Source organism: Corynebacterium hesseae (assembly GCF_037850265.1).
Taxonomy (GTDB): Bacteria; Actinomycetota; Actinomycetes; order Mycobacteriales; family Mycobacteriaceae; genus Corynebacterium; species Corynebacterium hesseae.
Genome location: NZ_CP137211.1, coordinates 565156 through 622826, shown reverse-complemented (window position 1 = coordinate 622826; position 57671 = coordinate 565156). Strand labels below are relative to the sequence as shown.

The 57671-nt window shown below is 59.8% G+C and carries 52 protein-coding genes and 2 pseudogenes (2 of these 54 only partly in view); 34 read left to right on the top strand and 20 right to left on the bottom strand.

The features are described 5' to 3' along the window. Both R3O64_RS03035 and R3O64_RS03030 read left to right on the top strand, forming a co-directional pair. A protein-coding gene (locus R3O64_RS03035; RefSeq protein ID WP_339017261.1) for a GmrSD restriction endonuclease domain-containing protein crosses the window boundary here: on the top strand, nucleotides 1–530 show its 3' portion. It extends 1333 nt beyond the left edge of the window; 530 of the gene's 1863 nt are visible here — the last part of the coding sequence; its start codon lies beyond the left edge, outside the window; it ends in the stop codon at nucleotides 528–530. Between the two features lie 120 nt (nucleotides 531–650). Beyond that, complete coding sequence (locus tag R3O64_RS03030) at nucleotides 651–1157, top strand: GNAT family N-acetyltransferase (RefSeq protein WP_339017260.1); 507 nt, start codon at nucleotides 651–653, stop codon at nucleotides 1155–1157. A gap of 31 nt (nucleotides 1158–1188) precedes the next feature. Here the strand turns inward: R3O64_RS03030 and R3O64_RS03025 are convergent, their stop codons facing one another. After that, nucleotides 1189–4551, bottom strand: a complete 3363-nt coding sequence (locus tag R3O64_RS03025) for an AAA family ATPase (protein ID WP_339017259.1) — start codon at nucleotides 4549–4551, stop codon at nucleotides 1189–1191. Between the two features lie 208 nt (nucleotides 4552–4759). Between R3O64_RS03025 and R3O64_RS03020 the strand changes: the two genes are divergently transcribed. After that, nucleotides 4760–7360, top strand: coding sequence for an AAA family ATPase (locus tag R3O64_RS03020; RefSeq protein ID WP_339017258.1), 2601 nt, complete (start codon nucleotides 4760–4762; stop codon nucleotides 7358–7360). Nucleotides 7361–7400: 40 nt separating this feature from the next. Continuing rightward, complete coding sequence (locus R3O64_RS03015; RefSeq protein WP_339017257.1) at nucleotides 7401–8420, top strand: 5-methylcytosine restriction system specificity protein McrC; 1020 nt, start codon at nucleotides 7401–7403, stop codon at nucleotides 8418–8420. Between the two features lie 90 nt (nucleotides 8421–8510). Here R3O64_RS03015 and R3O64_RS03010 read toward each other — a convergent pair whose 3' ends face one another. Continuing rightward, nucleotides 8511–8972 (bottom strand): ASCH domain-containing protein, encoded by a 462-nt coding sequence (locus tag R3O64_RS03010; protein WP_339017256.1) that lies wholly within the window; start codon nucleotides 8970–8972, stop codon nucleotides 8511–8513. 710 nt (nucleotides 8973–9682) lie between these two features. On the opposite strand from R3O64_RS03010, the gene R3O64_RS03005 reads away from it, so the two are divergent. Then, nucleotides 9683–10930, top strand: coding sequence for an arginine deiminase (locus R3O64_RS03005; RefSeq protein WP_339017255.1), 1248 nt, complete (start codon nucleotides 9683–9685; stop codon nucleotides 10928–10930). 295 nt (nucleotides 10931–11225) lie between these two features. Here R3O64_RS03005 and R3O64_RS03000 read toward each other — a convergent pair whose 3' ends face one another. Then, a complete protein-coding gene (locus R3O64_RS03000; protein WP_339017254.1) occupies nucleotides 11226–12539 on the bottom strand; it encodes an ISL3 family transposase in 1314 nt (437 codons plus the stop codon). Nucleotides 12540–12797: 258 nt separating this feature from the next. Beyond that, the gene (locus tag R3O64_RS02995; RefSeq protein ID WP_339017253.1) at nucleotides 12798–14219 is read right to left on the bottom strand and encodes a hypothetical protein; all 1422 of its coding nucleotides are present in this window, start codon (nucleotides 14217–14219) and stop codon (nucleotides 12798–12800) included. 778 nt (nucleotides 14220–14997) lie between these two features. On the opposite strand from R3O64_RS02995, the gene R3O64_RS02990 reads away from it, so the two are divergent. The 7 genes from R3O64_RS02990 to R3O64_RS02960 all read left to right on the top strand — a co-directional run bounded on the left by R3O64_RS02990 (nucleotide 14998) and on the right by R3O64_RS02960 (nucleotide 22126). After that, nucleotides 14998–16245, top strand: a complete 1248-nt coding sequence (locus R3O64_RS02990; RefSeq protein WP_339017252.1) for an arginine deiminase — start codon at nucleotides 14998–15000, stop codon at nucleotides 16243–16245. Between the two features lie 10 nt (nucleotides 16246–16255). Beyond that, nucleotides 16256–17572, top strand: coding sequence for an amino acid permease (locus R3O64_RS02985; RefSeq protein ID WP_339017251.1), 1317 nt, complete (start codon nucleotides 16256–16258; stop codon nucleotides 17570–17572). 222 nt (nucleotides 17573–17794) lie between these two features. After that, nucleotides 17795–19069, top strand: coding sequence for a hypothetical protein (locus R3O64_RS02980; protein ID WP_339017250.1), 1275 nt, complete (start codon nucleotides 17795–17797; stop codon nucleotides 19067–19069). Nucleotides 19070–19100: 31 nt separating this feature from the next. After that, nucleotides 19101–19673: a hypothetical protein gene (locus R3O64_RS02975; RefSeq protein WP_070523482.1), complete on the top strand. Its 573-nt coding sequence runs from the start codon at nucleotides 19101–19103 to the stop codon at nucleotides 19671–19673. 3 nt (nucleotides 19674–19676) lie between these two features. After that, entirely contained in the window at nucleotides 19677–20258 is a 582-nt protein-coding gene (locus R3O64_RS02970; RefSeq protein ID WP_070684066.1) for a hypothetical protein, read from the top strand. A 209-nt stretch (nucleotides 20259–20467) separates the two neighbouring features. Further along, on the top strand, nucleotides 20468–21721 hold the full coding sequence (locus R3O64_RS02965; protein ID WP_070531110.1) for an ATP-binding protein: 1254 nt from the start codon (nucleotides 20468–20470) through the stop codon (nucleotides 21719–21721). Between the two features lie 57 nt (nucleotides 21722–21778). Further along, on the top strand, nucleotides 21779–22126 hold the full coding sequence (locus R3O64_RS02960; protein ID WP_339017249.1) for a DUF2200 domain-containing protein: 348 nt from the start codon (nucleotides 21779–21781) through the stop codon (nucleotides 22124–22126). A gap of 34 nt (nucleotides 22127–22160) precedes the next feature. On the opposite strand, the gene R3O64_RS02955 is transcribed toward R3O64_RS02960, so the two are convergent. Both R3O64_RS02955 and R3O64_RS02950 read right to left on the bottom strand, forming a co-directional pair. Next, nucleotides 22161–22343 (bottom strand): hypothetical protein, encoded by a 183-nt coding sequence (locus R3O64_RS02955; RefSeq protein WP_232755631.1) that lies wholly within the window; start codon nucleotides 22341–22343, stop codon nucleotides 22161–22163. 52 nt (nucleotides 22344–22395) lie between these two features. Next, on the bottom strand, nucleotides 22396–23235 hold the full coding sequence (locus tag R3O64_RS02950; protein ID WP_070523495.1) for a hypothetical protein: 840 nt from the start codon (nucleotides 23233–23235) through the stop codon (nucleotides 22396–22398). Nucleotides 23236–23437: 202 nt separating this feature from the next. On the opposite strand from R3O64_RS02950, the gene R3O64_RS02945 reads away from it, so the two are divergent. From R3O64_RS02945 to R3O64_RS02910, 8 genes are all read left to right on the top strand, one after another. Further along, nucleotides 23438–24400, top strand: coding sequence for a DUF2891 family protein (locus tag R3O64_RS02945; protein WP_339017248.1), 963 nt, complete (start codon nucleotides 23438–23440; stop codon nucleotides 24398–24400). A gap of 150 nt (nucleotides 24401–24550) precedes the next feature. Then, nucleotides 24551–25564, top strand: a complete 1014-nt coding sequence (locus tag R3O64_RS02940) for a hypothetical protein (protein ID WP_339017247.1) — start codon at nucleotides 24551–24553, stop codon at nucleotides 25562–25564. Between the two features lie 296 nt (nucleotides 25565–25860). Beyond that, on the top strand, nucleotides 25861–26616 hold the full coding sequence (locus R3O64_RS02935) for a hypothetical protein (protein ID WP_101735915.1): 756 nt from the start codon (nucleotides 25861–25863) through the stop codon (nucleotides 26614–26616). A 418-nt stretch (nucleotides 26617–27034) separates the two neighbouring features. Next, complete coding sequence (locus R3O64_RS02930) at nucleotides 27035–27400, top strand: hypothetical protein (protein ID WP_339017245.1); 366 nt, start codon at nucleotides 27035–27037, stop codon at nucleotides 27398–27400. Between the two features lie 223 nt (nucleotides 27401–27623). Beyond that, entirely contained in the window at nucleotides 27624–28385 is a 762-nt protein-coding gene (locus R3O64_RS02925; RefSeq protein ID WP_070531007.1) for a 5-oxoprolinase subunit PxpA, read from the top strand. Next, nucleotides 28385–29932: a 5-oxoprolinase/urea amidolyase family protein gene (locus R3O64_RS02920; RefSeq protein WP_339017244.1), complete on the top strand. Its 1548-nt coding sequence runs from the start codon at nucleotides 28385–28387 to the stop codon at nucleotides 29930–29932. The genes R3O64_RS02925 and R3O64_RS02920 overlap by 1 nt, the downstream gene beginning before the upstream one ends. A gap of 24 nt (nucleotides 29933–29956) precedes the next feature. Beyond that, nucleotides 29957–31750 carry an acetyl/propionyl/methylcrotonyl-CoA carboxylase subunit alpha gene (locus tag R3O64_RS02915; protein WP_339017243.1) on the top strand — a complete coding sequence of 598 codons (1794 nt, stop codon included), beginning with the start codon at nucleotides 29957–29959 and terminating at the stop codon, nucleotides 31748–31750. A gap of 22 nt (nucleotides 31751–31772) precedes the next feature. Beyond that, a complete protein-coding gene (locus R3O64_RS02910) occupies nucleotides 31773–32372 on the top strand; it encodes a GntR family transcriptional regulator (RefSeq protein WP_339017242.1) in 600 nt (199 codons plus the stop codon). A 254-nt stretch (nucleotides 32373–32626) separates the two neighbouring features. Here R3O64_RS02910 and R3O64_RS02905 read toward each other — a convergent pair whose 3' ends face one another. Next, on the bottom strand, nucleotides 32627–33406 hold the full coding sequence (locus R3O64_RS02905; RefSeq protein WP_425248912.1) for a putative hydro-lyase: 780 nt from the start codon (nucleotides 33404–33406) through the stop codon (nucleotides 32627–32629). Further along, complete coding sequence (locus R3O64_RS02900) at nucleotides 33397–34560, bottom strand: NRAMP family divalent metal transporter (RefSeq protein ID WP_339017535.1); 1164 nt, start codon at nucleotides 34558–34560, stop codon at nucleotides 33397–33399. Before R3O64_RS02900 ends, R3O64_RS02905 begins: the two co-directional genes overlap by 10 nt. Before the next feature lie 324 nt (nucleotides 34561–34884). Here R3O64_RS02900 and R3O64_RS02895 point away from each other — a divergent pair, with 324 nt between their 5' ends. Both R3O64_RS02895 and R3O64_RS02890 read left to right on the top strand, forming a co-directional pair. Beyond that, complete coding sequence (locus R3O64_RS02895) at nucleotides 34885–36045, top strand: acetyl-CoA C-acyltransferase (protein ID WP_339017240.1); 1161 nt, start codon at nucleotides 34885–34887, stop codon at nucleotides 36043–36045. Continuing rightward, entirely contained in the window at nucleotides 36046–38232 is a 2187-nt protein-coding gene (locus R3O64_RS02890; protein ID WP_339017239.1) for a 3-hydroxyacyl-CoA dehydrogenase/enoyl-CoA hydratase family protein, read from the top strand. It abuts the gene before it with no gap. A gap of 175 nt (nucleotides 38233–38407) precedes the next feature. Here the strand turns inward: R3O64_RS02890 and R3O64_RS02885 are convergent, their stop codons facing one another. Further along, entirely contained in the window at nucleotides 38408–38605 is a 198-nt protein-coding gene (locus tag R3O64_RS02885; protein ID WP_295805061.1) for a hypothetical protein, read from the bottom strand. Between the two features lie 132 nt (nucleotides 38606–38737). Between R3O64_RS02885 and R3O64_RS02880 the strand changes: the two genes are divergently transcribed. Then, nucleotides 38738–39034, top strand: a complete 297-nt coding sequence (locus R3O64_RS02880; protein ID WP_339017237.1) for a hypothetical protein — start codon at nucleotides 38738–38740, stop codon at nucleotides 39032–39034. A 16-nt stretch (nucleotides 39035–39050) separates the two neighbouring features. Here the strand turns inward: R3O64_RS02880 and R3O64_RS02875 are convergent. Next, nucleotides 39051–39791, bottom strand: a pseudogene (locus tag R3O64_RS02875) (IS3 family transposase); the annotation flags it as partial. A 99-nt stretch (nucleotides 39792–39890) separates the two neighbouring features. Next, nucleotides 39891–40433 carry a hypothetical protein gene (locus R3O64_RS02870; protein ID WP_239107288.1) on the bottom strand — a complete coding sequence of 181 codons (543 nt, stop codon included), beginning with the start codon at nucleotides 40431–40433 and terminating at the stop codon, nucleotides 39891–39893. 77 nt (nucleotides 40434–40510) lie between these two features. Between R3O64_RS02870 and R3O64_RS02865 the strand changes: the two genes are divergently transcribed. From R3O64_RS02865 to R3O64_RS02855, 3 genes are all read left to right on the top strand, one after another. Further along, on the top strand, nucleotides 40511–41455 hold the full coding sequence (locus R3O64_RS02865; RefSeq protein WP_005325328.1) for a methionyl-tRNA formyltransferase: 945 nt from the start codon (nucleotides 40511–40513) through the stop codon (nucleotides 41453–41455). 65 nt (nucleotides 41456–41520) lie between these two features. Further along, the gene (locus R3O64_RS02860; RefSeq protein WP_005291893.1) at nucleotides 41521–42537 is read left to right on the top strand and encodes an iron-siderophore ABC transporter substrate-binding protein; all 1017 of its coding nucleotides are present in this window, start codon (nucleotides 41521–41523) and stop codon (nucleotides 42535–42537) included. Nucleotides 42538–42710: 173 nt separating this feature from the next. Further along, on the top strand, nucleotides 42711–43349 hold the full coding sequence (locus tag R3O64_RS02855) for a DedA family protein (RefSeq protein ID WP_005325329.1): 639 nt from the start codon (nucleotides 42711–42713) through the stop codon (nucleotides 43347–43349). 10 nt (nucleotides 43350–43359) lie between these two features. Here the strand turns inward: R3O64_RS02855 and R3O64_RS02850 are convergent, their stop codons facing one another. The 3 genes from R3O64_RS02850 to R3O64_RS02840 are packed head-to-tail and all read right to left on the bottom strand — an operon-like array spanning nucleotide 43360 to nucleotide 46405. Further along, nucleotides 43360–44142, bottom strand: a complete 783-nt coding sequence (locus R3O64_RS02850; RefSeq protein ID WP_019176090.1) for an ABC transporter ATP-binding protein — start codon at nucleotides 44140–44142, stop codon at nucleotides 43360–43362. A gap of 50 nt (nucleotides 44143–44192) precedes the next feature. After that, nucleotides 44193–45287 (bottom strand): FecCD family ABC transporter permease, encoded by a 1095-nt coding sequence (locus R3O64_RS02845; protein ID WP_005325330.1) that lies wholly within the window; start codon nucleotides 45285–45287, stop codon nucleotides 44193–44195. After that, the gene (locus R3O64_RS02840; protein WP_005325331.1) at nucleotides 45287–46405 is read right to left on the bottom strand and encodes a FecCD family ABC transporter permease; all 1119 of its coding nucleotides are present in this window, start codon (nucleotides 46403–46405) and stop codon (nucleotides 45287–45289) included. Before R3O64_RS02840 ends, R3O64_RS02845 begins: the two co-directional genes overlap by 1 nt. Nucleotides 46406–46929: 524 nt before the next feature. On the opposite strand from R3O64_RS02840, the pseudogene rpsH reads away from it, so the two are divergent. The 3 genes and pseudogenes from rpsH to R3O64_RS02825 all read left to right on the top strand — a co-directional run. Further along, nucleotides 46930–47124, top strand: a pseudogene (gene rpsH, locus R3O64_RS02835) (30S ribosomal protein S8); the annotation flags it as partial. A gap of 54 nt (nucleotides 47125–47178) precedes the next feature. Beyond that, entirely contained in the window at nucleotides 47179–47994 is an 816-nt protein-coding gene (locus R3O64_RS02830; protein WP_339017236.1) for an IS6 family transposase, read from the top strand. Beyond that, complete coding sequence (locus R3O64_RS02825) at nucleotides 47984–48586, top strand: DDE-type integrase/transposase/recombinase (RefSeq protein WP_070523112.1); 603 nt, start codon at nucleotides 47984–47986, stop codon at nucleotides 48584–48586. Before R3O64_RS02830 ends, R3O64_RS02825 begins: the two co-directional genes overlap by 11 nt. A gap of 133 nt (nucleotides 48587–48719) precedes the next feature. Here R3O64_RS02825 and R3O64_RS02820 read toward each other — a convergent pair whose 3' ends face one another. Next, nucleotides 48720–49895: an acyl-CoA dehydrogenase family protein gene (locus tag R3O64_RS02820; protein ID WP_295804744.1), complete on the bottom strand. Its 1176-nt coding sequence runs from the start codon at nucleotides 49893–49895 to the stop codon at nucleotides 48720–48722. 120 nt (nucleotides 49896–50015) lie between these two features. On the opposite strand from R3O64_RS02820, the gene R3O64_RS02815 reads away from it, so the two are divergent. Then, entirely contained in the window at nucleotides 50016–50573 is a 558-nt protein-coding gene (locus R3O64_RS02815) for a TetR/AcrR family transcriptional regulator (protein WP_070521308.1), read from the top strand. A gap of 8 nt (nucleotides 50574–50581) precedes the next feature. Here the strand turns inward: R3O64_RS02815 and R3O64_RS02810 are convergent, their stop codons facing one another. Then, nucleotides 50582–51631 carry a hypothetical protein gene (locus R3O64_RS02810; protein ID WP_070521311.1) on the bottom strand — a complete coding sequence of 350 codons (1050 nt, stop codon included), beginning with the start codon at nucleotides 51629–51631 and terminating at the stop codon, nucleotides 50582–50584. After that, entirely contained in the window at nucleotides 51624–52118 is a 495-nt protein-coding gene (locus R3O64_RS02805; protein WP_070521314.1) for an RNA polymerase sigma factor, read from the bottom strand. The genes R3O64_RS02810 and R3O64_RS02805 overlap by 8 nt, the downstream gene beginning before the upstream one ends. A gap of 94 nt (nucleotides 52119–52212) precedes the next feature. Here R3O64_RS02805 and R3O64_RS02800 point away from each other — a divergent pair, with 94 nt between their 5' ends. Beyond that, the gene (locus R3O64_RS02800; RefSeq protein ID WP_070531032.1) at nucleotides 52213–53253 is read left to right on the top strand and encodes a ribonuclease HI; all 1041 of its coding nucleotides are present in this window, start codon (nucleotides 52213–52215) and stop codon (nucleotides 53251–53253) included. A 38-nt stretch (nucleotides 53254–53291) separates the two neighbouring features. Continuing rightward, complete coding sequence (locus R3O64_RS02795) at nucleotides 53292–53777, top strand: hypothetical protein (protein ID WP_070531034.1); 486 nt, start codon at nucleotides 53292–53294, stop codon at nucleotides 53775–53777. Here R3O64_RS02795 and R3O64_RS02790 read toward each other — a convergent pair. Next, a complete protein-coding gene (locus R3O64_RS02790) occupies nucleotides 53774–54244 on the bottom strand; it encodes a YdcF family protein (RefSeq protein ID WP_070531112.1) in 471 nt (156 codons plus the stop codon). The genes R3O64_RS02795 and R3O64_RS02790 overlap by 4 nt on opposite strands. 31 nt (nucleotides 54245–54275) lie before the next feature. Between R3O64_RS02790 and R3O64_RS02785 the strand changes: the two genes are divergently transcribed. Next, a complete protein-coding gene (locus tag R3O64_RS02785; RefSeq protein WP_180963916.1) occupies nucleotides 54276–55169 on the top strand; it encodes a ribokinase in 894 nt (297 codons plus the stop codon). Here the strand turns inward: R3O64_RS02785 and purE are convergent, their stop codons facing one another. Further along, nucleotides 55170–55670: a 5-(carboxyamino)imidazole ribonucleotide mutase gene (purE, locus tag R3O64_RS02780; RefSeq protein WP_070531038.1), complete on the bottom strand. Its 501-nt coding sequence runs from the start codon at nucleotides 55668–55670 to the stop codon at nucleotides 55170–55172. Between the two features lie 41 nt (nucleotides 55671–55711). Further along, nucleotides 55712–56974: a 5-(carboxyamino)imidazole ribonucleotide synthase gene (locus R3O64_RS02775; RefSeq protein ID WP_339017235.1), complete on the bottom strand. Its 1263-nt coding sequence runs from the start codon at nucleotides 56972–56974 to the stop codon at nucleotides 55712–55714. Between R3O64_RS02775 and budA the strand changes: the two genes are divergently transcribed. Beyond that, nucleotides 56960–57671, top strand: partial view of an acetolactate decarboxylase gene (gene budA, locus R3O64_RS02770; RefSeq protein WP_154762641.1) — the 5' portion only. The gene runs 8 nt beyond the window's last position; the window shows 712 of its 720 coding nt (coding positions 1–712); it begins with the start codon at nucleotides 56960–56962; its stop codon lies off the right edge, out of view. The two genes, R3O64_RS02775 and budA, sit on opposite strands and share 15 nt — an antisense overlap.

The following is a 57671-nucleotide window of genomic DNA, read 5'->3' as shown; positions in this document are numbered from 1 at the left end:
CCCGCAATGCCGCTGCATACAAGGGCATCGCAGCACTCATCATGGCACAGGGCTCAACAGACTGGGTCGAGGGAAAACAATTCGGAGCATTCCAGTACAGGGACATGGCCGTAGACATCCACCATATTTTCCCTCAGGACTGGTGCAAGAAAAACGGAATTGATAACGAGCGCCGCGAGTCAATCGTCAACAAGACGACGCTGAGCGCACGCACGAATCGTGTCATCGGTGGCGTCGCACCGTCGCAATACCTATCCAAGGTTGAAAGCGAATCTGGCTTCGATGCCGACGGCGTGGACGGTGTCCTCCGCGGCCACCTCATTTCGCCCGAAGCACTGCGCAGCGATAACTTTGATGCTTTCTTCGAGCGTCGAAGGGAATCACTCTGCACACTCATTGAGGGTGCTCTGAAGAAGACGGTTCAGCGCGATGTCAGCGAAGGAAACGCTGTGGAAGACTCGTCATTCTTCGAGGAAGAAGCGCTTGAGGAGACTGCCCAGGAAGTAATTGACCCACGTTCGGAGGCCTAAGGCAAAGTTGTTTCCTCTCTGACCGACGCAGCCGGGCAACTTTCGACCAAGAGCGACGGCACCACACGTGTACAGATTGGGTAACTTGGCCGAGCGCCACTCTCAACCTCAGGACTCACGATGAATGATATTAATATTCTTCGCACTCCCCGGCTCAGTTTGTCGGCACCAACTGATGCCGACATTGACGCCATCTTTGCCATCCACTCGGACGCCCGCACCTACGAGCACCGCCCTGAACTGGCCATGAAGACCAGGGAGGAAGCCACGGAGTTGGCACACGCATGGCAAGCCAATTGGCGCGAGAATCAGCTGGGCTACTACGTGGTGTCCACGCTTGATGGCACCACTATTGGCTTCACCGGTGTGCGCCACAGCGAGGAAGCCGGTGAAGAAGTACTCAACCTCTATTACCGCTTCGCACCCGAATCGCAGGGCAAAGGCTACGCAAAAGAGGCCGCAGCCGCTGCAATTGCCAGTGCGCGCGAGCGTTTCCCGCAGCTGCCCGTCGTCGCGATCATCGACCCCACCAACGAGGCATCGATTGCCCTAGCCTTGAAGCTCGGACTTCAGCACGTCCCCGGGGCAGGTGTGCCGGGCGACTACGAGGTGTACCGGCTCGGCTGATAAAGAACCGTCTCGACGAGGCGGTTCGTATCTAGCGCCTCCAGGTAACAAGGGCGACCACGCCGAAGACGACGGTGCCGAATGCCGCAACCATCCACGCGAGCATCAACAATGCTAGAAACACATCTGAGGCACCAGCAACTGCTCCCACGATTATTGCAATCGTCAACGCAAGCAAACCTAGAGCTGAGCGCTTGAACCAGTGTGGAGACTTTCTCTCCTTGCGCGGCTGAGGGGTTTCCGGAAGTGGCTTTGCACCAGGGTCGGGTACCGGGAATGCTGCGGCAGGGGTCGGCTGCGCAGGTTCCACTGATGGTGCCGGCGCGAAGGGGGACTCTTGCTCCAGCGTCGGTTCCGCGAACCAAGATAAAGATTCATCCTGTGTGTTCTGCTCACGCTGCTGTAGCGTCTCTGCCCACGGTGATGGTTGTTGCTCAGGCGTCGACTCTGGTTGTGTCTGTGGTGTTGGCTCCCAAGGTGCATGCGACAGGCTCCAGTCTTGGAGCGGACCCGAGGCGTCGGCGGCATCCTCAAGCTCAGGTTCCGTGGTCGTCTCCGGCTCTACTGTCTCCGTAGAAGTAGTCGGCTCGTCGTCCACAATGAATGGATTATCCGCCTGCAGTCCTGAGACTGTTGCGGCCGCTATGACGTCCTTTTCTTCCTCTTCTTGGAGCAGCTGCTCCTGCGCCCATGCGGCAAAATCTTCACGCTTCACCAGTGGCTTGTTGTAGCGCACCGCAAGACTCGTCTTGCCGTCTTGAGCAGTGAGGTCATCAGTTACGAGGACATCACACCGCGTCTTCGTTACGGACTGCTTGTATACCAGACCCAATCCCGCACAGAATTCTTGAAGCACTGGTCCTTGCGGGTAAAGCTGATTGTCAATGATCGTGGAGCCACGGAATGCTACGCGGGTACCTGGGGTGAGGACGTCCGTAGCCCACGCGACATTGCTTTCTGTCTGCGGAACTTGCGAACCAGCAGCAGCTGCCGGGGCAGCCTCGGCTTCCTTCACTGGAGCAGTGGCTGGTTCCTCCGCAACTGCGCCGGTGTTCGCTACGTCGGCCTCCGCAGCGTAGGCGGGTGCTTCGAGGAACGGACCATGCTCGTACCAGTACTCAAAGTCAGCCTGCGAAATGATCGGCTTCCCGAACTCGCGAGCTGCTTGAGCTTTACGAGACATCGATGCCACGTCGCGGGCGACGAGAACATCGCACCGTGTCTTCGACATTCCCTTCTTGTATTCAAGACGGCGGATACGACAGATGCGGTCGAGACGCTCGTCGTCAGCGGGGCCGCCGAGCAGCTCGTTACGGCCGGTGAAGGCAACTCGGGTTCCCGGGACAAGGAGACTCGGGACATCCACAGTGGCGTTTTCTACTGCTGGCAGCTCCACAGTGCGGGTATCGATGCGTGCGACGCGGGCCAGGATGTCGTCGTAAAGCTCCTGCGTCCACAATCCCCTCGATACCGCCCATGCAGAGAGAAGCTCGGCGCACTCTTCCACTTCAGCAAATGAACGCGGCATCACCGTGCCACCGGACATCGCTGCCCACGCATTGTCCGAATCCGTGGCCTGTAGTTGGTCCAGGATCATCGGCGCTGTCGGTGCCCAGGAAGGAATAAGTACTGCGCCTTCGGTCTCCCGATCTGCGCGGGGAACTAGTTGTCCGCGTGACGGGGCAATCGTGTCATTCTCATAGGCAACCGCCATCGACTCACACCGGCTGACGACGTCATCCCCCTCTGGTTCAAAGCCGAAGTCCCCCACCTCGTACCCAATACCGAGGGCAACATCCATGCCTTTTTCCTGGTGGCGCACGGCACGCTCGAGCATGGCTAGGCGGTCACCGACCACGATGCCGCCTTGTGCCTGGCGGAGAAGAAGCGGCCAGAAATCTCCCAAGGTCGGTGCCATTGCGAGCCCGCCCACCGGAATGCTGTAGCGCTGCCCGAATTCTCCGAGGTCCGCCATCGGATTAATCCAGGACCCAAAGCTCGCAACCCGAGCACCGTTGTGATACACAATCGCATGAATGCGCGCGATGTGCTCACTCATGCCAAAGTTCACGCCGTTGAATGACACGAGCACCACGCGGTCCGTATTGACGCCGCTACTAACTTCGCGCCTGACGCGGCGGACAAGAGCGTTGTTAGCCCGTATATGACGAGGCTCCACCGGAGTAGAAAAGCGCAGGTGCTCCAAATCGACTGCGCGTGATAGCGCAACGTAAAACTGCCCATCGGTGGCGGTACCGCCAGCAAGGTCGATGTAGAGCTTTGGGATTGTCTTACCTTGGCTCTTATGGATGGTGATGGCCCAAGCCAAGATGACAGGGAACTGCCGAATCGTTCCGATGGTCTCACTAACCAGGCGCGAGCCATCAACTCCTGGCCGGTTAATTTCCCACGTGTGCGGGGTCAGAGTGACTACTTCCCCCGTTGCATCAATCCGCACATCGATCTCGTGCTCAGTTGCCCGCACGATTTGGCCAAAACTTCCGTTGACGAATCGGCCCTTCGGGTCGTTGATCACGGTCATGACGCGTGCGCCCTCGGCATAGTGAAGTTCGTCCTCACCGCTGAAGGAATTGGCTGGAAGTTCTCCGGTACCTTCCGCAACCGAGATGAACTTTTCTGTGGGAAGGTTAGCTAGTTTTTGTCGGTTAATCCTTGCCACCGTCGACTTACGCGACGTCAACGTCACCCAGTCATCCGGCGCATCAAAGTCGGGAGCCACCAACTGGTTCAGAATGTCCAGTGATTCTTCACCGACACTTCCCTCACGCACCTCGTTGAGAAGGTCAATAAAAGTTGGGTCGGCCTGACGCCAGACCTGGGTTAGGTTCACTTCTTCCAAGTCCAGCTGCGTGTACACCTGTGCGGAGAAGAAATAGGGACTCTCCCACACCGAGTTGAAAAGCTCGGCTTCATTCGGGGTAACGACAGGTGGCAACTGCAACAAGTCACCGACGAGTACGAGCTGTACTCCACCAAAGGGCTTCCCATTCCTGCGGATACGGCGAAGAGCTTGGTCCATCATGTCGAAGAGATCCGCACGAACCATCGAGATCTCGTCCACGACGAGAATGTCGGTTTTCTTAAGCACGTCCCATGTCACGGTGGACGGGTGCCACGCACCGCCCCTTTCTAGATCACTGGGGACCATCGATGGCCGAAAACCAAAGGCTCGGTGGATGGTGAAGCCCTCGATGTTCAACGCAGCAACACCGGTCGGTGCGGTAACGAGTACCTCCTTTTCTCCCGTGTTTTCAAGGAATTCCCGCAACAGCGTGGACTTACCGGTTCCGGCCTTACCTGAGATGAGAACGTTCCGTCCTGCGCCGACTAAATCAAGAGCATGACGAAATTCTTCAGTTAGCGTGATTGCCACGATTCCTCCGAGAGAGTGAGCGAGTCCAAGAGAGATTCAACAGAAACTAACTTATCGGAGTCTCCGGACAAGAGATAAGTTGCGCCAAACAGCTGTTCGTTGGTCCCACGGAATTCACGAACTTCCGAAATGCACTGGGCCGCTGGGCTTCGCCGGTAGCATAGGCACAGAACTCAATGCCTCCTCTAGCTACCGAACCTAGGTGACGATGTCTCTGCCTCTTAGCCCGTTTAACTGGACGACTGTTCTTCCCGTAGTTCTTGATGCGCTCAACTCACGGGGCCCTTCCACGACTAGCGAGCTGGTCCCAGTTGTTCAGGCTCTGGCTGAAAAGGATTTTCCGGACCAGGCGCAACGCCAGCTTAAGCATCGATCGGTTACCGAAGACCGAACACGATGGGCGATTTTTAACGGTCGCCACTTGGGATTCATCACGACCATAAGTCACGGCGTCTTTAGGATCACTGAAGAAGGATCGCGATGGGTGGAAACACACCCTTACCCACTGAGTAGAGAAGAAATTGCACATACTCGCAGCCGAGCTAATGAGGCCATCAAATCCAAACAGACATCAAGCGCGGATGATGAAAAAGATGAATCCTCAGATACAGGTCGGGACGCGGACTTTGCCTGGGTTCTTAGAACAGGCCGAGCTGGCGAGCGAGAGCACGCCGCGTTAGAACGCAATCAAGGGCTTCCCGGCATGGACTACGGTCCACTGACGAATTCCGCACCGACACTAGCGGATATTAAGTCGGCAATGCGTACCGAGCATCCTGAAATGAAAGCTGGAACTATTAGCAACCTTGCCGGGCAGCTCAACCGGTTTAAGAACGAAATGCAAATGGGCGATCTCGTTCTCATGCCCAGTAAGCATGAAAGAAACCGGATCTACTACGGCTACGTATCTGGCCCGTATGAATATCGCCCAGAAGCACCCGTGGAGTTCCGGCATGTCAGGCCTATTGAGTGGGCTTCCGACTACTTTTACCGAGACGACCTTGGTGAAGACCTGAAGAACTCACTCGGAGCTCTTCAAACACTGCTAAAAATCAAGCGCAACAATGCTTTCGAAAGGTTGAATTCAGTGATCGCCGGCCTTGGGGACCCTGACGCACTTTCTTCGGATGAGCACAGCGAAGCCCCCTCATTCGACTGGGTTCCTTTCTTTGGTGAGTTCGCACGCAAGCTCCTCGATTACTCGGGGGATCGAGGACCTCTGCTATCCGCACTGCGAGACGCCGCAAACCTGTCGCACAGGCCTTCCCTCTTCAAACACCTATGGACCTGGTACACCGAACAAGGAGCTGAAGAAGCAAACGACATCGATCCCTTCACGGTGCTCGGCACGTTAGCCCGACAGATCTCCGAACCAAACCGTATCGCTCTATGCTCCGCCATAAAAGAGACTTTTAACCTTGAGTCCCCAGTGCCGCGGGACTTCTCCGGACTTCCTCGCATTAATAACCTCAACTCACGTTTTGAAGCAAAGTCCGAAGACGTGGGGAACAGAAGGTTTTATGACGGAATCTGGAAACTTCTTGATGCCGCACTTGCCTACTCCTCGCAACCTTCAGCTGAAAATGCGGTTGCTTTCACGTCATCATTTGATAACGCAACAGCTGGCAGAGGCATGGTCCGATATACCATGGTCCTTTTCATGGCGTGTCCAGATGTTTTCCTGTCCTTGGACTCGGTTAACAGCCGCTTCCTCGGAAGCACAGCGGCGCTCGGGCGCAACCCCTCGACCACTGTCACGAATGGACAAGAATATCTTGACTTTATTGATGAGGTCCGGGCCTATATTGCGGATTCCGAGATAGAACCGGCAACGCTCTATGCACTGTCCTATGAAGCATGGGACCTTGCCAATGCTGCCGAAGCCGGGGAATCCATTACCGCCGCGGAAGAACCTGACGAGGATGAACGCTTCACTATCGATGATCTTCTTGAGCTGGGCTGTTTCATCCCCCGCGAAGAAATTGAACTCATGATGAATCGGCTACGTGAGAAAAAGAATCTCATTCTTCAAGGTCCTCCTGGTACCGGCAAGACGTGGGTCGCTCGTCAGCTAGCGCACATCCTGTGCGGTACAGATTCCGATGAATCCACTACTGCGGTTCAGTTCCACCCTTCAATGTCATATGAAGACTTCATTCAAGGTTTCCGACCCAGTGGAGACGGCAAACTCACACTCGCTAAAGGCCCGCTCCTCAAAGCAGTAGACAAAGCCAACGAGGATGAAACCACACCGCATGTGGTCGTCATCGAAGAGATCAACCGGGGAAACCCAGCCCAGATTTTCGGTGACATGCTCACGCTCCTTGAAGCAGACAAGCGCAACCCAGAAAATGCGTTAACCACGCTGCACTCGCCCGACGGAGAGACGATCTTCTTGCCGAAGAACCTCTACATTATCGGCACAATGAACCAAGCAGATCGGTCTTTGGCCATGCTCGACATGGCACTGCGCCGCCGCTTTGCCTTCATCACGTTGCGCCCTCAACTCAATGCTGTGTGGCGTCGCTTCTGTATAGAGCATCGCAAATGTGACGATTCGGCTCTGGTCGATATTGCCCACCGTCTCAACACTGTCAACGAACTCATCTCCGATGATTTCACGTTGGGTCCTGCGTACGAGATTGGGCATAGTTTTGTCACTCCCCTGCGCGAACTCAAGGACAGTTCTTACGCCACCACGATGTCATGGTTCGACAACGTCATTGAATCGGAGCTCAAGCCTCTTTTGACCGAGTACTGGTTCGACAACGGTTCTGCGCTGGAAAACGCTCTCCATGTCCTCCGCTAAAGAAATTCGGAATGAGGAGATACACGTTCCAATTCGGAGCGTGTGGCTACTGCAGCTTTATGCCTCACACGCCTACACCCACGGCAGCATTGTCGACGGCGACGTGGACAACCACGGCACTGAACTTGCAGAACTTGCGGTAGAAATGCTGTGTGACAGCGTCGAAAAGCGCTTGCGTCACGATCTCACCCGCGGTTTCACGATTGGGGAACGCAACCTAGCACGCGTGCGAGGCCGCATCGATACGCTGAAAACAGCCCGCGAACAGCTTTTGGAAAAGGGGCTCGTAGCCTGCCGATTCAATGAACTGACCACCGATAGTCCGGTCAATCAGTTTCTACGCACAGCACTCGAAACAGGGTTCGTTCTTATGCACGCCCAGAGCTCACCCGAGCTCGCCCAACGCTGTCGGCGGCTCTCCTCACGCCTCGCCGCTGCAGGTGTCTCTCTACCGACAACCACTCCTCAACTTCCCGCGCGTCTACTCCCCGCAGACCGAGGCGTGCTCGATATCGCGCAACTTCTCCTCGATTTTGCAATTCCTGCCAAAGACAAGACGGGGCACGCTTTTGCTCGGGCCGAAATGACTCAGTCGCAGTTGCGTGCTCTATTTGAACGCGCTCTACTAGGTGTTTTTCGCTATCATCTTTCCCCTTTAGGGTGGCGCGTCTCTGGTGCAGAGCGCCTTGCCTGGAACACCGACAGTTCTTCACCTTTTATCCCAGGAATGCTGACGGACATCATGCTCCGGTCACCAGAGGGAAAGCTAGTCACTGTGGACGCCAAGTTCACCGATCTCTTTGCTACCTCTCGTTTCACAGACGCACTCACGCTCAAGAACGGGCACATGTATCAGCTATATGCCTACTTGCGCAGTCAAGAACACCGTGGTGGGGAATGGACGCATGCCTCTGGAATGATGCTTTATGCAACCGCAGCTAGCGAAAGCGACGTTGACTTCAATCTCGACGGACACCGCATCTCCTTTCGTAGCGTGTCGCTCGATTCAACACCACGAGCTTTTCGAGAATCGGTACTGCGCTCGATCAATCTTTCTTGATTTGCGGATAGCTACACATCGCGGTTTCGGCTCAAGAAAACCTCCACACTGCTTGACTCGTGTCCTTAGCAGTAAATCTCCACTATTCCCTCAAGAGCTCCACGGCTCCAATGCCCTAACCGGGTACCGCCCATCAACGATAAAACGCTGGCACACCACCTGGGTGTCATCGTTGATGTCTAGCTCTCCGATGTATTCAACGAACTCGGGTGAGCTCCAGTACTGCTCGTGCCCGGCGCGCCAGTCGCTGGCATCGGCGTAGCCCTCGCCCTCGGCGATGGCGTGCTCGTCGCTGACGTCGGCAAGCCGGCGGACCTCGACCTCGGTGGTACGGATGACGCACACCACGTTGTCGTGTGAGTCGAGGACGGCCTCTAGGGTGCCCACATCCTCGCGCGGGTTGCGGCCGCGCGGGTGCTCAACCAGCAAGGATGACGTAGTGGTTTTGGTGCCGTCCAGGATGGCGGTGACGAGGGCGTCGCGAAGCGGGCCAGGGAAGGCGAACTCACCGCGGGGCAGTTCCGGTATAGGTTCCAAAGCGTCCTGAGTCATACGTTTACAGTACGTGGCCTGTTGAATGCTACTGACCGAGCACGTGCTTGCTTGCTGTTTTCTCCGACTGGCAGTTCGACCTGCGTGTTCGAATCATTCGCAGCGATGTCCAGCCCCAGCCCTAATGTCAACAATGCCCCTACACGGAAGGCTGGGACTCCACCTTTCTTTCCTATCACTCGGGGCCGCGCACCGCCACTTCCCATTGCCTAGCGGCGCGGCCCCTCTTTCAAACTTCAAAGCTCTTCATAAACTTCAAAGAATTCACAAAATTCATAAACTTCACAAGACTTCAAAAGCTCTTTGGGTTGGATTCGTGCAATGGGTCGTGGGAGAGCATGAGAAAATCTCCCCTTTTCTACTATTCGCGCAGAATTTTCATTCCCGCCACATTTATTCATGCGGTGTTCGGCTCGGACACGATGACCTTCGGCGTCGGTGTTGTCGCAGTGGCGGAGGGAGGGACGTCGGCAAGCGCGGCGCGGAACCGCACTATGTGGCAGCCTGTGCCGTGTGAATAAACGCGGATAATAGTATGCACGCAGCCGCAAAACCTGCACCTACGTGGGCTTTCTTCGGCTCGCGGGAGCTTGAAAAAGCTCGAACTTTTCTTAGAATTGTCGTCTAGTTCACATATCACCACCCCGGGTGTCGCTGCTCACCACGCAACTGGATGGCACAGCACACCCCGCCAAGAAAGGTTCACGCACATGACAACTCCCCCGCTGGGCGTTTGGTCCGAAGTTGGCAAGCTCCACCAGGTCATGGTGTGCGCGCCAGGGCTCGCGCACGAGCGGCTGACCCCCAGCAATTGCGGGGAGCTGCTTTTCGACGACGTCCTCTGGGTCGACGAAGCCAAGAAGCATCACGCGGAGTTCGTCGCCAAGCTGCGCAGCTACGGCGTCGAGGTGCTGGAGATGCACACGCTCCTGGAGGAAACCCTAGCCACCCCGGGCGGGCGCGATTTCATCCTGGACTTCAAGCTGCTAGACAAGAACGTTGGTGTCGGCATCGGCGGCGAGCTGCGCCACTGGTTCGAGGACATGTCTAATAAACGCCTGGCGGAGCTCCTCATCGGCGGGCTACCCTTCGCCGAAATCCCGGAAGGCCTGGGCCACGGAACTATCGACGCCATGCGAGAGGTCTACGGGCCTTCCGCTTTTGCGCTGCGCCCGCTGCCCAACACTCAGTACTCGCGGGATAACTCGGCGTGGATTTATGGCGGGGTCTCACTCAACCCCATGCGGATGCCGGCGCGCCACCAGGAAACGCTGCTGACCAGAGCGATTTATAACTACCACCCGCGGTTTGCGCAGGCGGATTTTCAGTTCTGGTACGGCAACACCGATGAGGAGCCAGGCCTGGCTTCCCTGGAGGGCGGGGACATCATGCCGATTGGCAAGGGCATCGTCCTCGTCGGCATGGGTGAGCGCACCACCTGGCAGGGAGTGAGCCAGCTGGCCATGCGCCTGTTTCAGGAAGGAGCGGCCGAGAAGATCATCATCGCCGCCATGGCCGCCGACCGCGCCTCGATGCACCTCGACACCGTCCTGACCTTCCTGGATGCGGATAAAGTCACCGCCTACCCCAAGGTCGTGGACACTATCCGGCCCATCGTCTTGCACCCTTCGACGAACACGGCGCCTTTCGACGTCGAACTGCCCACCCAGTCTTTCCTCGAGGTCGTCGCCAAGGCGCTTGGCGTCGGGAGTCTGCAGGTGGTGGAAACCGGTGGGGACACCTATGCCGCCGCCCGCGAGCAGTGGGATGACGCCAATAACGTCGTGGCCATTGAACCGGGCGTGGTGGTGGCCTATGACCGCAACAAGCACACCAATAAAAAGCTGCGAGCCGCCGGCATCGAGGTAGTAGAGATCGGCTCTGCAGAGCTAGGCCGTGGCCGCGGCGGTGGGCACTGCATGACCTGCCCGATTGTTCGCGATGCCGTCGAATACTGACAGGGCTTGATCACTAACAGCCCGATGGGAATATAATTTCCCATCGGTCAATGCTCACACCACCCTACACGTGGGAGGGAGGGCGGGCCGCGGGGTTTGCCACCGTTAGAGTCGTCGCAGCGGTGGAGGGATAAGGCGCCGGCAAGCTCCGGCAGGTGATGGTGTGCACGCCGAGGCTCCCACATGAGCGCCTCGAGCTACTACCAGATACTCACTCAAAGCTCTGAGGCCCCCTCAATTCCTCCGTCGCAGAAACGATATGTAGAAGACCCCCGGTAAACTGGCCCTTCCGGTTTTAGAGTGCGTTGATTTTGTCCTGTAGTTGTCCGGAGTGGATTAGGCATCGCAAGATGTAGTGGTTGAGGTTTTTAAATCCTAGGGCGATGCCGCGTAGGTGTTCGAGTCTGCCGTTGATTGCCTCAACGGGGCCGTTGGATGCGCCGATATCAAAGTAGGCGAGCACATCTTTGCGTCGACGCCACAGGGTGCGTCCCAGTTGGGCGAGCTCTTCTAAGCCTTTTGGTAGTCCTTTACGCAGGGTGTGGATGATGCGTTCCATGAGCTTTTTGCCTTCCGATTTCTTCGGATGCGCGTACGCTGCGATCATGTCTTGGTAGAGCAGCCACGTTACTTCTAGGGCCACGTAGTCGTCATCGGTGGCCCACAGCATTTCTAAGCGTTGCTTTTGCCGCTCGGTGAGGTAGTTCGTCCTGGTCAACAGGGTGCGCCGGTGCTTGTACAGCGGGTCATCTTTGCGTCCGCGGCGCCCGGTGGTCTCACGTTGGAGTCTTTGTCGGCAACTGGTGAGCTTGTCGGCTGCTAGATGCACCACATGGAAAGGGTCCATGACTTTGTCCGCCTGTGGTAGTTGCTCTTCGACTGCGGTGGCATAACCGGTGAACCCATCCATGGTCACCACCTGTATCTGCTCCCGGAAGCTGGGGGCACGCTCTTTAAGCCACCCGCTGAGCACGTCGGCGGATCTGCCCGGTCGCATGTCTAACAAACGAGCAGGACCACGCCCGTCTACCAGCGGGGTGAGGTCAACGAGTATGGTCACCAGGTTTGATGCCTGGCCTGGTTTGCGGGTGTGTTTCCATACATGTTCATCGACTCCAAGGATACGAACCCCGTCTAGGTGACAGGGGTCGCCGTAGACAAGCTGGCGGCAGGCATCCAGTGCGACCTGATTGACCAGATCCCAGCCCACACCGAGTGCTTTGGCGGTAGCCGACACACTCATCCGGTCAATAGCAAGGCGCTGCAAGATCCAGCGGGTGACCCGGTAAGTGAGCTTGGCACCGTCATCTGCGCAGGTTAAAGATTCTTGGAAGATCTTCCTCTTACATGAGGCGGCTGTGCACAGGAACCTGGGGACTGTTACATGCAACCTGGTGGGGAATCCGACGACAGGAAGATCAACGAGTCGACGGGTGGTGTGGTCGCGCAGCTTTCCTGGCTGTCCGCAGTCCGGGCACACGCCGATAACGGCTACTGGCGTGGCCTCAATGATGGTCAACGCTCCGGCATCAGCGGCACCGGTGATAGCAAGTCCGATTTCCGCGGTACGGCAGATAGTGTCAGCAACGAGGTTTCCAGTAGGCTTCACAGTACGGGTCCCTGGTGGGTGTAGATGGTTGTGTAGGAACTTTCATCTTCACACCAGGGACCCCTACATGTTGTGGTGACCCGCTGAACCCGTCGTTTTCTACCTCACCCCGCTACGCACCCCGAAACCGGAAGAGCCGGTAAACTTGTATCACGGTTCTGCTGTGCTGGAAGAAGCAAAGCTCAAACAGCGGAGAAGACAACAACATCCTTGTCTGGCATAGTTTCCCAGACAAGGATGTCAAGAACTGCGGTAGCCTTACTTACTGCTAATGAGAGCCTTACCCAATACAGACGGAATTTGAGGATTGAGCCTTAGCTCTAGCCCTCCAATCTCCGGCAGCTCCTCCACCACCGGCGGACGGCGCAATTCATTCTCTATTATGGAGGACAACGTCTGGACCATATTACGCGTTGACGTGTCTGCCCACAGGGTGCCGAGATTCTTGTTGATCGGCACACCCAAAACTCGTTGAAATTTTTTAAACGCTTCTTCGCGTGCTTGATCGTTTCGCTGCTGGAATTCCACCTTGCGTTGTTCTGCACGCTGCTCCCAAGCCTCAATTGCGGCCTGGTTCTGTTGCTCGACTTCCCGGCGCTTCTGCCGCATGTTTCGTCTAAGAAATGCAATGACGAAGGGGAGAATAAAAGCGACGACAAGCGCCAAACCTAAGACCGTCATTGTAAATCCTGTAACTTTATCCACAGCCTGATCGGATTGACTTTCCCTGTCACGGGCGATTTCCAGCACGCTCGTTCTCGTCGAGCAGTATCGCTCCACACCAGCGGAGTCTTGAGGAAATGCTGCCAGATCAAGTTCGACCCCCTTTGAGGAAGCTCGGTCTAGGTCTTCTTGCATGGTCTCGGCCGTACAGCCCTCATCTAGCAACATTTGAGCTTCAGCTGCATCATAAAATTCAGGAATAAGATTTTCCTGATTCTCCACAAACTCAGGATATTCTTCGACCAGTGCATCAAATCGGCTCTGTACATCGCCCTCGATCGAAACCTGCGAAACGGCTCCACCAATTCCGATGATAACCGGCATAAGAATTGCAGCCAAGATAAGGATCACCACAGACGGGCCAACAATCATGGCGAATCCTGCAACCCCCTCAGGGATCCTTTGCCTTGGCAACTCCTTGTCTACCGGCGGCTCCTCCACCCCAGGGGGATCAATAAACACACCCGTTTTAAGGGCATCAGACCGCCAATGCTGTTCCTTCCATTGCGGAAATTCTTGGACAACATCCACCATTCTTGCCGACACTACGCGTAGCCATGCATTGGATAGGTTCTCAAAATTTTCAAGATACTTCTTCGCTTGCGGTCTATAGTTGTAGTAATATTCCCGACCTACACCATCGCGCCATTGAGCAAAGTTAATATGCTTGAGATCCTCAAGCTGCTCTTCATTTTTACGCGCGAAAGCATTAATTGACTTATCAATCGTCCGTAACTCACCCACAATCTTTCGAGTCTGCTCTCGCTGAGCCTCAATAGACTCCTCCAACAGGCGGTGCGTAGTTTTCTGGTCACGGTGGTTCAGCGCAGCGGCGGATGCTGCAATAGCATTGCCGAGATTTGTTGCACGAAGTTGTTTCTGTGCGGTGTCCTTGAGTTGATTAACGCTTGACGTCATATCGCGATACCGACGCGACATCTGACTGCGTGTTGCCATGTGCTTCCATTCCTTTTGGGTATCAATACGCACTCGGCGTAATGAATTTCCACACACCTGTTGTAAGTACGCACGATTAACTTTAACCCTAATGTCAAAGATGCTCCTACACAGAAGGGGGCTAGAAATCCGCCCTTCTCCCCCATCACTCTGGGGCCGCACCGCCACTTCCCACTATTTAGCGGCGCGACCCCTCTCTCAAACTTCAAAGCTCTTCATAAACCTCACAAACTTCAAAGAATTCAAAAACTTCATAAACTTCACAAGACTTCAAAAGTACGACAGCCTGGAGTCTGACTAAAAGCCTTCGCCTCCTTGAGGAAATTTCCTCCCCTTTCGCCGAAGACTTTGAACCCCCCCGCAACGACACCCCCACTCCCACCCCCGTGCGCTGCACGCCACGCCTACCCCCGCACCCCGATCCCTAATATTCGCGCAGCCAGTTTCCACCCCACCCAAAGTTATGCATCCGTCTCACCGTCGGTCTGCGGTCTCCGCCACCGCTAGGGTCGTCGCAGTGGTGAGGGATGGGGGCGTCGGCAAGCCCAGCAAGAGTGCGCCCACTCCCCCACCGCAATACATGAATAAAAGTGAATAATATTATGCAGAGCGCCGTAAAACCTCCATCTACGTGGGCTTTCTTTCACCCACGCGAGGCTTGAAAAAATATTCGGCGTCCATAAACTTGTCACGCAGTTCACAGACCAATAGTTCCGGTGAACCAGTTCACCACGTTGCAGGATGGCGCCATGCACGCGCCAAGAAAGGTTTCAGAAACATGGCAGCTTCCCCGTTAGGAGTCTGGTCCGAGGTCGGCAAACTCCACCAAGTCATGGTGTGCGCACCCGGGCTCGCGCACGAGCGGCTCACCCCCAGTAACTGCGCTGAGCTGCTTTTCGACGACGTCCTCTGGGTCGACGAAGCCAAGAAACACCATGCGGAGTTCGTCGCCGAGCTGCGCAGCTACGGCGTCGAAGTGTTAGATATGCACACGCTTTTAGAGGAAACTCTGGACACTCCGGGCGGGCGTGATTTCATCCTCGATTACAAGCTCCTCGATAGGAATGTGGGTGCGGGCATTGGCGGCGAGCTGCGTCACTGGTTCAATGAGATGCCCACTGCACGCCTGGCCGAACTCCTCATTGGCGGACTACCCTTCGCCGAAATCCCGAAGGGCCTGGGCCACGGCACCATCGATGCCATGCGTGAGGTCTACGGCCCTTCCGCTTTTGCGCTGCGCCCGCTGCCCAATACGCAGTACGCGCGGGACAATTCGGCGTGGATCTATGGCGGCGTGTCCCTTAACCCCATGCGTATGCCAGCGCGCCACCAGGAAACGCTGATCACCCGCGCTATTTATAACTATCACCCGCGGTTTGCGCAGGCAGACTTCAAGTTCTGGTACGGCAACACCGATGAGGAGCCGGGGCTTGCGGCACTGGAAGGCGGTGACATCATGCCGATTGGCAAGGGCATCGTACTGGTAGGCATGGGTGAGCGCACCACCTGGCAGGGCGTGAGTCAGCTGGCCATGCGCCTATTTGAGGAAGGCGCCGCCACCAAGGTCATCATTGCGGCCATGGCCAAGGAGCGCGCCTCCATGCACCTCGACACCGTGCTTACGTTCCTTGACGCCGACAAGGTCACCGCCTACCCCAAGGTGGTAGACACCATCCGGCCGATAGTCTTGCATCCTTCGACGAGCACGGCGCCTTTCGACGTCGAACTGCCCACCGAGTCCTTCCTCGAGGTCGTCGCCAAGGCGCTGGGCATTGACGCCTTCGAGGTCATCGAAACAGGCGGCGATACCTATGCTGCCGCCCGCGAGCAGTGGGACGATGCCAATAATGTCGTGGCTATCGAACCCGGCGTGGTGGTGGCCTATGACCGCAACAAACACACCAACGCCAAGTTGCGTGCCGCCGGCATTGAGGTAGTGGAGATCGGATCGGCAGAGCTGGGGCGCGGCCGAGGAGGCGGGCACTGTATGACCTGCCCAATTGTCCGCGAGGCCGTCGATTACTAGAAAGAATTTTATGACTTCGTCCAAAGCCGACACCACTGCACATACCACCGACTTGGGGGATTCCACACAACCTGCGAGCACACCACCGAAGTCCGAAGGCACGGCGCTGAGTTGGGTTCTTGCGCTTTTTGGCACCGCGATGGGTGCCGGAATCCTCTTTCTGCCGCTACAGGCAGGAGCCTTTGGCTTCTGGCCGCTCGCCTTCGCCACGGTGATCATTTTCCCTTTGGTGTATTTCTCCCACCGCACTTATGCCCGCATTGTCGCCGGTGCACCCACCCAGGACTACGGGCTGGACATCTTGGAACTGGTGCGCAAGTACCTTGGACGCAACACAGGTTTGTTCGTGGCATTGATGTACTCCCTGGCCAACATCCCCACGGTGTTCATCTATGCCATCTCCGTAACAAATGCTATTGATAGCTTCATTGTTAACCAGCTCCATGGACCTTCCATCAACCGCTGGGTGCTTTCGGTGCTGTGCGTGGGCACCCTCACCGGCATTTTCGCCATCGGGCGCAAACCCATGCTCTGGTTGGCACAAATTCTGGTTTATCCGCTCATCATTTCGCTTGCAGCAACGTCGATCTACCTCATCCCCCAGTGGGATTTTCATTCCTTCCTGGACGTGGACTACAAAGACGGAAGCTGGCCGAATATCTTGCTCGGCGCCGTTCTTATTCTCCCCGTACTGGCTTTCTCCTTCTCCCACATGGCGGCGCTATCGCAAATGTCAGTGGACATGCAATCCACTTACGGCAAGAACACCGAAAAACGAGTCTCGCGCATTGAGCTCTACACGGCCGCGCTGCTGGTCATCTTCACCATGTTCTTTGTCTGGTCATGCGTCTTGGCGCTGGGGGCTGACGGTATGCGGGAGGCTTCCGAGCAAAACATTCCGGTGTTGTCCTACTTTGCCAATGTCACCGGAGTTCACGCGCTGGCCGTGTTGGCACCGTTAATCGTCATCTTCGCCATCGTGACCTCCTACTTTGGAACAATGCTCGGCGCAGAAGAAGGTACCTCCTACATGGTTCGCCTACTGGCTCCGCGCACAGCAAACCGGCTCAACCGACGTACATTGCTCACCATTGTCTACGTCTTCATTTTCATCACCGGCACTATGGTCTCCGTGTTTAATCCACCGATTCTCAACCTCATCTACCTGGTGGGCGGCGTGTTTGATGCAATTCTCATCTTCTTGCTGCCGGTGTACATGTTCCACAAGGTCAAGGAGTACAAGAAATTCCGGAATGACCCATGGAATTACTTCGTCTTTGCCCTGGGTTCAGTCATTTTGGGCATTACCATCTGGGACCTGTTCTAAGAACAAAAGCCGCCTCCCCGGCGTGTGACTACCCTCCATATTGGGTAATCAAAAGTTTGTGAACGAAGGGTCAAAAGGCTGGAAGAAGGTTACTTTACGCCCCTAACTTTCCCGAAAATGATTGTCCGCGACCATTGCCGGACTACCCAGCACCTCCTAAGATGTACCCAGATTTTATGAATCTTTCTTTACTCTTTAACAAAATATAAGGACGGTACACAGGTGCTCATTAAGGGACTGCGTGCGCTTGCACCGCTGGCGGCAGCCGCGGCCTTCATCACCCCTGCGGCACAGGCGGCCAACATCCCGCCCATGCCGCAGGCCTACCCCATCACCAACCTCTACAAGAGCTGCAGCGCAGCAGGTGAAGACAACGCCACTCCCGAGTGGCACTTCGCAGAGACCGGCCGCCGCTACTTGAGCGACGGCACCCTGCAGTTTAAGAACACCACGAACCAGGAGGTGCCGTACACCGCCTCCGTGGAAACGGGCACCAACCACAAGATTGAGGCCAACTCCAAGGCCGCTATGCCTTCCGGGTGGGACACCACCGCCAAGTCCGACATCGGACTGAAGCTGAGCAACGGCTGGCAGGAGAAGGAAACCTTCGGCCCCGTCACCCTGAAGCCGGGCGAATCCTTCCGCGTGGAATACGGCGTGGTGGAAAAGGACTTCATCTCCATGTTCGTCGGCTGCAACGACGACCGCCTGGAGAACATGCCCGGCGCCAACGTCATCCGCGGCAAGGGCCCGGCTGAGCGCTATGCCTTTGCCTACATCATCAAGGCGGATGGTTCGATTTCGGACCTCGCCATGGAGATTCCTTCCCGCTCCCCGGGCGCGAACTCCAAGCCCATCGAAGGCAACTACACCTCCGTGTCCGGCCCCAGCCTGGAGAAGATCGCGGACCCAAAGAAGGATGAAATCATGCAGCCTTCCGAGGACCTGCAGCGCGACCCATCCTGGCCCAAGGAAGGCGAGACCTGCGAAGGCCGCGATAGCTCCTGGTACCCGCTGGACATCACTGCGGTGAAGCCGACCTTCCGCAAGCCGGGCTACTCCACGGACTTCCTCAACTGGTCCAAGGGTGACTACGAGTACGCGCCGGTCACCGACTTCGTCGTCGGCGCCGAGCACGCACCGTACACCAACTGGCAGGGCAACCGCGGCGATATCCCGAAGGGCTGGCTGGAGTCCGTTGGCGCGGTCAAGCGCGCCTACATGCCGGTAGGAACCGAGCTGCAGCACATCGACCTGGCCCCTGGTGAGCGCGTCCGCGTGGAGTACGGCACCACCATGACCCGCATCAACTACCGCGAAATCCACTGCGGTAAGGACGGAAAGTACAGCCTGACCTCCAACTACAAGCAGACCACCGCTCCCAGCGGTTTCTGGGCGGAGGCCACCATCACGGGCAAGGACGGCTCCACCCGCACCGAGGACGTCACCCCGGACGAGTACCGCGAACTCCCAGTCCCGACCCAGACCATCTACTAATCCCCCCTTTACTTCCCAAGGAGAATTCACCATGTTCAAGACCAAGATTGCTTCCACCACCGCTGCCGTGGCCATCGCTTGCGGCCTGATCGCTACCCCGGCTGCTAACGCCCTCCCGGCACGTGACCTGGGCCCGGCCAACCCGACCACCATCGGTGAGCACTGCACCAACCCGGGGGACACCGGCCAGACCGTTAAGATCAAGCGCACCTACTTCGACGGCTCCGCCGGCTCTTGGACCGTGTCCAACTACAACGACGAGCCGCTGCCGGTCACCCGCTCCATCAAGGAAACCAAGACCAAGACCTGGAACGTTTCCGCCGGCGTTGACTTCAAGCTTCTGGATCTGATCAACTTCACCTTCTCCTCCAGCTACACCGACTCCCAGTCCTACGAGGTGGGCGAGCAGGTCGGCCCGTACAACATTGCTCCGGGCAAGACCGCCGTCATGCGCGCCGGCTGGGTTGTCTCCGACTTCGAGGGTCAGAAGACCATCTGCGGTTCCGATAACACCTGGCAGGCCAACGGTGGCACCTTCACCGCTACCCTGCCGAAGGAGCGCCACGTGGAGGTCTCCACCCGCGACAACAACGATTGGGGCTAAGACGTGCTGAAGAAGTCCATCGCGAGCGCCTTCGCCGCGCTCAGCCTATTGGCGGCCGCTCCTGTGGCCCACGCCGCTGACTTCGGCGGGGACTTCGAGCTGCCGCAGCGCTGGAATGATGATTTCAAGCCGGGCACGCACTGCTCGACGCCCGGTGAGAACGGCACCTACGTCACCGCCACCCGCCGGTGGTTCAAGCAGACTGATGCCGCTAGTGTGGCCAACCGCAATGATGAGCCCGTGCCGGTCAGCCACACCGTGACCCAGGCCCGCACGCAGACCATCGAGGTCTCCGGTTCCATCAAGGGCGAGGGCGAGCTGGCCAAGGTCCTGACCCAGACCTACGGTTTCAACTACGTGCACGAGCAGCACTGGAAGCTGAACCAGGAGGTTGGCCCGTACACGCTGCCGGCGAACTCCCAGGGCAAGCTGGTGTGGGGCTTTACCATGCTCGACACCGACGGCCAGGACGTGCGTTGCAACACCGACCAGGAATGGGAGGCTGTGGGCAAGCCCTACTCCGCCACCGTTCCGGAGGCGCGCTACTCTGAGCTGCAGCTTGGCGACGCCCCCGTCTGGGACTAGCTCACCTCCCCAGGCCCCACAGAAGAGGGCACCCCAAGCCGTTTCACGACGGCTGCGGGTGCCCTCTTTTTGGCGTTCCACAGCGCGATCAAACGGCAGCGCGAGCATTGCAGAACAGCAATGAGAACCTTGCAGAACCGCAACGAGAGCATTGCAGAACCGCAATGAACACCTTGCAGAACCGCAACACCGCAGGTAGATTGACTGCCATGACTGATTCTTTTCTACATAGAAACGCACAAGATCTGGCGGAAGAAGTTCTGTCGGATACACCTGTGCTGACTATTTCCGGCGCGCGCCAAGTAGGAAAGAGTACCCTTGTCCATCAATTACTCGAAGGTAGAGAACACAGGTTCTTTAACCTTGATGAGAGCGCTTCGCTGGCCTCTGCACAAGCGGACCCAGACGGCTTTGTCAGACAGCTCCCCGAGGGCACACTAGCCATTGATGAAATTCAGCGCGCACCAGAGCTGTTTCGCGCGATTAAAGGCGCACTCGAAAAAGATCGACGGCCGGGGCGTTTTATCCTTACCGGATCATCCAACCTCCTCAGCCTCACAGGAGCCGAAGAATCTCTCGCTGGCCGCGCAGAAACTATTCGCCTTCACGGCCTCAGCGTGGGCGAACGTTTAGGTATCCACGAAGACTTTGCAGGCCGAATATGGTCATTAAAAGATGCAGGCGTACAACCCGCATCCACCCTTTCCCGGGCTGACTACTTCCAGCTCTTCTGCACGCCGAGTTTTCCAGGACTTAGGGATTCTGGTCGGCGACGGCAACACCGGTGGTTCGCTGCTTATATTGAGCGAGTCTTGTCAAAAGACGCTGCCGAGCTCTACGGCATTCAATTCCCTGACCGCTTACACAATCTTCTCGCCAAGTTTGCTGCACAAGGCACCGCGGAACTTGTAGCGGCGCACATTGGGCGTGCACTCGACATTCCCGAACGCTCAGTCCCCACCTATGTAACTGCGCTGAGTGATGTCTTTTTGATTAACCAATTACCATCATGGGGAACAAATCTTGAGAAGCGAGCTATCTCTAAGCCCAAGGTCTTCCTTTCAGATACCGCGCTTGCTACAAGCCTGGCAGGCCTCGAGCCAGAGGCATTGGAGATGAACATTTCCAGCACGCTTAGCGGCGGGATCTGCGAAGCCTTCGTTGCCAACGAGCTTCTGAAGCAGAAGGCATGGTCATCGGTTGATTATCGCCTCTTCCACTTTCGGACCTCTACCGGCAAAGAGGTTGACCTTGTGCTGGAATCACGATCCCGGGACGTTGTTGGCGTGGAAGTCAAAGCCGCGATGTCGATCCAGCCGAAGGACTTTGCTGGCCTGCGCTATCTTCAGCAGGTAGCTGGTGATTCTTTCCGCGCAGGAATTGTCTTGTACACGGGCAAGGACGTCCTGCCAATGGGTGAAAACCTCTGGGCAATGCCAATTTCGACGCTCTGGCACGGCTAAGTCCGCGACAACGAACGGCCCCCCACGCACCATGAGGCTCACGGATATACTGCATCCATGTCTCACCGCATCTTTTCCATACCCTTCGCCGATATTTATCCGCACTACGTTAAGAAGGTAGAGCGCAAAGGCAGGACTGTCGGCGAGCTTCACGAAGTCATCACTTGGCTTACCGACTACTCGGTTGAGGAGCTGGAACGGGTCCGGGAGCAAAAGGTCACCCTCGAGGATTTCTTCGAGCAGGCCCCGCACCTGAACCCATCCCGCTCCCTCATCACTGGCAGCATCTGCGGGCATCGTGTCCAAGACATCGATGACCCACTGATGCAGAATATTCGGTACATGGACAAGCTCGTTGACGAGCTAGCCAAAGGAAAGGCCATGGAGAAAATCCTTCGCGGCTAGCTTTCATCAACTGCGCCCTTCAAAGCTTCGAGCTTTAAGCCACAAAGGGATACGGCGGCGCGGTCTTCTCACGGAAGAAGTAGCGCGCATGCGTGTGCCGAACGGACTCTAAGTTCTTAGCACCAATCGCCACAATCTCGACATCAGGATCCTTATTTACTTGATCCAGTCTATGACGAGCGCGGGTTCCCTCTATCAGGGAATCATACTCAGTCACTTCCAGTGCACCTGTCGGTCGATGGTATTTAATCAGATAGGCTGGCATCGGCTTATTCTCCCTCCATGTCACGTTGAACTCGACGTTCTTCGAATTCATGGATTAATTTATCTAGCATCTTATACATGTTCCGCCGCAATTGACGCGCCTCTTTTTGGGTTGCGCCAACAGGCAGGCTTCCTTCGAAAGGCTCGGTAAGAATATCTACGAGCTTTTCCACCCTGTTTACGACTTCGGATACCTCATGTAAAGCACGGATCTCAATCTCAAATTCTGCCGGAATTCTTCCTCCGAATTCGAGGTATCGGATTTCCCTTCCATACAAGTCTCCTGCCATTTCATAAAGGTTTGCCCACTGCGACTGAAGCGCGGTTCGTAGCTGAAATTCTGCACGTCCGGCCTCTGACATCACGTGTAAGTGCACCGCGCGATACCCCGAGTGCGGTTCCTCTCGCATGTCCCGAAGAACCACTTTCCTCGCGCCAGCCTTCACAAGCTCTCGCGAAAGAAGCTTCGCAAGTACAGTTTGTTCTTTTAGAGTCACATCGACGTCCATCCGTACGCCAGATACATCCTGAATATTCTCTAAAGGGAAGCTCGGCATTCGACTCAATTTCTCTCTCAACGTGTCTCTCGTTTTTACGCGAGAACTCAAGAAATACCTGTCTGAATCTGGCTCCACGATAGAGTCTGCAGTCATCGTCAACTGATTATCAAGCTGTGCCATAGTCTTGCTCGCTTCCTGAATTATCGATTCACACAGAGCTGATTGCTGGTCCAAGAACAGCCCAAGCTGTTCCTCATCAATCGGTTCCCCATTGCGCAACGCACTACCTATTCGATGTACTTGTCTCTTACTAAATGTCGTCGGCTTGTTTTCCAAGAACTCCACAGTTCCCCCTTCTTCGTTAGTGACAACCCCCAAAGACGAAGAGCATTGCCAGCAATTTCAGACACCCACACATCCCCCACCCCTTGGATGCCTGCCCTAAAGACTACGAGGGCGACCGGACACCAACACCACAATTTCGCATATACGTTCGACGTTTGCGTTGAACCGCACATCCCACCTTCAGCTTTGCCATACTTGACGCATGACCACGCTAGAAACTTGTTCCAGCGCCTGGGCGAAAGCAATTATGGCCGCACTCGAGCGCGAATTCCCCGCCGCGATGCACCACACGAGCGCTTCCACAGAAGACTGCGACGTGCGCCCGCGCGAGCTGCACCCCAGTTTTTACGGTTGTTTCGACTGGCACTCCAGCGTCCACATGCAGTACTCAGGCGCGCTACTAAACAAGATTCTCGGGCCCGAGTCTCCGAAAGAACTTGCCGAGCTTCTCGACGATCGCCTCAGCGCAGAAGCCCTCACCACGGAATACAACTACCTACTCGCCCACCCCGGATATGAAATGCCCTATGGGCGCGCCTGGCTGCTGCAGCTCGCCTCCGTTCGGCCTGGCGAAGCGATGGACAAGCTCGTAGAGCTAACCGCACAGCACTGCCACGACTGGCTTGAATCACTCAACCAACCGGTGCGCCACGGCATGCATTCCAATACAGCCTTCAACCTTTTCCTCATCCTCGAGGCCGCGGAGAAACTCGGGCTGGATTCACTGGCGAGCTCGGTGCGCGAGGCTGCTGTCCGCCTTTTCGGCGAAGACCGCGACTACCCGCTCGAATGGGAGCTGTCCGGGCACGATTTCCTGTCCAACGGGCTATCGGAGGCCCTACTCATGTCGCGCGTGCTGCCGGACTTCCCACACTGGTTCGACGGCTTTCTTCCCCACCGCACCGAAGCACTGGAATTTCTCACACAAATCCCAGAGGTGCTTGACCCAACCGATGGCCGCCTGGCCCACCTCTACGGCCTAGCGCTAACCAGAGCATGGATGCTCGTTGAACTCGCCGAGCATTTCGACGCCTCCGTCCTACCACGCGCCCAAGCACTAGCAGCCAGCGCGCAAACGCAGCTTGTCGACGGCCACTTCATGTCCACCCACTGGCTCATCACCTACGCGTTGCACTTTCAGCTCGCTGCCGACGGAAGGCATTAGCCAACGGCTTCCCTCATCGCCAGCCATCCAGGCCGAGAGTTCAGGCGGCATTTTATGCCCGCTCCTGCCGCCATAGTGAGCGCATACGGAATAGTTACTTAGCGAGTAGTACTGTAACTTTCTAATTATCGTTCTCTTCAGGAGCTCACTATGGATTCTCGCTACTCGACACAGCGCGATAGCTATCGCCTGCCAGAAGAAGGAATCCGTATTGATCTGCGCGCCGAGCGTGCTCGCCGGCGAGGCTCTACTCACGACCACGAGAGCACTGCCCCTGAGCGCCCTTCCTACCGCCCGCGACGCCGCCCCAGCCAAGAACGCCTAGCTTCGTCCCCGTCGACAACTTCCCCTTCCCGTCGATCCGCTTCAACGTCGGCGCCTGCCCAACAAACGCCATCCCAACAAGCGCCGACCCAACAAGCGCCGACCCGAACGACGCCGAAGAAGACGACAACCCCTGCGCCACGGCGGAAATCACCGCGCCCTCGCACGCCCATCAGCCGTCGCGGGTTGGGAGTTCTCCTTATTTTGGCGATGGTTCTCGTCGGCATCGTCGCCGCGCTCCAGTTCAATAAGGAGCCAGACGCGCCCGCGCCACAACCAACCGATGTGGTTGCGGAACCCGCCGCCGTCATCGAGCCCTCCCCAGCGGTGGAGATGTACATCCCGACAATTGATGTGCGCGCAGAGTTTGAAGAAGGCTCCTGTCGAATCAAAGACAATAAGATCAACCCCGACTCGATGAATAAGGCTTGTACCTACACCGCGGAGGATAAACCCTATTCGCTCCCTGGTACGGATGCGCAGGACGTCGTGGTGGTCGCCGGACATACCGGTGCGGGAGTACCAGCGGTGTTCAATAACCTCTATGACGGTAGCGCCGACGAGCACAAAGCCTCTGTGGGCGACAAGTTGTACCTGCGCACACAGAACTCCGGCGAGCAATGGCTGGTATACACCGCAACAGATCTGCACGATCCGTCGAAGGACGGCCTTGAGCAGGACGAGAGCATCTGGGGCACCGATGCCCAACCCGGTCGCCTTCTCACTATCAGCTGCATCCAGCCGGCCAACCCTTTGGCTGCCGCGGTGCGCAATGCCGTGGTGGGATGGCAGTTTGAGGGCGTAACCGAAGCTCCTGACCCCGCCGCAGCACAGAGCTAAGCCTGGTGCAGCATCCCCCGTTCAGGGGGATTTCCGCCACTACGCGCAGTTATCGAACATTTTCGCAGCTCAACAGACAACACCGTTCTTATCCTTGCAGGTTAACACGCCTTGTAGCGCCGCCCGTGAGGACCTCAACCCACCGAACATGCCACCCGTTTGGCACGAAAAGCATCCGCCATGTTACGGAGCGAAATTTCGAAACCCTTGTGATTAATGTGAAAGTTGTGGCTATTGTGGTTCACGTCGGGTTGAATCCCTCTCACATACCTCACAAACCCCACAAGGAGAAGCTTATGAAGCGCATCAACCGCACCCTGACCGCAGCCGTTCTGGCCGGTTCCCTCGCACTGGGCGGCACCGCCGTTGCCTCTGCCCAGATCCCGGCTCCGGCTGAACTCACGGTCGATGGCGTCACCTACCAGAAGCAGGCCGACGGTAGCTACCAGCACCGCAACGAGAACGGCGAGTTGGACGGAACCACCAAACTGACCGCAGAGCAGGCACAGTGGGCTTGGGAGCAGCAGCAGGCTCAGGCGGCTGACGCCGAAGCACCCGAGGAAGATGCACCGACCACCACCAGCGTGATGGCCCCGGACATGGACATGGCAGCCACCGGCGAGGCTACCGCACCGTCTTCCGTTGACTACCCGATCAACGGCGAGTCCGAGGCTGAGCCGACCAGCACCGAGTTCGACAAGAAGCAGCTGGCCTGGCTGGCCCTGCCGGCCGCCCTCATCATCGGTGGCGTGACCTGGTACCTGGCCAAGGACGGCAAGACCTACGTGAAGTCCGAAGAGGCAGCTCAGAAGGACGCTCCTTCCGCTGAGGAGAAGGCCGCTTCCGAGAAGATGCTGCAGGAGAACAAGGACGAGGTCATCGCCCAGGGCGGCAAGGTTGCTGAAGGCACCGCCGCACAGACCCCAGCACAGTCCCGCGGTATCTCCGCTGAGACTGGTTCCAACACCGTTGCCCGCGGCCTCGCCGCACTGGCAATCGCAGCGATGATCGCCGCTGGCGCTGTCGTTGCTCGCCGCAAGCTCTTCATCTAAGAGGTTTAAGGCCTAGAGCCAACAGGCAACTCATCCGCGTCTCTTCCTTTCCCTACCGGGGTGGAGAGACGCGGCTTTTGCAGTTTTATACGCCCGTTGGGCCACCACTTTTCCGGCCGCACCCCTTGGAGGGAGTTAAAAGATTCAATGGATGAACTAGCACGCAAGCAAGCCTCAAAACCCGAACCACGCAGGAAGTTTCATCCCACCACCACAAGGGCCGGCACCACCCGACGAGCCAGCGCACCCTGACACAACCATGAAAATTTGCGTGGAGTAGCTTAAAAATTGGAAATAGTTTGACCTACCTCACTAATTTTCGGTTAGTATGTGGGAAGTCGACATCAGTTAACGGTGACAACATCGTCTGATACGGCGTTGACCAAACTTTCCCGATCTAACCCCAGGAGTAAGAAACATGAAGCGCATTTCCCGCAACCTCACCGCCGCAGCCCTGGCCGGCGCCCTCGCACTCGCAGGCGTCACCGCCGCCAACGCTGAAGACACCACCGGCCAGAGCACCAACGCCACCTCCAGCACCGGCACCGAAGGCGATAACGGCAGCAGCAACCAGGGCGGCGACGCCGGCAGCAGCGACGAAGGCAAGGGCGACCAGAGCAGCGAGGATCAGAGCTCTTCCAACGACATCAAGGGCAAGCTCTCCTCCGAGGACGGCAAGCCTTCCGGGCTGGGCATCGCCATCATCGTCCTCGGCGTCGTAGGCGCACTGGCCGCAGCTGCACCGGCCGCAGCACAGGCACTGGGAGTCAACCTCCCGTTCTAATCTGAATCCTGCACCATCGAGCTTCAAACGCGAAGCTCTTAGCAGCGCCGGCCCACCAGCGCGAGGCAGCCGCACCCCCATCGCCGTCGTGATGGGGGTGTTTTCACGTCCCACCCATCCACAGATACGGGACACACTTCACAAACCTACGTGATGCGGGCTACACTAGGCACCCATAGATTGTTCAACAATTTGGGAACTACAGAAGAGGTGTCCTCCTAATATGAGCGCGCTGCACATAGACCTCAACGCTGACCTCGGCGAAACCACCGCCGGCAACCCCGTTGCCGATGACGCCGCGATGCTCCAGCTCGTCTCCTCCGCCAACGTCGCCACCGGCTTCCACGCCGGCGACCCGCACTCCATCGCGGGCACCCTCAAGGCGGCCGCAGAAGCAGGCGTCACCGTCGGCGCACACGTGGGCTATAACGACCCGGCAGCCTTCGGGCGCCGCTTCATCGATTACGCACCTGCCGAGCTTGCCGACGAAGTCACTTACCAAATCGGTGCCCTCCAAGCCCTGGCCCAGGCCAACGGAACCCGCGTGGCCTATGTCAAGCCGCACGGCGCGATGTACAACACCATCGTCCACCACGAGGCCCAGGCCCACGCCGTCATCGACGGCATCAAAGCCTTCGGCGATCTACCCGTCATGCTGCTGCCAGGCGGCGTTGCTGTCGACATCGCGGAGAAGAAGGGCCTCACCGTCATCCGCGAGGCCTTCGCCGACCGCAACTACAACCCCGATGGCACGCTCGTCTCACGGCGCGAGGCGAATGCGGTGATGGGCGATGAGGGGGACGTCGTCAAGCGCGTGCTCGAGGTCGCCGAAACCGGCTCTATTACCGCCATCGACGGCTCCGTACTCAACGTGGATGCCCAGTCGGTGTGCACGCACGGTGATTCGCCCGGCGCGGTCCAGCTGCTGCGCGGTGTGGTCAAGGAACTGCAGGCGCGCGGAATTGAGATTCGGAGCGCCATCTGATGCATATTCACCCCGTAGGAACGCGCGCGCTGCTCATAGAGCTGGAGGACTTGCCCCAGGTCATGGCGTGGCACGCGGCCCTCGACGCTAATCCGCTCAAAGATCAAGTCGACGCGATTGCTGCCGCCACCACCTTGCTGTTGACCTTTGCCACGCCGAACTCCGCGGCCGCAGCCGCCGAGAAGCTGCAGGACTTCCACCCCACCGCGCAGGCGGGCGAGGATCCGCGCTTTGTGGAGATCGACGTTCTCTATGACGGCGAGGACCTCGACGAGGCCGCCGAGTTGATGGGTATGTCGCGCGAAGGCCTCATTGACTGGCACACGTCCACCGAGTGGCTCGCTGCCTTTGGCGGCTTCGCGCCCGGCTTTACCTATTGCACCCCGGCGGACCCGGCGCAGAACTTCAACATCGAGCGCCGCGCCACCCCGCGCACCGCAGTGCCGGCGGGTGCCGTCGGAATCGCCGGCGGTTTCTCCGCTGTCTACCCGCGCGTCTCCCCGGGCGGCTGGCAGCTGTTGGGCACTACTTCAACTCCGATGTGGGAATCTGATGCCCACCCGCCGGCACTGGTCCAGCCCGGTGACCGCGTACGCTACCGCGCGGTGAGCTCGCTGCCGGACGTGGTGTCGACCACGCCTTTTGGCCGCCGCACCCCGGCGCGCCTGCCGCGCATGGAGGTCCTCGATGCCGGGCTGCTCACGCTCTTCCAAGATCAGGGTCGCCCCGGCCGCGGCAACTTGGGTGTTACGCCCTCGGGTGCGGCGGACCTGGCGGCGGCTGCCACGGCCAACGTCGCGGTGGGCAACCCACGCGGGGCAACCGTGCTGGAGAACATCGGTGGCATCCGCCTGCGCGCGCTGACCGACGCAGTCATGTGCGTCACCGGTGCCCAATCCCGAGTCCTGCTGGACGATATGCCGGTGCACCTCGCGCGCCCGGTGCTCGTTACGGCTGGTTCCACGGTGACCGTGGATCCCGCGACGGTGGGCCTGCGCAACTACATCGCCATCCGCGGCGGCATCGTGGCGGATGCGGAGCTAGGCTCTGCCTCGACGGACGTGCTCTCTGGGTTGGGGCCGCAGCCGGTGCGGCTGGGCGACGTCATCGGCGTCCTCCCCCGCTCCACCGCAATGACCGATGCCCAGCTGAGCAACCCGATGCGCGTTCGTGAAGGCGCGAATGGCCAGACCGAGGGCGTGCTGCGCTGCGTGCTCGGCCCGCGCGATGACTGGTTCACGCCCGAGAGCCTGGAGGCCTTCCTGGCCACCGAGTGGACTGTGACCGCGCAGTCCAACCGCGTGGGCGTACGCCTGCTAGGCCCGGAGGGCTCCATGGAACTAAGCCGTGCCCGCGAGGGCGAACTGCCCTCGGAAGGCATGGTGGCCGGTTCCGTCCAGGTTCCGCCGAGTGGCGAGCCCGTGATTTTCCTCCGCGATCACGCCGTGACCGGCGGTTACCCGGTCATCGCCACGGTCCTCGAAGAAGATATCGATATTGCCGCGCAGCTCCCGCCGGGGGCGACGGTCCGCTTTGAACTCGCTTAAACACTGATTAAGGAACAACCACACATGATTTCTGCAGTCCTTATTGCTAACCGCGGCGAGATCGCCGTCCGCATCGCCCGCACCGCGCGCGACATGGGAATCCGCTCCATCGCCATTTACTCCGAAGCCGATGCCGGCGCCCTGCACACCCAGGTGGCTGACGAAGCCTACGCACTGCCCGGCAACTCCGCGGCCGATACCTATATGAACGTCCCCGCGCTCCTCGATATCGCCGTGCGCGCAGGTGCCGATGCCATTCACCCGGGTTACGGCTTCCTCTCGGAGAACGCCGACTTTGCCCGCGCCGTGGCCGAGGCCGGCCTGACATGGATTGGCCCGTCGCCGGAGTCCATCGAGCTGCTCGGTGACAAGATTGCCGCGCGCCGCGTGGCCGAGGAGGTTGGCGCCCCGCTGGCACCGGGTACCTCTGATCCCATCGATGACTGGCAGGAGGCCCGCGCCTTCGCTGAGGAGCACGGCCTGCCCATCGCCATCAAGGCTGCCTATGGCGGCGGCGGACGCGGCCTGAAGGTGGTGGAGAACCTCGAGGACATCGAGGCCGCCTTCAACTCCGCCGGCCGCGAAGCCAAGGAGGCTTTCGGCCGCGCGGAGTGCTACGTGGAGAAGTTCCTCACCCACCCGCGCCACGTCGAGGCGCAGATTCTGGCCGATACACACGGCAACGTCGCCGTGCTGGGCACCCGCGATTGCTCCACGCAGCGCCGCTTCCAAAAACTCATCGAGGAGGCCCCGGCGCCCGCGCTTTCCGACGAACAGCGCACCGGCATCCACGAGGGTGCCCGCGCCATCTGCGCGAAGGTGGGCTACACCGGTGCCGGCACGGTGGAGTACATTGTCTCCGAGGATGGCACGATTTCCTTCCTCGAGGTCAACACCCGTGTGCAGGTGGAGCACCCGGTGACCGAAATGGTCACGGGCGTGGACATCATTGCGGAGCAATTCCGCATTGCCTCCGGGGAGCCCCTCTCCTTCGCGTCTGATTCCTCTTCCCCGTCTGATTCCTCTTCCCCGTCCGGCGCAACGGCGCCGGACCCCGTGTCGAACGGCCACGCCTTCGAGTTCCGCATCAATGCCGAGGACATCCTCAACGGCTTCGCACCCTGCCCGGGCACCATCGTGCGCTTCGAGCCGCCGACGGGTCCGGGAATCCGCGTGGACTCCGGCGTGCGCTCCGGCTCCATCGTGCCGCCCTACTATGACTCGCTCGTGGCCAAGCTGCTGGTGTGGGGTCCGACCCGCGAGATCGCTCTGAAGCGTGCACAGCAGGCCCTCCAGGAATTCGACATCGAGGGCGTGCGCACCGTGCTGCCCTTCCACCGCGATATGGTCTCCTCCCAGGTCCTCGTCGATCACGGCGACGCCGACGCCGCAGCCGGCATCTACACCGACTGGCTTGACCACAACTACCGCCCCTCCGCGGAAGCCACGAGCGCTACCGTCCCCGTCGAGGCCATCTACGCGCAGCGCACCCGCGTGGCGCTGGAGATCGACGGCAAGCTGGTCAGCGTGGGCTTCCCCACCGATATGTTGTCGCAGGGGCAGGTGAAGGGGGCGTCGGCAAGCGCGGCCTCCGGTGCCAGCGCCAGCGGCAACGAGGTGACCTGTCCTTATGAGGCCAACCTCGTGGCGTGGAACGTGGCGGACGGCGAAACGGTCGAGGAAGGCCAGGCCATCGCCACTATCGAGGCCATGAAGATGGAATCCGCGGTCAAGGCTCCCGCCGCGGGCACGCTGAGCCGTGTGGCGAAGGAAGGTTCCAGGTTGGAACCGGGCGCGGTAATCGCCACGATTTCCTAAGCGGCGGGCTACTGTAAGTCGCATGCTTGCAGATTCCGTCGCGTCCGCGCTCCGCGCCGCCATCTCCGAGGGCGAGTACATGCCCGGACACCAGCTCAGCGAGGTCCGCGCGGCCGAGCGCTTCGAATGCTCCCGCAACACGCTGCGGGAGTCCTTCGCCATGCTCGCCTCCGAGCGCATCGTGGAGCGCATCCCACACAGGGGCGTCTTCATCGCCACCCCTGATGCCGATTTCGTGCGCGATCTTTATCTGGCGCGCGCAGCCATCGAGCCGGCCGCGGCGCGCTATGCCACCTTCGAGGACCCAGGCGAGCTGGTGCGGCTGACCGAATCCGCAGTGCTTAACGACGCTCCCCGCCCCCTCATCAACCAGCGCTTCCACAAGCAGCTGGTCGCCGGTTTGGGCTCGCCGACGCTGGACCGCTCCATGTCGCACCTGCTGGCGCGCATGCGCTTGACCTTCTTGTTGACGCTGGAGCGCTACCCGCAGATTCACGATAACCACGTGCAAGCCAACATCGACTTGGCTCACCTCATTGCGCAAGGCGAGCGCGAGGCGGCCGCCGATGCCTGCCGCGCAGACCTGATGCGCGCGATGGAATCGATTCTCCGGGTCCTTTAGCTTCCTTTAGTTTCCGAGTCCCCCACTATGGCCTTCGCTCCTGTTAGCCGGTTCCACCCGCGCAAAACTAACCGGCACCACATGGTTCGAGTGAGATGGTTCGGGTCAAAAGGTTCGTTTACCCCCAAGTGAACCATCTATGCACTCAAAGAAGGTTTGTTTCCCCCCCAACAAACCTTCTGACCAGAACCATCTGAGTAGAACCATGTATCGGCGCACTGAGGGCTTGGGGTGGTAGCACCACCGCACAGAAATTAAGGGATGAGGAAGTCGCGATCCGGGATGTCGGTGACGAGCATCTTGCCCGGGGCATGCGTAATGGCCAGGCTGGGACGCGAGTTCATCACGATGGCCTGCGGGGTCACGCCGCACGCCCAGAAGACCGGGATGGTGCCCTCAGGGATGTCGACGGCTTCGCCGAAATCGGGCTGCGACAAGTCCTCGATGCCGATGGCAGCAGGGTCGCCCACGTGAACCGGGGCACCATGGACGCCCGGGTAGCGGGAGGTGATGCGGACGGCATCGGCAACCTGGCTCGCGGGGATGGGGCGCATGGAGACAACCATCGGCCCAGAGAAGACTCCAGCCGGCGCGCAGGGAATCGAGGTGCGATACATCGGCACGTTGCGGCCCTGATCAATGTGGGCGATGGAAATACCGTTCTCCACGAGCGCATTCTCAAAGGTAAAGGAACAACCGATGAGGAAGGAGACGATGTCGTCGGAGTAGAAGGAGGAAGCGTCGCCAAGCGTCTGCGTAAGCTGGCCATCCTCATAGATGTTGTAGGCCGGGATGTCCGTGCGGATGTCTCCGCCCGGGATGAGGTCAGAGGTGAACTGCCCGGCCTCCAGCACGCCCACGATGGGGCATGGCTTGGGATTGCGCTGTGCGAAGAGGAGGAAATCGAAGGCGTACTCGCGCGGCAGCGCAATGAGGTTAGCTTGCATGAAGCCGCTGGCGTGGCCGGCGGTGGTTGTCATGTCGTGCGCGCGAGCAAAGGCACGCACCTCTGCAGGAGTCTGCATTATGCCCATAGTTCAACGATTCCGGAAAGGGACTTGATGCCGATGAAGATTTCCAGCACGAGCGCTAGGACGCCGGCGATGAGCAGCCACATCGGCTGCTTAACACCGTGGGTGAGGTCGTGACGCTTGAAGGCCACCCACATGATCATGGCGAAAGCGATGGGCAGGATGATGCCGTTGAAGGCGCCGGCGAAGATGAGCAGCTTCTGCGGTGCGGAGTTGAGGATAGCGAAGAGGATGGCGCAGACAACGATGAAGCCGACGGTGAGGAAGTTACGGGTCCGCGGGCTGACCTTCTGGGTGGTCACGAAGGTGATGGAGGTATAGGACGCGCCGATGACGGAGGACAGGCCGGCCGCGAAAAGGACGACACCGAAGGCGCGAAGGCCAAACTCGCCGGCGGCCTGGCGGAAGGCATCGGCGGCCGTGTTGTCCTCGGAGAGCACAACACCCGTGGCGACGACACCCAGGACCGCGAGGAAGAGCAGCACGCGCATGATGCCGGTGACGATGATGCCGAGCACGGAGGTCTTCGTAATCGCGCCGACGTTCTCCGGGCCGGACAGGCCCGAGTCGATGAGGCGATGTGCGCCGGCAAACGTAATGTAGCCGCCCACCGTGCCACCGATGAGGGTGGTGATGACGAAGAAGTCAATGCTTTCCGGCATGACGGTATTCTTCAGGGCCTCGCCCACCGGCGGCTGGGAGACAATCGCCACGTAAAGCATGAGCAGAATCATGATGGCGCCCAGCGCGGCGACGATGCGGTCAAGCGCGACGCCCGCCCGCTTGGACAGGAAGATGAAGATGGCGATGGCCGAGGCGATGAGGCCACCGATGCGTGCATCGATGCCGATCATGGCGTTTAGGCCCAAGCCGGAGCCGGCGATATTGCCGATGTTGAAGACAACGCCGCCGATGAAGACTAGTACGGCAAGGAACCAGCCAAGGCCCGGCAGCACAGTGTTACCCAGCTCGTTAGCCCGCATGCCGGAGACAGCCAGGATGCGCCAGACGTTGAGCTGGATGGCGATGTCCACAATGATCGACAGCGCAATAGCGAAGGCGAAAGCCGCGCCCATCTGCACGGTGAAGACGGAGGTTTGGGTCAAGAAGCCCGGGCCGATGGCAGAGGTGGCCATGAGGAACATGGCACCGGCCATGGCGCCGATGCCCTTGGGGGCTTGCGCTTCTTTCGGCGCGTCCTGTGTAGTTCCCTGGGCTGCTTCCTGGGAAGCTGCGGAGGAATTGGTTGATTCCAAGCTCATTGTTGGGCACCTTTCGTGACGAAGGTCGCATTTAACGATGGTGAAAGCATAAGGGTTGTTGAACAATCTGTAAACAACGCGGGGGTGGCGCACGTTACACCCACGCCATAACTACAGCCCCTCACACACCCTCCAGTGAAGCTCCGTTGCGCGCGGCGAAAAAGTGACCTAGGATACCTAGTTAACTAATGATGATTCGTTAAACCTACGGAGGAGCTCATGCCCCAAGACATCTACATCGCGGGCGCCGCGCGCCTGCCCGTCGGAAAATTCGGCGGTAGCCTGGCCCGTCTTTCCCTTACCGAACTCGGTTCGCTTGCCGCCGAAGCGGCTATTGAGCGTTCGGGCCTTACCGGAGCAGACCTCGATACCGCCGTGGCCTCCAACGTCATGCCCGTCGTGCCGAAGGACCTCTACCTCTCACGCGCCATTGCCAAGAACGTCGGCATGCCAGACTCCTCCACTGCGATGGGCGTCAACCGCCTGTGCGGCTCCGGAGTCCAGGCCGTCATCAGCGCGGCCCAGCTCCTGCAGACTGGCGACGGCTCCCTGGCACTCGCCGTCGGCGCGGAATCCATGAGCAACGCGCCCTACTCCGTCGAAGGCGCACGCTTTGGCAAGCGCATGGGCGACGGCAAGCTTTATGACTGGCTTACCGGCGCGCTCTCCTGCCCCTTCGGCACCGGCCACATGGGCGTGACCGCAGAAAACGTCGCCGCCGATAACAACATCTCCCGCGAGCGCCAGGACGAGTTCGCCGCCGAGTCCCAGGAGCGCGCCGCCAAGGCCCGCGCGGAGGGCGTCCACGCGGAAGAAATCGTCCCCGTCGGCGAGCTGGACTTTGATGAGGCGGTGCGAGAGACGGACGTCGAGAAGCTGGCGAAGCTCAAGCCGGTCTTTGTTAAGGACGGAACCGTCACTGCCGGCAACGCCTCCGGCATCAACGATGGCGCGGCGGCCGCTGTGCTCGCCACCGCGGAGGAAGTGACCAAGCGTGGCCTGAACCCGCTGGCGAAGATTGTGTCCTGGTCCATCGCGGGCGTGGACCCGACGCGCATGGGTATTGGCCCCATCGCTGCCGTCCCGAAGGCCCTGGAGAAGGCAAGCCTGAGCTTGGCGGATATCGACCTTATCGAATCCAACGAGGCCTTCGCCGCCCAAGCCATTGCTGTGCAGGACCAGCTGGGCTTCGACCCGGCCAAGACGAACGTCTACGGTGGCGCCGTCGCGCATGGCCACCCGGTTGGTGCGACGGGCGTCATCCTGCTGACCAAGCTGGCTTATGCGCTGCGCCACCAGGGCAAGCGCTATGGCTTGGTCACCATGTGCATCGGCGGCGGTCAGGGAATCGCCATGATTATTGAGAATGGAGCGAAGTAAATGAGCATCACCAAGGTAGCCGTCATCGGCGCAGGTTCTATGGGGTCCGGCATCGCGGCACTCTGCGCATCCGCAGGCATGGATGTCGTGCTGCTGGACCAGAACGCGGAGGGCGCCCAAAAGGGCGTCGATATCCAGCTCAAGCGCAAGGGTTTCCACCTGCCGGAGTTCGCCGAGCGCGTGCGCACCAGCGATGACTACGCCCTGCTGGAGGACCGCGAGTGGGTCATCGAGGCCATCTTCGAGGACCTCGGCGCCAAGCACTCGCTCTACGAGGCCATCGAGCCTTATTTGTCTGCGGATGCTCTGTTGAGCTCGAATACCTCTACCCTGCCGCTGGCCTCCCTCCTGGAGGGCGTGCCGGAGGCCCGCCGCGAGAAGTTCGCTATCACGCACTTCTTCAACCCGCCGAAGGTCATGCGGCTGGTGGAGCTCATCGCTTCTGGAGAGACCGAGGACACGCTGCGCACGACCATCGAGCAAACCCTGGGCAAGATTGCTCTCGAGTGCCGCGACACTCCGGGTTTCATTGCCAACCGCGTGGGCTGCTACTGGATGGCCGCCGGTGTGGCACGCGCCCGCGAGTTCGACGTGAGCTACGAGCTTGCCGACGCCTCCTTCGGCCGTGCCTTCGGCATTCCGCGCACCGGTATTTTCGGGCTGCTCGATTACATCGGCCTCCAGCTGGTCAAGCCGATTTGGAAGTCTTTGGAGACGGCCCTGCCGGCGGGCGATCCGCTTCTTGACGTCCCCCTCGGCGATGACTCCTTTATCGAAGGTCTCGTTTCTCGAGGGCTCACCGGCCGCACCGGTGACGGCGGCTTTTACCGCGGCCGTGACGAGGTCATCAACGCCTCCTACGAATACGTACCCCGCACTCAGCCCACCGATCCTGTCGTGGGACTCAAAGATCCGCGCGAGGTCATGGAGACCGATTCGCCGGGCGGCCGTTTTGCCCGCGCCGTCTTCCTCGGCACGCTGGCGTACTGCTGCGAGGTCGCACCTGACATTGCGGACCACGTGGGCCTCATCGACGAGGGCCTTACTCTTGGTTTCGGCTGGAAGAAGGGCATCTTCGCGCTTGCCGACGCCATCGGCATCGACTGGGTCGCCTCCGCCTACGGCTCCAACGTCCCGGCCTTGGTCTCCGCCGCGGCTTCGGCGGGCGGTTTTTACGGCAAGGGCTCGGTGCTCTCTTCTCAGGGAGAACGTCAGGAACTCGCGCCGCGCGAGGGTGTTGTCACCCTGGCTTCTCTGGATGCGGAGACCATCGTGTCTCTGGATGCAGGCGCGGTCCACGCGGTCTCCACCCCGGCTGGCCGCATCGGCATCATTGACCTGCACACGCCGATGAACTCTCTGCCGACGCCCGCCCTCGAAGTCATCCGTGCTGCTCTGGGCGCTGTTGCCTCGGAGAACCTCGTCGCGCTGGTCATCGGCAACGACAAGCCGGTCTTCTGCGCGGGTGCTGACTTGGGTTCCATCGCTTCCGCAGGCGAATCGGGCGACGCATCACTCGTGGAATCCCTCCTTTCGGACGGTTCCACCACCCTGCGCGCCCTCAAGTTCGCCCCGGTGCCGGTCGTGGCGGCTGTGCGCGGCGTGGCCTTAGGCGGCGGCTTCGAAACCGCGCTGGCCTGCGACCGCATTGTTGCTCACGCCGATACGCGCCTCGGCTTCCCAGAGCGCACCGTGGGCCTCTACCCCGGCTGGACCGGCACCATCTCCTCGCTGGAGCGCCTCAAGGCTGCCGGCGTTGAAGACTACCACCAGAAGGCCTTTGATTTCATCGCCTCCGCCCGCAACTTCTCCTCGGCTTTCGAAGCCCAAAAGGCTGGTTTCCTCTCCTCGGATGATGTCGTGCTCATGTCCTACGACCACGTCCTCGCCCGCGCTGTGGAGGAGGCCGGCAACCTCGCCGACTCTTACGCCCCACCCGCAGATGAGCAGATTGAGATGTACTCCGGCTCCCCTGCTTTGGACCGCGATTGGCCTATCGAGGGCACCACCGAGAATGACCACGTCATCGTGGCCAAGCTCGCCGAGATGTACACCGGCTCCGGCTCACTGAGCTTCACCGAGTTCTGCGAGCGCGAGGTGGAGTACGACGTACCGCTGGTCCTGCTACCAGCAAACGTGGAGCGCGCCAAGCACATGGCCGCGACCCGCAAGCCGCTCAACAACTAGCCTGCGCCACCCTCATCGCAAATGGTCCTCTTACTCTGGTCCCTTTACTCAGCAAAGGGACCATTTGTATGAGGTTTTTGGTGTGGAGATGGTCCCTTATCAGCGCTAAGAAACCAAAGTAGAAGGACCATCTAAACTCGGCGGTGCTTGATGAGGCTCGCTTTCCACCCCACCACTATGCGCTACGGTGCGACCTCACAGCCTTGAGCGCTGCCCGCACCTCACTGACCACTCGTGGTCTTTCATAAAGCAATTCGCTCGGGGAATACGGCAAGACAACAAAGCCTAGATTCTGGATGTGCTTTTCACGCTGCCGCTCCGCCTGGATGACCTCATCCACCGGTTTGCCGTAGGTGATTCCGTCATATTTCACATGCCCATCAATAACGAGTTGGACGCGATTTTCGTAGATAAGCGCAGTAGCGGGCAAGGCACGTTCGTCCCGATTGACTTTGACGCGGTCGTCAAAGCACGCACAAGACGTGTGAAGCTAACATTGTAAGTATTGTGGGCTCGCTACACCACAACGCTGGCCCAGCCGGGCCAGCGTCACTACAGCTACGACCGGTTCCGCCAACTGGTTGCCTCCCATGTCGACGCGGCCGGGCTGACCGCCCGGATCACCCATGCACCAGGGCATACGATGCAGGTGGATTGGGCAGGTACGAAAATGCGCCTGTACGACCCTTCAAGCACACCGGGGGTGAAAGCCACCATTTTCGTTGCTTTGTTGCCGTATTCAGGGATGCTCTTTGCATGTGCGTGTGCTGACCAGCGGCAGGGCCTGACCCCCGGAAAGTAGACACGTCGGGGGTTAGCTATGCTGCTTGGGTCAGTGTAGCTGATGTGAGCGCTTCGAAGGCATCAGGGGCTAGAAGGTTGCACCAGTAGTGCCGTCTGCGCGTGTTGTAGCGCATGCACCACCGGAAGACTTCCTGACGGCAGACGATGGGATTGTCAAAGACTTTCCGATCACGCAGAACTTCACGCTTTAAGGTGGCGTTAAACGATTCTGCTAGGGCATTATCGGCACTTGTACCCACTGCTCCCATGGATTGGCGTACACCAAGTTGGGCGCAGTGGTCCCTAAATGCCTGTGAGGTGTACGCACTGCCGTGGTCGGAATGGAAAATTGCCCCTTTAAGGCTTCCGCGGACTTTCCTGGCATGAGACAAAGCCTCGATAACCAGCGATACCCGCATGTGATCGGCGAGTGCATGTCCGACGAGTTTGCGCGAGTAGACGTCGATGACTGTGGCAAGGTACATGTTCTTGCCTCCCTTACACGGCAGGTAGGTGATATCGCCTACATAGACCTGGTTCGGCTTATCAGCGGTGAATTTGCGGCCTACTAAATCTGGCATGACGCGGTGGCCAGGCTTGCGCCTGGTGGTGATGCACCGACGCCGTTTAGTAAAGCCTTTCAGGCCCATGGATTTCATGATGCGTGCGACCTTCTTGTGATTGATCGGAGGAAAGTCCGTATCGTCGTTGAGGCTTGCAGCGATGCGTTTAGCACCATAAAGCCCGTGCTCATCATCGAAGATGGCCTTGATTCGTGTCAATCCGACGGCAACATCACACTCACCACTTTTCTGTAGACATAAGACCTAGACCCCGCTAGACACGTGTAAAACAATGCTAGGAACGGCCCTATTTTACAGGAAACATTCTGCCGCATACCGGCGTAACAATAGGGTGTACTCCTCGCTGCGGTCTTTGGCTGCCGGCAGGAAGACGCGGTTGATCTGGGGGATAAGCCCTGCCGTGACTGCCCGGTCCAGTGCGCCCGTGAGGTCATGCAGATGGATCCAGTCATCGCCATCCAAAAACACCACGGTGGTATCCGCACCGCGGTCATCGAGGCGCGCGGTGCAGCGCCTGCCGAATACCTTCCGGTCGATGGACAGGCGTGCGCCGGGCAAGTCCGCGATGACTTCTGGGGAGCGAGGCGGCCAGAGTGTCTGGTCCACAGAATCGCCGCTCAATAGGCTCGCCTGTGGGCCTGCGCCGTGTGCGTTATGTGGATCGGGATATTTCAGCTCGCCGGATTGAAAGCTATAGGTCACTGCTGAGTGCGCCGGGATGCGCACATCGACGGTGGACATCGATTCGGTGAGCTCGACGTTCGAGCGGTAGGGGTCCGGGAAAACGAGGGCTTCCGCATCCGCGGGCACCGAGATTCGGTGAAGGGTGGTCACGTCCGGGGAGTCTGGCATGAAAATTGCGCCACTTTCATCATTGACTACATAGGTAAACCTAAGCTAACATCCCCTGCATGCGAGTTGCTGTTTTCGGCTATCAGTCGTGGGGACACCGGACGTTGTCTGCGGTCATCAATGCTGGTCATGAAGTAGTTTTGGTAGTTACGCACCCTGCCAGCGATCACCCTTATGAGCAAATGTGGGCAGACTCCGTTGAGGAGCTCGCCAGCGAACATGAGCTCCAGGTGTGTGTCACTGAGCGCGTGGGTCAAGACGTCATTGAGGCGTTGCGCGATGCTGCACCAGACATCATCGTGGCCAACAATTGGCGAACCTGGCTTCCTCCCGAGGTTTTCAGCCTGGCCAAGCACGGCGCATTGAATGTCCACGATGGTCTCCTGCCCGAGTACGCCGGATTTTCGCCCATCCTGTGGGCGCTGTTGAACCGGGAAACTCACGTGGGCGTCACTGTGCACGAGATGGATGAAGTGCTGGACGGCGGACCCATCGTTGCCCAGCGCGCGATCCCCGTGGGTCCGCAGGACACCACCACGGATCTCGTGGCCAAGACCATCGACCTCATCGAGCCCCTCGTGGAACGCGCATTGAGTGACGTCGCCCAAGGCACCGCCACTGCGCAACCTCAAGATCCCACCCGCGCTACGTACTTCCACAAGCGCGGCGAGCAGGAATCTCGCATAGATTTCACCCAACCTGCGGAAGATATCGCCTTGCTGGTCAGGGCGCAGTCCGACCCGTACCCCAATGCTTACTTTGAATTCCGAGGCCAGCGCGTCCGCGTGCTTTCCGCGCACGTCTCGCAGGGCCGCTTCGGCGGAACCCCCGGCCGAGTCACCATCCCTCACGAGGGAGGAATCGCGGTGGTCTGTGGATCGCCCCGTGCCAACGTGCCGGCGCCGGCGATTGTTCTGGATCGTGTTCGTCTCGACGACAACTCGGAACTGACCGCCACCGAATTCTTTGGACATAGGGCTGGATATATCCAACCAAAGGTTTGACCTTTCCCTTTTGTGTACGGGCCACGCCTCGCGCGGAAATCCGTCACCAGTAACAACGGAGAAAAATGACACTCAAGAAGATTCTCGTTAGCACCGCTGCTGTGCTGACCTTGGGCGCGGCACTGACCGCTTGCTCGACTGATGACCAGTCCGGAAATTCCGGGGACTCCCAGGCAGTCAACGCCGAGCAGGGCGCATTCCCCACCACCATCGAGCACCGCTACGGCTCCACCGAAATCAAGGAAGCCCCGCAGCGCGTGGTCTCCTTGGGCTACACGGATCAGGACGCACTGCTGGCGCTGGGAGTTACTCCTGTCTCCGTGAAGTACTGGGACGGAATGACCCCGGATGGTCAGGCTGCGGGCAACTGGTCCAATGACAAGATCGAGGGCGACACTCCTCGGATCGACAAGGACACAGAAGTCAACGCGGAAGCCATCGCCAAGGACAATCCAGACCTCATCGTGGCCGTGTACTCGGACATCGATGAAGACACGTACAAGAAGCTGTCTGAGATCGCCCCTGTCGTCGTACAAAAGGGCGAATACGAAGAACTACAGCAACCATGGGACGTGACCACGGAAGAGATCGGGCAGGCCGTGGGCAAGCCTGAAGAGGCAAAGCGCCAGGTGGAGCAGGTCAAGGAGAAGTTCGCAGAGCTCAAGGGCCGCCACCCAGAATGGGCCGAAAAGGAACTCGGCGTGGCCACTGTCTCCGACGAGAGCCTGGCTGTCTTTGCCGAGGGCGATCCGCGTAGCCGCTTCTTCACCGAGCTGGGATTCAAGATCAACCCGGCCTACGCGGGCATCACCAAGGACAAGTTCTACGGTGAGGTCTCCAAGGAAAACGCAGACCAGATCAACTCTGACGTGCTGGTGTGGGATCAACTGTCTTACTCTCCGAAGCAGAGCAAGGCTTCTGTGACCGAGGATCCGATCGTGGGCAAGCTGCCCGCCGTGAAGGACGGACACAGTGTCTACCTGGAAGGCGACCTGGAAAAGGCCTTCGGATGGCAGACCGTGCTGAGCCTGAACTACCTGCTGGACAAGATCGAGCAGCCGTTGGCAGACGCCACGAAGTAGTCTGAATCAACTGCCGAACCGCCCCGCATGAACGTGCTGGGGCGGTTTTGCTGTTGCTGGCTAGGGGACGGGCACTCATGGGGATAACGGATGCACGCTAGGGGCGAGCTGCCTGTATTCCGGTCAGAAACCGGGGTAAGAATAGACCAGTTGTTTTCTAGAAGGGATTCCCTGTGCACTTAAGCGACCTCATGGACGCCACCACCCTGCTCCAGAACTTTGGCGGCTGGGCGCTCGGCGGCATTGCGCTGATTATCTTTATTGAATCCGGCGTGCTCTTCCCGTTCCTCCCCGGCGATTCCATGCTGGTCACCGCGGCAATCTTGCGCGATCAGCTGGGCTTGAACGTTCCGATTCTGGTGGGCGTGGCCATCGTCGCGGCGTTCTTGGGCGACCAGGTAGGTTTCTGGCTCGGCCACCGCTTTGGCCGCAAGTTGTTTAAGCCCGACGCCAAGATCCTCATAACCGAGCACCTCGAACAAGCCGAGGCTTTCTTCCTGAAGTACGGGCCGTTGGCTCTGGTACTGGGGCGCTTCATCCCGATCGTGCGTACCTACATTCCCGTGGCCGCTGGTACCGCGGAGATGCCGTACAAGAAGTTCGTGGGATGGAACGTCACGGGTGCAGTGCTGTGGATTGTCAGCATGGTCGGCATTGGCGTGCTGCTGGGGGATATCCCGGGCATTGCGGATCGCATCGACATGATCGCCATCGTCATCGTGCTGGTGTCTGTGACTCCGGTGGTGATTTCCGCGATGATCAACTGGCGGAAGTCCAAGAAGACTCCCGCCCAGGAGCTGATGGAGGACTAAGCCCTGATCGTCACTTGGGGACGATCAGCGGACCGCCGGTGACAGGATCCTCGATGACTAGCGCGTTGAGGGCAAACGCCTCGAGCAGTAGCTCTGGGGTAATGACCTCGCTGGGACGCCCGGTGGCGAGGACCTGTCCATCCTTCATCACCACGAGATTATCGCTGTAGCGTACAGCCAAGTTGAGATCGTGCAGCACCATCACCACAGTCCGATCCAGCTCTCGGCGTAGACGCTGCACCAGCTCCAAAATCTCTACCGACGTGGCCAGATCCAGGTAGGTGGTGGGCTCGTCCAGGAACAGGATGTCCGTGTTCTGCGCAAGAACCATGGAGATCCACACACGCTGCCGCTGCCCTCCGGACAGAGAATCCAGGGTGCGCTCCGCCAGCCCCATCGAGCCAGTCATTTCCAGCGCCTTGTGCACCTCGGCTTCGTCCGTGGACGACCACTGACGGATCCACGATTGGTGTGGGTGCCGACCGCGCGAGACGAGATCAGCCACGTTGAGTCCCTCCGGGGCGGTAGGGGTTTGTGGCAGCACGCTGATGGTCCGTGCGAGGTCCTTGCGCCTGATGGATGAGATATCGGCGCCGTCTAACAGCACTTCGCCCTCATTCGCCGGAAGGAGACGAGACATGGCTCGCAACAACGTGGATTTGCCGCAGCCATTGGGGCCGATGATTGTGGTGATCTGCCCGCGAGGAAAGTCCACGTCCAAGCCTTCGATGACCGTCCGGTCGCCGTAGCCCACGGCGAGGCCGCGTGCGCTCATGCTGTGCTTCTGAGTCATGTGTCCTTCTTTGTTCGCGGCACTGCTAACTTCCAGGGTGGGATCTTTTCTCATGCCGTGGTTGACCTATTCCGTTGGACCAGCAAATAAATAAGGAACGCACCGCCGATTGCCGAGGTGAGAATGCCCACCGGCAGCTCTACGGGCAGAAGAGTTTGGGTGCTGATATCTGCCAGCAGGAGTAGCGCAGCGCCGGTCAGCGCAGAGGCCAGAAGCGGTGGTGCAGAGCAGTTGCACAAGCGCAGCGCCACCTGTGGGGCCACGAAGGCGACGAACCCGATGGGGCCAGCGGCCGAGACCGCCACTGCTGCCAAAGCCACGGCAGCGGCGAGCAGAAGCACCTGCACACCCTGGACGTTTTGTCCCAAAGCCCGTGCAGTATCCGAGCCCAGCAAGGTGGCTAAAAGTTGGTGACCAATCCAGGCCAGCAGCGGTGTAAACACCAACACAACAATGGCGATGGGCCACATCTTGGACCAGTCCGCAGTGCTCAGGGAGCCAGTAAGCCAGAACTGCGCGGCCGCGGCATCGCGCAACTCCGTGCGGATCATCAGGAAGTTGATATACGAGGTCAACAGAGCAGAGATGATGATGCCGAACAGCACTAGCCGGAAGGAATCAGTCGATCTCCTCCACGCCAGAGCCCACATCACCGTTGCGGTGACAGCCGCACCAAGCACCGCGGCCAAGGGAATGCCGATGCTGCTGAGCCAGCCGAGGAAACCACCAGCGCCACCACCCAGAGTGATGACGGTGACCGCGGCCGCGGACGCGCCCGTAGTGAAGCCCAAGATATCCGGGCTGGCCAGCGCATTGCGAGTCACGGACTGAGTGAGGGCTCCGGATAATCCCAGCGCACAGCCCACCAGAATGGCCGTCAGCGCACGAGGCATGCGCCAATCCAAAACCACCAGACGCTCAATGCGGGTGCCCTGGCCGGTGAACAGCACCTCCAGCACACGAGCCGGGGACACAGGATAGTCACCCAGGCCGATGGAGACCGCCGCTAGCAAGACGATCGCCACGAGCAGCAATAGAGACACCGTCAACGCGCGAGGGCGCCAGACCACAGAAAATGAGCCCACGCGGAATGGCGGGCGCCCAGGGATAGTGGAAGAGGTAGGGCGGGCAAGGAGGGAACTCATTAAATGGCCACCACCCGGCGTCGATAAATAAGGGCGATGAAGAACGGCGCGCCCACGAACGCGAGGATGATGCCTACTTGCAACTCGCCCGGACGAGCGATCAGACGGCCCACCACGTCTGCGAACAGCATCATCACCGCACCCGTCAGGGCAGAGTAAGGGAGGATCCAGCGGTAATCAGGGCCCGTGATGGCGCGCACGAGGTGCGGGACCACCAGGCCGATGAAGGTGATGGGGCCGGCGGCAGCTGTCGCGGCACCGGCCAGCAGTGCGATCAGAGCCATGCCAATCAGGCGGGCGCGCTGGGTGTTGATGCCCAGTCCGGAGGCGATGTCATCGCCCAGATTCAGGAGGTTTAGCTGCGGTGCCGTGATGAACGCCAGCAGGAGGCCCACCAGGATAAACGGCAGCACGCCGTAGAACACGGTGAGATCCCGGCCCGCGATGGAGCCGACGGTCCAGAAGCGCATGCGATCCAGATTGGCATCGTCAGTGAGGATAAAACCGCTGATGATGGCGCTGAGGACCGCGGACAAAGCCGCGCCGCCGAGGACCAGCGTCATTGGATTGGCCTGTCCTCCTCCTATGGACGCCAAACTAAACACCAACGCAGTAGCAGCGATGGCCCCACCGAACGCCCACATGCTGGTAGCCCACACGGACGTCACACCCAGCAAGGAGAAGCTGGCAACCACGGCCAGGGACGCACCGTAGTTGATGCCGAGAATGCCCGTGTCCGCGAGAGGGTTGCGCGTGTGCCCTTGGATCAATGCACCGGAGGCGCCAAGGGCAGCACCGGCGACTAGGCCCAACAGGGTGCGGGGAATGCGGAGCTCGACGATCACGCGCTGATCCACATTCAGCCCCTCCGCGTGGCCGAACGCCGTGCCGAGATCGCGGAACACGGCGGACACTTCTCCAAAAGGGATCTGCCGTGATCCAAACACGATGCTGGCAACGATGCTGGCGAGCAATAGGAGGAAAAGGACGCCGAGGCCGACGAGGCGACGCGGGATTTTACCTGATGGAGCGCTGGCAGAAGCGTCCGCAGTAGCGTCCGCGCGAGACCCCAGGTGTGATTGAGAAGGGGATTGCGCATGCGGGGTAGAGATAGCCATGCATCCCTCCTTGACGCGTGAAAGTCCATGATCTTAACGGGAGCAAGCTTATATGAACAAGGTAAGCCTAATCAAAGTACTACAAGGAGGGATTGTGGAGCTGTGCAGGTGAGTGTGTGAGCCAGCAGGTGCGGCTAGTGAGGTCGGTCGGCCCTGAATGGCGCCGACCCTACACCTCAGCTCTATGCTTCTGAGCAGGGATTTGGACATGTTTTAGCTGGTTGCTAGGCTAGTCAGGTCTTGCCGTAGGTAGGTACCCCCATGTTCTTTTTTTCGACGCTAACGCGTCAAAATCCCGGGAATGCCACATGACCTGCGGAAAGAGTCTCCCGCTACAAGGGAGAAAAACTGTACATCCACTTTGTTACAGGCCCCTCGCCCGAAGCGGCCGCACGGATAAAGGCAGCGAGCACCCCTAACTACTGAGTTAGGCGGAGCGTGAGTAGCCAGCGATCGTGCGGTACACGCGATTCATCAAGGGTGAGCACGGGAACCGTAACGAAAAAGGCAACAGGTCACTTCACATGACCATGACTGATCCGATTGCGGACATGTTGTCACGAGTGCGCAACGCAAACAATGCGTTCCACGACACCGTGTCTATGCCATCCTCCAAGATCAAGGCCAACATCGCCGAAATCTTGAAGCAGGAAGGCTACATCGCCGACTACTCCGTTAACGACGAGACCGTCGGCAAGACCCTGGAGCTTAACCTGAAGGGTGCTGTTGCAAAGTTGGGGCAGTAGAAAGACCGACGTGAAATAATCAGAGCCATGGGCATCTTCTCCGGTCGGCATTTCCCCCGTGACATCATCCTGTGGGCGGTGCGGTGGTACTGCCGCTACGGCGTGAGCTACCGCGACCTCGAAGAAATGATGACCGAGCGGGGTGTGCCAGTCGATCACACCACGATCTACCGCTGGGTGCAGAAATACGCCCCTGAGCTGGATAAGCACACTCGCTGGTACCGGCAGGTACCCGACTGGCAGGCCCGGTCCTGGCGGGTGGATGAGACCTATATCCGGGTCGGCGGCACGTGGTGCTATCTCTACCGGGCTATTACCGCCGGTGGGCAGACCTTAGACTTCTACCTCTCACCAAAACGGAATGTGGCTGCGGCCAAGCGTTTCCTGGCCAAGACGCTGCGATCGAATACGACAGCCGGGTCCCCGCGGGTCATCAACACCGACAAGGCACCAGCTCTGGCCAAGGCAATATCCGAGCTGAAGGCGGAGGGAATCTGCCCTCAGACGGTGGAGCACCGGCAGGTGAAATACCTGAACAACGTTCTCGAGGGAGATCATGGCCGACTTAAAAGAATCCTGGGACCGAAGGGGGCGTTCAAAAACCGAATTTCCGCCTACCGGACGTTGAAAGGGATGGAAGCGATGCATTCATTACGGAAAGGTCAGGGCACGATGTTTGCTTATGGGCACCCCAATCCGGACGCGGTGATCGTCAACCGGGAGCTTCGAGACGGCCTGAGAACGCCAGCACGCAGCGGCCATCAGGAAATGAGAAACTGGGTCGTCTCGGCTCTCCGCCCAACTTTGCAACAGCACCTATCATATATAGTACATGCCAGCTAAAGGCTTTCATCTTTACACAGCGTTGGATTTGTACTCGCGCAAGGTTGTGGGATGGACTGTCCAACACCGACAGGAAAAGACCATCGCTACACGCCTGATTGAACAAGTCATTGCTGACCAGGAGCTCAACGGTCACAGCGTTGAAGTCGTACACACCGACAACGGCAAAGTCATGACCTCACACATGATGAAGGACATGCTGGATGAACACGGCGTGCAGCTGTCATTAATTCGGCCGAATGTTTCGAATGACAACCCATTTGAAGAGTCATCACATCGCACAATCAAGCATCACCGCTATGCGTTAGAAACCTATGATGATATCCAGCATGCGCAGAAAGTCATCGGCAGGATTATCGACGAATACAATAACCGTGACCGCCACAGCGGGCTGAATGGATACACACCTAGTGAAGTGTATTCAGGCACGTGGCGTGACATCCTTGAACATCGCCGAGCAAAGGAAACCGTCTACTACGCGACGCACCCGCACCGCAGACCCAGACCCCGGAAATCCGTCTACAAGCCACCACCTAAAACGGTAGAAATCAACAACGGCAAACCCCTAGCGCCCGAGACATCGAGCGCGTAAAGTAACAACCACGTCAAACAGGGGGATGTTCACAACTCAAAGGCAGGCGCCGATCGAGGGCAAAGGGACCAAAGTAAGAGGACCAAACTAGAAGGACCACCAAGCGAGCCTTTCCACATCCCCGGCCGGCTGGTTACTTATAGGCCGAGAAGCCCGTAATCTTCTTGCCCATGATGAGGGACTGCACAGTGTCGGTGCCCTCGTAGGTGTGCATGGCCTCAATGTCCGCGAAGTGGCGAGCGATATCGTTTTCCAGCAGGATGCCGACTCCACCGAGCATGTCGCGGGCGTCAGCGGCGATGCGCCGCGCGGCACGCGTGTTGTGGAGTTTGGCCGCCGAGGCTTGCTCCGGGGCCAAGGTGCCAGCTTCCTCGCGCTGGGAGACCTCGCGGCAGGTGAGCATCATTTGGCTGAGATCCAAGACCATGTTGGCAAGGCGCTGCTGGATGATTTGGGCTTTGGCCAGTTCACGGCCGAATTGAACGCGTTCGAGCACATAGGAGCGGGCAATCTCGTAGCAAGCCACCGCAGAGCCGAGCGCCATCCAGGACACGCCGATACGGGTGGAGGTCAGGACGCGGGAGACATCCTTGAAGCTGCGGCAGCCTGGAAGCTGGTTGGCGGCGGGGATGCGGCAGTCAGTCAGCGAGATGTGTGCCTGGTGGATGGCACGCAGGGAAAGCTTGCCCTCAATCACGGTGGCGGAGTAGCCGGCACTGTCCTGCGGAACGATGAAGCCGCCGACGTTGCCGTCTTCCATGCGGGCGTAAATGATGGTGATGCCGCCGGAAGCGCCGTTGCCAATCCACTTCTTTTCGCCGTTGAGGACCCACTCGTCGCCCTCGCGCACCGCGGTCGTTTCCAGCGCGATGGAGTCCGATCCATGCGCGGGTTCGGTCAGGCCGAATGCGCCGAGCAGCGAGCAGTTAGCCATCCGCGGCAAGTACGAAGCCTGCTGTTCCGCCGAACCCAGCATCGCAATCGAGCGCATGGCCAACCCCGCCTGCACCGCGATGACCGTACCCATCGAGGCATCCGCACGCGTGATTTCCATGAGCGTCAAGCCAGCACCAAGCGTGGACATCTGCTCGTGACCTTCCACAGCCAGGCCATCAGTCATCACGTCCAAAGAACCCAAACGCTTCACTAGGTCCAGCGGATACTCAGAAGCTTGCCAATGCTTGTTGATCACCGGGTCGGAGTATTCGCGAAACTGAGCGGCACGTTTCCAGCCAGCAGCATCGGCCTCAGAGAGGCCGTCGAAGACGCCGAGGAAGTCAGTGGTGCGCTCAAAGAGGTTGTGGGACATGGTTGCTTCTCCAGGTAATACGAATGACGATTAGCCACAATTGTGACGTGAATCTCGGCACCTGTCAAGCAGTTGCCCTGTACACTAACCACCATTAGCTAGAACAGGAGGACGCCCACCATGGCCAACCAGAGACGCCGCGACCAAATCGCCGCCGCCGCACTCGACCTCTTTGACCAGCGCGGCTACCACGCCACCGGCATGGAGGACATCGCCAAAGCCGTCGGCATGCGCGCCTCCAGCCTGTACAACCACTTCTCCTCCAAACAGGAGCTCCTCGCCGAAGTCACCATCACCGCCATGGAGGACCTCCTTCGCGCCAACGCCGCTTGCCTCGCCGGGCTGAAAGACCCCCGCGACAAGCTCGTCGCCACCATGAAAGCCCACGTCATTTACCACGCCACCCACGCCCGGCGCGTCCGCGTGGTCAACAACGAGCTCACCAACCTCGAAGAGCCCCACAAATCCGTCGTCCTGCAACTGCGCCGCGATTATGTCGCCCGCTGGATGGCCGTGGTCAACGAGGGCGACTTCCACGCCGAAAACCTCAAAATCGCCTGCTGGGCGCTCATCGATATGGGCATCGGTGTGGCCCAATGGTTTAGCCCCGACGGTGACTACACCGCCGAGGCTTTGGGTGATATGTACGGCCAGTTCGCCCTGCGCCAACTTACCTAAGAACTTACCTAGGGCGCGCAGCCAATCTGCTGCTCTTCCTCACGCCCATCCGGGTACTGCACTCGCACGCGGGAGTAAACCTCGGCGTGGTAACCGCACGCCACGCGCTTGTCGACGACCACCTTCACCCGATCCTCATTGAACGTGCCTTCCGCGCAATTGGGGTCACAGTCATTCTCGACGGCCACGCCGTCTGCCTCCGCGGAATCGTCTCCCCAGCGCTGCCAGTCCAACTCGTTGACCAGGTAGTTATTATCCGCACAGGCCAGCGAGATACGGTCCGGGCCCTCCAGACCCGTCACGGACACGCAGTCCAAGATGGCGGTGGCGTCGATGGTGGTTTCCACGTCCGGCCCCACCAGGCCCACCACGCGCACGAGCTGGCCGGTGGCGGGCAGGACGGAGAAGGAGACGCGGTCAGAATCGCGAATCACGGTCACCAGCTGGTCCTCGCCTTCGCCCTCGACGGTGCCGACCTCGTTGCCGTCGGCTTCCGCCAGCATGTCATAGGCAATCTTCTGCTGCTCACTGCTCAAGCCCGGCTGGAGCAGCAGCTCCAGCGCGCCCAGCGCGCGGTTCGGGAAGGAATCCGCCAGCTTCTCCAGCCCGGCGCGGTCGGACGCGATGACGAGGTCCTCCGGGTTGATGGAAGGTTGCGGGTCAAAGCCCGGGACCTCTCCTTGCGAGGAGACCTCCACGGCTCCCCCGGCATCCACCGCATATTCGGTGATTGCCGTGGCATCGCCGAGGGTATCGACGCGCTTCATGTATTCTTTCGCGGTCACGCCCTTATCCACGGCATCGGGCTGGGTTGCGGCTGCCTCGCCGGCCTGGGTCAGAATCTCCGCGGCCGAGGCCACGGGTTCCGAATTATTGAGCAGCGGGAAGGCACCACCGATGAGCGCAAGCACCGCGACGGAAGCCGCCGCTATTGTCCACGTGGGCCGGCCCTTCGTTATCTTTGCGAGGGTCTCTTCAGAGCGGGCGAGGGAGGCGTCGTCAAGCGCTGTGTCAGGAACGGGGTTGGCGGCGCGGAGCATATCGAGAGAGCTAGGCATCGGTTTCTCCTGTGAGTTCGGAAAGGTGGGTACGCGCGCGGTGCAGGCGAACGCGCACGTTATTGCGGGAAATGCCGAGGACCTCGGCGATATCGGGGTGGTCGAGTCCCTCCCAGGCGTGGAGCGTGAGAATCTCGCGCTCCGCGTGCGGAAGCTGCATCAGCGCGCGAGTGATGTCGAGGTTGGCATCGACGGCGTCATAGCCGGCGTAGGATTCCAGCTCATGATCATCGAGGTTCTCCGTCTCCCGGCGGGTGCGGTAGAACTCGCGCATCACGTTGCGGGCGATGCCATAAAGCCACGGCAGCGGCGTGCCGCGCAAGGAGTCGAACCCGGACCAGGCCCGCTCGAAGACGTCGGCAGCCAGCTCTTCGGCGTGGCTCGGTGGGACGCGGCGGCGCAGATACGCCAGCACCGCCGGGTAATGCTCGCGAAACAGGCGGGAAAACTCCCGCTTACGCGAACCAGGCAAGGTAAGGACAGACACTAATAAAACTCCAGAATGCTAATGGGCTCACTGAGTATGTTGCACTAGACGCCCGAGCGTTACAGGGAAGCGGTGAAATGGTTTACTAAAGGGGATGGAACCACTCGAGCTCTCCGCCCTGACGGGCACGCAATCGCGCACCTACGGCACGCGCAAGATCACCAAAGACATGATCTCAGCACCCGTGCATGTGGCTATTGCGCTGTGGGATGAGCGCTGGGATTCCGCCGAAAACGGTACTGTCGACGGCTGGGTCATCGCCGTCAACACCAAGAAGACGCGCTTCGTGCGCAAGGGCCAGATTAAAAAGGGCGACATCGTTGAGGTGGCCGTCCGCGAATTCGAAAAGGCCACCAAGGGGCTCCGAGGACGCAGGTGGATCGTCACCGGGCGCCGGCAGGCGGGGTTGCGGGCCGCGCTGGAAAAGCGTGGCTATGCCGTGACGGGGAGTTTTGCGGAGGAGAATAGGGCGTCGAAAAGCGCCAGCTCCGTGCGGCGCAAGCAGGCCGGAATCACCGCGCGCCGCGCCAAGAAGGAAGGCGAGGCCCCGCGCAAGAAGCAAGTAGTAAAGGTGGACACACCGAAGGCGCACTGGTGGCCGAACTTCTCGACGGCCTCCTCCTGGCCCGAGGGGGCCACAGTGCGCATCGCCACGGACGCTTCCTCGGACACGGTGTTCAAGGGCTCCATGTGTTTCGTGGCCAGCAATGGCGACTACCGGTTGCGCACGCGCGAGACGACGGCCAGCACCGATGAGCTCGAGCTCGAATCCCTCACCTTGGCGCTGAAATACCTGCTCAAGGTCGGTGCAACCAAGGCGATCATCGAGTCGGACTCAGTAGCTGCTCTGGAAGCGGTGGAGCAGATTCGGAAGAAGGGCTCGAAGGCGATGCGCTCGCGCGGGGTGTGGCGCGGGCTGTCCTCGGGCTCGCGCTCGCGCTTCCAGCAGGCGTGGCATGACGTGGAAGGAGTCTGCGAGGTGACCATCCGCCGCGTGTTGGGGCATGCGGGCGACCCGCTGAACCGGGCTGCGGATCAGATTGCGTACATGGGCCTGCGGGCGATTGCGCATCCAATGAAGCAATCGCAGGCAACGCTCAAGGAAGGAATCACGAAGGCGTTGGCCAAGCTCTAATTCGGGCTTTGGTTCACTGGTGACATAGGCTAAGCCACATGAGCAATCCCTTTGACTCCAACCCTTTTGAGGAGCCGGACAAGCCTCTCCCCGGCCGTGGGTCGAATCCTTTCGCGGAACCCGCGCGCGAGTCAGACGCGAAGCCTTCGGCGAACCCTTTCGTTGACTCGTATGAGGATCCGAGTGTGGAGCCCTTTGCTGAACCTATCGCAGAGCCCTTTGCCGAGCCGGAGCGCGCCTACGCCCCAGCTCCGCTGCCTGACCATGCCCCTGCCCAGCAGCCAATGGAAGGCACGATCCACAGCTTCTCCTTTTTCAAGGGGCTGTTGAGTCTGTTCTCGCTCCTCGTAGGCTTCACCGGAATTACTGACGGCGATGTGGCAATGGGCATCGGCTTCGCCTTGCCCGGGGCCTGGTACTTCCTCAAGTCACTACAGCAGAAGGCCAACCCAACCACGCCGCAAAAGCGCCACTGGTTTGTCATTTGGCTCATCGCCATCGTGCTCATGTTCTTCGGCGCCTAGTCCATAGGCCACTGCGCGACGACCCGCCGCCACACAATGCGCAGCAGCGAATGCGGAGTCGCCACCACCTCGCGCAGGTAATTCCATGGGCGGTCTTTCCGCGGGGTGCCAACACCATGCATGCGAACCCGAATCCCCAGGTGCCAGGCCCACAGGCGGGTGCGCAGCACGTGAAAGTCATTGGTTACGACGCGGAAATAGTCATAGTCCGGGCACAGCGCGTGGGCGCGCTCAAGGTTTTCGTTAGTGCTGGTAGCCAGCGGCTCCACACGGATCCGCTCCGAGTCCACGCCCCGCTCGATGAGGTAGCGCGCCATTGGTTCCGCCTCCCCGTAACCGGACACGATGATTGGCTCCTCCGGCAGCACGCGAGCCAGCACCACCGCGCGGTCCAACCGGCTGCGCAGCAACGAGCCGGGCTCGCCACCCTCCACGCGCGCGCCCAACACCAGAAGCGGAAACTGCATGCCCGCTAGCTTAGCGTGCATACTGGTCAGCATGAGCATGTGCGTAGTCGGTTCCATCAACGCTGACCTCGTGGTCCACACAGCCCGGCACCCGCAGCCGGGTGAAACCCTGCTGGGCAGCGGCGGCACCATCACCGCGGGCGGCAAGGGAGCGAACCAGGCGGTCGCTGCCGCCCGTCTGGGTGCTCAGGTCAGCTTCGTCGGCGCGGTGGGCAGCGATGCCTACGCCACGCCCGCGATGCACTACTTGCAGGCCAGCGGCGTGGACCTCACGCACGTCGAAGCCAGCGAGGAGGTGACGGGCTTGGCGGTCATCACCGTGGATAAGCAGGGAGAAAACACCATCATCGTGGTGCCGGGGGCCAATGCGCTTGTCGACGCTCCCTTCGTCACCACCCACTCCTCCCCCATCACCGAATCGGAACTCATTCTGCTCCAAGGCGAGGTTCCGGCGGAGGGTTGTGCCAAGGCCATAGAGCTGGCGAAGGGGCGCGTCGTGGTCAACCTCGCACCGGTCATCGAGGTTGAAAAGGAAGCGCTCCTGCGCGCCGATCCACTGCTAGCCAACGAGCACGAAGCCGGGCTCATCCTGGAGCAGTTGGGATTGAGCAGCGAGGGCGCGCCGGAGGAGCTGGCGCGGCGCCTGACGGAGGCCGGCTTTGCCTCGGTGGTCCTCACGCTGGGCGCGCGGGGAGCGCTCGTGGCCGAAGGGGCTGAGCTTGTCGACGTTCCCTCCCCGCAGGTCACCGCCCTCGACACGACGGGCGCGGGCGATGCCTTCGCCGGCGCGCTGTGCGCGAGACTACTCCACGGCGACGACCTCGTGGAGGCCGCCACCTTTGCCGCTCGAGTTGGGGCTTACGCCGTCACTGGAGAAGGCGCGCAGGCGTCCTACCCCGATCTCAAGAGCAAGCTTCCCAGCTAATTACTCCCCGAGGAGCTGGGAGCGCAGGTTCTCGTCCTTCTTCTCCACCTCGGCGGCCATGTTCTCTTGGTAGGCCACCATCTTGTCCACCAGTGCCGGGTCACCCGCGGAGAGAATGCGCACGGCAAGCAAGCCGGCATTCTTCGCACCACCGATGGAGACGGTGGCCACCGGCACGCCGCCCGGCATCTGCACGATGGAGAGCAGCGAATCGAGCCCATCAAGATCCTTCAACGCGCGCGGGATGCCGATCACCGGAAGCGGCGTGGCCGCGGCGACCATGCCCGGCAGGTGAGCTGCGCCACCGGCGCAGGCGATGATGGCCTTGAGGCCGCGCTCGTGCGCGGACTTGGCATAAGCCAGCATCTTTTCCGGGGTGCGGTGCGCGCTGACAACGCCTACCTCGAAGGGCACGCCGAACTCGGCGAGCACCTCTGCGGCGGGCTTGACGGTGGGCCAATCGGAATCAGAGCCCATGATCAGGCCGACGAGTGGTTCCATAAAACTCTCCTTAGTAAATAGGTTTCAAGCTCGCTGCGGGCTTAAGCCCACTGCGCGTGGACGAGGAAGTGGGCGGCATCGTGGGCGATGCGGCGGGTTTCCGCCACATCCACACCGACAACATTGACGTGGCCAATCTTGCGGCCCGGCTTGTGGTCCTTTCCATAGAGGTGGACCTTCGCCTCTGGGTAGCGCTCCATCACTTCGCGAACGCGCTGCGGCATGGGCATCTGCGGATCTTCTTCGGCGCCCAGCACATTAGCCATCACCGTGACCGGAGCCAGGGCTGCGGTAGAGCCCAGCGGCAAGTCCAATACGGCGCGCAGGTGCTGCTCAAACTGGGAGGTCACGCAGCCATCCTGAGTCCAGTGGCCGGTATTGTGCGGGCGCATGGCCAGCTCGTTGACGGCGATATCCTCCTCAACAACCGCGCCCGGCGCGCCGGAGGCGGAAGCAATGATGGAGCCGGCGTCTTGCTGCGTGGCGAAGGCAAAGAGCTCCACCGCCAGCACGCCGGTAACGCCAAGTTCGGTGGCCGCCTTGATGCCCACCTGCATGGCGCGCTCGGTCAACTCCGGCGAAAGGTTCGGGGCGGGAGCAAAAGCCTCGGCACAGATGCCGTCCCGCTGCACGGACTCGGTGACCGGCCAGACCTTCACCTCGCCGGAGGGACGGCGGGCGACGAGCACGGACAGCTCGCGGGTGAGGTTGACCTTTTCTTCGGCCATGAGCGGGGTATCGGCCGCAAGCAGCTTGGCGACGAGCGGCTCCAGCTCCTCCGCGGAGGGGAACCACACGCCATGGCCGTCGTAGCCGCCGCGGCGGGCTTTGAGGCACACGAAACCGTCGACAAGCGCGGCGAAGTCCCGCGCATCCTCCACCGACTCGATGGCGGCAAAGCGCGGCACTGGGGCGCCCAGCTCTGCCATTTTCTGGCGCATGAGCAGCTTGTCCTGCGCGTAGAGGAGGGCGGAAGGCTGGGGCTGGACGTTGCGGCCGTCGGCGATGAGCGCCTGCACGTGCTCGGTGGGAACGTGCTCGTGCTCAAAGGTGATTGCATCCGCGCCGTCTGCGGCGGCGGTGAGCACGTCGAGATCGTGATAGTCACCGAGAACGACGTCCGGAATCACCTGGGCGGCGGACTTATCCGGCGCGGAGGCTAGCACGCGCAGGTGGATGTCGAGCTCGGCGGCGGCCGGCTGCATCATGCGTGCAAGCTGGCCGTCTCCATAAACAGTAACGAGGGGTTTGTGTTGTTCACTCACTCTTCCAATACTAGCCTTGGGGCCATGATCGTCCGGCATACCATCTTTCAGAACTCCCTCATGACCGCCCTGTTGGATGGCATTTACGACGGCGAAATGACCATCGGTGAGCTCTTGGGCAAGGGCAATTTCGGTATTGGAACCTTCGATGCGCTGGACGGAGAGATGATCATCCTCGACGGTGTGTGCTATCAGCTGCGCGGCGATGGCACCGCGACGGTGGCTGACTTAGACCAGGGCACGCCGTTTGCGGTGGCGACGAACTTCGTCCCCCGTATTAAGGTGGCCGCACCCAAGGGTCTGAGGCGCGAGGAGCTTTCGGCATTCATCGATGAGGTGGAGCCTTCCGCTAACTTCATGTACGCGGTGCGCATCTCTGGGCGGTTCAGCAACGTGGTGACCCGCACGGTGGTCAAGCAGAGCAAGCCCTACCCGCCGATGGCGCAGGCGGTGGGCGGTGACAAGGAGCTGCGCTTTGACGACGTCGAGGGCGTCATCGGCGGTTTCCGCACGCCGGTCTTTGAGAAGGGAATCTCCGTTCCCGGCTGCCACGTGCACTTCATCGACGCTGCGCGTACTTCCGGAGGGCACGTGCTGGACTACACGGTGGATGAGGCCACCATTGAGCTCTGCCCCGGCACGGACCTCGATCTGCGTCTGCCGCTGACCCACGAGTTCCGCTCCGCCAACTTGGCGCCCGAGGATTTGGACCAGCAGCTGCATACGACGGAGATTA

Excerpts from the sequence above, each read along its gene's own strand:
- R3O64_RS02920 (WP_339017244.1), top strand. The coding sequence starts at position 28,385 with ATGCATATTCACCCCGTAGGAACGCGCGCGCTGCTCATAGAGCTGGAG.
- R3O64_RS02915 (WP_339017243.1), top strand. The coding sequence starts at position 29,957 with ATGATTTCTGCAGTCCTTATTGCTAACCGCGGCGAGATCGCCGTCCGC.
- R3O64_RS02795 (WP_070531034.1), top strand. The coding sequence starts at position 53,292 with ATGAGCAATCCCTTTGACTCCAACCCTTTTGAGGAGCCGGACAAGCCT.
- R3O64_RS02965 (WP_070531110.1), top strand. The coding sequence starts at position 20,468 with ATGACTGATTCTTTTCTACATAGAAACGCACAAGATCTGGCGGAAGAA.
- R3O64_RS02810 (WP_070521311.1), bottom strand. The coding sequence starts at position 51,631 with ATGCCTAGCTCTCTCGATATGCTCCGCGCCGCCAACCCCGTTCCTGAC.
- R3O64_RS02930 (WP_339017245.1), top strand. The coding sequence starts at position 27,035 with ATGAAGCGCATTTCCCGCAACCTCACCGCCGCAGCCCTGGCCGGCGCC.
- R3O64_RS02845 (WP_005325330.1), bottom strand. The coding sequence starts at position 45,287 with ATGAGTTCCCTCCTTGCCCGCCCTACCTCTTCCACTATCCCTGGGCGC.
- R3O64_RS02910 (WP_339017242.1), top strand. The coding sequence starts at position 31,773 with ATGCTTGCAGATTCCGTCGCGTCCGCGCTCCGCGCCGCCATCTCCGAG.
- R3O64_RS03005 (WP_339017255.1), top strand. The coding sequence starts at position 9,683 with ATGACAACTCCCCCGCTGGGCGTTTGGTCCGAAGTTGGCAAGCTCCAC.
- R3O64_RS02890 (WP_339017239.1), top strand. The coding sequence starts at position 36,046 with ATGAGCATCACCAAGGTAGCCGTCATCGGCGCAGGTTCTATGGGGTCC.
- R3O64_RS02940 (WP_339017247.1), top strand. The coding sequence starts at position 24,551 with ATGGATTCTCGCTACTCGACACAGCGCGATAGCTATCGCCTGCCAGAA.
- R3O64_RS02865 (WP_005325328.1), top strand. The coding sequence starts at position 40,511 with ATGCGAGTTGCTGTTTTCGGCTATCAGTCGTGGGGACACCGGACGTTG.
- R3O64_RS02985 (WP_339017251.1), top strand. The coding sequence starts at position 16,256 with ATGACTTCGTCCAAAGCCGACACCACTGCACATACCACCGACTTGGGG.
- R3O64_RS02860 (WP_005291893.1), top strand. The coding sequence starts at position 41,521 with ATGACACTCAAGAAGATTCTCGTTAGCACCGCTGCTGTGCTGACCTTG.
- R3O64_RS03030 (WP_339017260.1), top strand. The coding sequence starts at position 651 with ATGAATGATATTAATATTCTTCGCACTCCCCGGCTCAGTTTGTCGGCA.
- R3O64_RS03010 (WP_339017256.1), bottom strand. The coding sequence starts at position 8,972 with ATGACTCAGGACGCTTTGGAACCTATACCGGAACTGCCCCGCGGTGAG.
- R3O64_RS02820 (WP_295804744.1), bottom strand. The coding sequence starts at position 49,895 with ATGTCCCACAACCTCTTTGAGCGCACCACTGACTTCCTCGGCGTCTTC.
- R3O64_RS02895 (WP_339017240.1), top strand. The coding sequence starts at position 34,885 with ATGCCCCAAGACATCTACATCGCGGGCGCCGCGCGCCTGCCCGTCGGA.
- R3O64_RS02800 (WP_070531032.1), top strand. The coding sequence starts at position 52,213 with ATGGAACCACTCGAGCTCTCCGCCCTGACGGGCACGCAATCGCGCACC.
- R3O64_RS03020 (WP_339017258.1), top strand. The coding sequence starts at position 4,760 with ATGTCTCTGCCTCTTAGCCCGTTTAACTGGACGACTGTTCTTCCCGTA.
- R3O64_RS02840 (WP_005325331.1), bottom strand. The coding sequence starts at position 46,405 with ATGGCTATCTCTACCCCGCATGCGCAATCCCCTTCTCAATCACACCTG.
- R3O64_RS02785 (WP_180963916.1), top strand. The coding sequence starts at position 54,276 with ATGAGCATGTGCGTAGTCGGTTCCATCAACGCTGACCTCGTGGTCCAC.
- R3O64_RS02790 (WP_070531112.1), bottom strand. The coding sequence starts at position 54,244 with ATGCAGTTTCCGCTTCTGGTGTTGGGCGCGCGCGTGGAGGGTGGCGAG.
- R3O64_RS02775 (WP_339017235.1), bottom strand. The coding sequence starts at position 56,974 with ATGCCGGACGATCATGGCCCCAAGGCTAGTATTGGAAGAGTGAGTGAA.
- R3O64_RS02850 (WP_019176090.1), bottom strand. The coding sequence starts at position 44,142 with ATGACTCAGAAGCACAGCATGAGCGCACGCGGCCTCGCCGTGGGCTAC.
- R3O64_RS02960 (WP_339017249.1), top strand. The coding sequence starts at position 21,779 with ATGTCTCACCGCATCTTTTCCATACCCTTCGCCGATATTTATCCGCAC.
- R3O64_RS02975 (WP_070523482.1), top strand. The coding sequence starts at position 19,101 with ATGTTCAAGACCAAGATTGCTTCCACCACCGCTGCCGTGGCCATCGCT.
- R3O64_RS02900 (WP_339017535.1), bottom strand. The coding sequence starts at position 34,560 with ATGGCCGGTGCCATGTTCCTCATGGCCACCTCTGCCATCGGCCCGGGC.
- R3O64_RS02990 (WP_339017252.1), top strand. The coding sequence starts at position 14,998 with ATGGCAGCTTCCCCGTTAGGAGTCTGGTCCGAGGTCGGCAAACTCCAC.
- purE (WP_070531038.1), bottom strand. The coding sequence starts at position 55,670 with ATGGAACCACTCGTCGGCCTGATCATGGGCTCTGATTCCGATTGGCCC.
- R3O64_RS02830 (WP_339017236.1), top strand. The coding sequence starts at position 47,179 with ATGGGCATCTTCTCCGGTCGGCATTTCCCCCGTGACATCATCCTGTGG.
- R3O64_RS02925 (WP_070531007.1), top strand. The coding sequence starts at position 27,624 with ATGAGCGCGCTGCACATAGACCTCAACGCTGACCTCGGCGAAACCACC.
- R3O64_RS02945 (WP_339017248.1), top strand. The coding sequence starts at position 23,438 with ATGACCACGCTAGAAACTTGTTCCAGCGCCTGGGCGAAAGCAATTATG.
- R3O64_RS02995 (WP_339017253.1), bottom strand. The coding sequence starts at position 14,219 with ATGGCAACACGCAGTCAGATGTCGCGTCGGTATCGCGATATGACGTCA.
- R3O64_RS02935 (WP_101735915.1), top strand. The coding sequence starts at position 25,861 with ATGAAGCGCATCAACCGCACCCTGACCGCAGCCGTTCTGGCCGGTTCC.
- R3O64_RS02815 (WP_070521308.1), top strand. The coding sequence starts at position 50,016 with ATGGCCAACCAGAGACGCCGCGACCAAATCGCCGCCGCCGCACTCGAC.
- R3O64_RS02825 (WP_070523112.1), top strand. The coding sequence starts at position 47,984 with ATGCCAGCTAAAGGCTTTCATCTTTACACAGCGTTGGATTTGTACTCG.
- R3O64_RS02905 (WP_425248912.1), bottom strand. The coding sequence starts at position 33,406 with ATGGGCATAATGCAGACTCCTGCAGAGGTGCGTGCCTTTGCTCGCGCG.